This window comes from Niallia laureatilytica, from assembly GCF_046613985.1.
In the GTDB taxonomy this organism is placed as follows: Bacteria; Bacillota; Bacilli; order Bacillales; family Cytobacillaceae; genus Niallia.
In genome coordinates, this window is sequence record NZ_JBKKHP010000001.1 from 518,214 (window position 1) to 575,884 (window position 57,671).

General features: G+C 39.4%; 61 protein-coding genes, 1 pseudogene and 1 riboswitch (2 of these 63 cut by a window edge). Of the genes and pseudogenes, 6 read left to right on the top strand and 56 right to left on the bottom strand.

What is annotated here, in order from left to right; all coding sequences use genetic code 11:
• On the top strand, positions 1–412 hold the end of the coding sequence (locus tag ACLIJJ_RS02635; RefSeq protein WP_233313372.1) for a YitT family protein. The gene continues 467 nt to the left of window position 1, outside the view; only the last 412 of its 879 coding nucleotides appear in the window; the start codon falls outside the window, past its left edge; its stop codon occupies positions 410–412.
• A gap of 25 nt (positions 413–437) precedes the next feature.
• Here ACLIJJ_RS02635 and ACLIJJ_RS02640 read toward each other — a convergent pair whose 3' ends face one another.
• From ACLIJJ_RS02640 to ACLIJJ_RS02765, 26 genes are all read right to left on the bottom strand, one after another.
• The gene (locus ACLIJJ_RS02640) at positions 438–1,661 is read right to left on the bottom strand and encodes an MFS transporter (RefSeq protein WP_341077567.1); all 1,224 of its coding nucleotides are present in this window, start codon (positions 1,659–1,661) and stop codon (positions 438–440) included.
• 140 nt (positions 1,662–1,801) lie between these two features.
• Positions 1,802–2,476: a zinc metallopeptidase gene (locus ACLIJJ_RS02645; RefSeq protein ID WP_233313369.1), complete on the bottom strand. Its 675-nt coding sequence runs from the start codon at positions 2,474–2,476 to the stop codon at positions 1,802–1,804.
• Positions 2,477–2,543: 67 nt separating this feature from the next.
• The gene (ypjB, locus tag ACLIJJ_RS02650) at positions 2,544–3,338 is read right to left on the bottom strand and encodes a sporulation protein YpjB (RefSeq protein ID WP_233313368.1); all 795 of its coding nucleotides are present in this window, start codon (positions 3,336–3,338) and stop codon (positions 2,544–2,546) included.
• A gap of 79 nt (positions 3,339–3,417) precedes the next feature.
• A complete protein-coding gene (gene lhaT, locus ACLIJJ_RS02655; RefSeq protein ID WP_233313367.1) occupies positions 3,418–4,005 on the bottom strand; it encodes a lipoprotein heptaprenylglyceryl N-acetyltransferase LhaT in 588 nt (195 codons plus the stop codon).
• A 127-nt stretch (positions 4,006–4,132) separates the two neighbouring features.
• The gene (locus ACLIJJ_RS02660) at positions 4,133–4,681 is read right to left on the bottom strand and encodes a ReoY family proteolytic degradation factor (RefSeq protein WP_233313366.1); all 549 of its coding nucleotides are present in this window, start codon (positions 4,679–4,681) and stop codon (positions 4,133–4,135) included.
• Positions 4,682–4,760: 79 nt separating this feature from the next.
• Positions 4,761–6,023, bottom strand: a complete 1,263-nt coding sequence (locus tag ACLIJJ_RS02665) for a tetratricopeptide repeat protein (protein ID WP_233313365.1) — start codon at positions 6,021–6,023, stop codon at positions 4,761–4,763.
• Positions 6,024–6,035: 12 nt separating this feature from the next.
• Positions 6,036–6,938: a hypothetical protein gene (locus tag ACLIJJ_RS02670; RefSeq protein ID WP_237941658.1), complete on the bottom strand. Its 903-nt coding sequence runs from the start codon at positions 6,936–6,938 to the stop codon at positions 6,036–6,038.
• 124 nt (positions 6,939–7,062) lie between these two features.
• Positions 7,063–8,349, bottom strand: coding sequence for a 3-phosphoshikimate 1-carboxyvinyltransferase (gene aroA / locus ACLIJJ_RS02675; protein ID WP_233313363.1), 1,287 nt, complete (start codon positions 8,347–8,349; stop codon positions 7,063–7,065).
• 26 nt (positions 8,350–8,375) lie between these two features.
• Positions 8,376–9,479: a prephenate dehydrogenase gene (locus tag ACLIJJ_RS02680; protein ID WP_233313362.1), complete on the bottom strand. Its 1,104-nt coding sequence runs from the start codon at positions 9,477–9,479 to the stop codon at positions 8,376–8,378.
• Between the two features lie 28 nt (positions 9,480–9,507).
• Positions 9,508–10,611, bottom strand: a complete 1,104-nt coding sequence (gene hisC / locus ACLIJJ_RS02685; protein WP_237941659.1) for a histidinol-phosphate transaminase — start codon at positions 10,609–10,611, stop codon at positions 9,508–9,510.
• 31 nt (positions 10,612–10,642) lie between these two features.
• Positions 10,643–11,008 carry a chorismate mutase gene (gene aroH, locus ACLIJJ_RS02690; protein ID WP_233313360.1) on the bottom strand — a complete coding sequence of 122 codons (366 nt, stop codon included), beginning with the start codon at positions 11,006–11,008 and terminating at the stop codon, positions 10,643–10,645.
• A 3-nt stretch (positions 11,009–11,011) separates the two neighbouring features.
• Positions 11,012–12,091: a 3-dehydroquinate synthase gene (gene aroB / locus ACLIJJ_RS02695; RefSeq protein ID WP_233313359.1), complete on the bottom strand. Its 1,080-nt coding sequence runs from the start codon at positions 12,089–12,091 to the stop codon at positions 11,012–11,014.
• Entirely contained in the window at positions 12,091–13,263 is a 1,173-nt protein-coding gene (gene aroC / locus ACLIJJ_RS02700) for a chorismate synthase (RefSeq protein ID WP_233313358.1), read from the bottom strand. The genes aroB and aroC overlap by 1 nt, the downstream gene beginning before the upstream one ends.
• A gap of 101 nt (positions 13,264–13,364) precedes the next feature.
• Complete coding sequence (locus tag ACLIJJ_RS02705) at positions 13,365–14,138, bottom strand: CheR family methyltransferase (protein ID WP_233313357.1); 774 nt, start codon at positions 14,136–14,138, stop codon at positions 13,365–13,367.
• Positions 14,139–14,360: 222 nt separating this feature from the next.
• Positions 14,361–14,807, bottom strand: coding sequence for a nucleoside-diphosphate kinase (gene ndk, locus ACLIJJ_RS02710; protein WP_233313356.1), 447 nt, complete (start codon positions 14,805–14,807; stop codon positions 14,361–14,363).
• Positions 14,808–14,893: 86 nt separating this feature from the next.
• Positions 14,894–15,856: a heptaprenyl diphosphate synthase component II gene (hepT, locus tag ACLIJJ_RS02715; RefSeq protein WP_233313354.1), complete on the bottom strand. Its 963-nt coding sequence runs from the start codon at positions 15,854–15,856 to the stop codon at positions 14,894–14,896.
• 46 nt (positions 15,857–15,902) lie between these two features.
• On the bottom strand, positions 15,903–16,610 hold the full coding sequence (locus tag ACLIJJ_RS02720) for a demethylmenaquinone methyltransferase (RefSeq protein WP_233313353.1): 708 nt from the start codon (positions 16,608–16,610) through the stop codon (positions 15,903–15,905).
• Between the two features lie 5 nt (positions 16,611–16,615).
• Positions 16,616–17,407, bottom strand: coding sequence for a heptaprenyl diphosphate synthase component 1 (locus ACLIJJ_RS02725; protein WP_237941661.1), 792 nt, complete (start codon positions 17,405–17,407; stop codon positions 16,616–16,618).
• 137 nt (positions 17,408–17,544) lie between these two features.
• Positions 17,545–18,108: a GTP cyclohydrolase I FolE gene (folE, locus tag ACLIJJ_RS02730; protein ID WP_233313351.1), complete on the bottom strand. Its 564-nt coding sequence runs from the start codon at positions 18,106–18,108 to the stop codon at positions 17,545–17,547.
• Between the two features lie 199 nt (positions 18,109–18,307).
• Positions 18,308–18,580 (bottom strand): HU family DNA-binding protein, encoded by a 273-nt coding sequence (locus ACLIJJ_RS02735; RefSeq protein ID WP_016203034.1) that lies wholly within the window; start codon positions 18,578–18,580, stop codon positions 18,308–18,310.
• A gap of 418 nt (positions 18,581–18,998) precedes the next feature.
• Positions 18,999–20,477, bottom strand: coding sequence for a stage IV sporulation protein A (gene spoIVA / locus ACLIJJ_RS02740; protein ID WP_251646267.1), 1,479 nt, complete (start codon positions 20,475–20,477; stop codon positions 18,999–19,001).
• A 559-nt stretch (positions 20,478–21,036) separates the two neighbouring features.
• Entirely contained in the window at positions 21,037–22,086 is a 1,050-nt protein-coding gene (locus ACLIJJ_RS02745; protein ID WP_233313349.1) for an NAD(P)H-dependent glycerol-3-phosphate dehydrogenase, read from the bottom strand.
• A gap of 15 nt (positions 22,087–22,101) precedes the next feature.
• Complete coding sequence (der, locus tag ACLIJJ_RS02750; protein WP_233313348.1) at positions 22,102–23,412, bottom strand: ribosome biogenesis GTPase Der; 1,311 nt, start codon at positions 23,410–23,412, stop codon at positions 22,102–22,104.
• 294 nt (positions 23,413–23,706) lie between these two features.
• Positions 23,707–23,892, bottom strand: coding sequence for a capping complex subunit for YIEGIA (locus tag ACLIJJ_RS02755; RefSeq protein WP_233313347.1), 186 nt, complete (start codon positions 23,890–23,892; stop codon positions 23,707–23,709).
• Positions 23,889–24,779 (bottom strand): YIEGIA family protein, encoded by an 891-nt coding sequence (locus ACLIJJ_RS02760; protein ID WP_233314720.1) that lies wholly within the window; start codon positions 24,777–24,779, stop codon positions 23,889–23,891. Before ACLIJJ_RS02760 ends, ACLIJJ_RS02755 begins: the two co-directional genes overlap by 4 nt.
• Positions 24,779–25,384: a YphA family membrane protein gene (locus tag ACLIJJ_RS02765; RefSeq protein ID WP_489685855.1), complete on the bottom strand. Its 606-nt coding sequence runs from the start codon at positions 25,382–25,384 to the stop codon at positions 24,779–24,781. The genes ACLIJJ_RS02760 and ACLIJJ_RS02765 overlap by 1 nt, the downstream gene beginning before the upstream one ends.
• Before the next feature lie 145 nt (positions 25,385–25,529).
• On the opposite strand from ACLIJJ_RS02765, the gene ACLIJJ_RS02770 reads away from it, so the two are divergent.
• Complete coding sequence (locus ACLIJJ_RS02770; protein ID WP_233313345.1) at positions 25,530–25,676, top strand: YpzI family protein; 147 nt, start codon at positions 25,530–25,532, stop codon at positions 25,674–25,676.
• Positions 25,677–25,763: 87 nt separating this feature from the next.
• On the opposite strand, the gene rpsA is transcribed toward ACLIJJ_RS02770, so the two are convergent.
• From rpsA to ACLIJJ_RS02840, 14 genes and pseudogenes are all read right to left on the bottom strand, one after another.
• Positions 25,764–26,906, bottom strand: coding sequence for a 30S ribosomal protein S1 (rpsA, locus tag ACLIJJ_RS02775; RefSeq protein WP_233313344.1), 1,143 nt, complete (start codon positions 26,904–26,906; stop codon positions 25,764–25,766).
• Between the two features lie 177 nt (positions 26,907–27,083).
• A complete protein-coding gene (gene cmk / locus ACLIJJ_RS02780; RefSeq protein ID WP_233313343.1) occupies positions 27,084–27,758 on the bottom strand; it encodes a (d)CMP kinase in 675 nt (224 codons plus the stop codon).
• Between the two features lie 202 nt (positions 27,759–27,960).
• A complete protein-coding gene (locus ACLIJJ_RS02785; RefSeq protein ID WP_233313342.1) occupies positions 27,961–28,143 on the bottom strand; it encodes a YpfB family protein in 183 nt (60 codons plus the stop codon).
• 95 nt (positions 28,144–28,238) lie between these two features.
• Entirely contained in the window at positions 28,239–28,901 is a 663-nt protein-coding gene (locus ACLIJJ_RS02790; protein WP_411410520.1) for a flagellar brake protein, read from the bottom strand.
• 149 nt (positions 28,902–29,050) lie between these two features.
• On the bottom strand, positions 29,051–30,397 hold the full coding sequence (gene ypeB / locus ACLIJJ_RS02795; protein ID WP_251646261.1) for a germination protein YpeB: 1,347 nt from the start codon (positions 30,395–30,397) through the stop codon (positions 29,051–29,053).
• 16 nt (positions 30,398–30,413) lie between these two features.
• Complete coding sequence (sleB, locus tag ACLIJJ_RS02800; protein ID WP_411410521.1) at positions 30,414–31,463, bottom strand: spore cortex-lytic enzyme; 1,050 nt, start codon at positions 31,461–31,463, stop codon at positions 30,414–30,416.
• 168 nt (positions 31,464–31,631) lie between these two features.
• Positions 31,632–32,306 (bottom strand): glutamic-type intramembrane protease PrsW, encoded by a 675-nt coding sequence (gene prsW / locus ACLIJJ_RS02805; protein WP_251646259.1) that lies wholly within the window; start codon positions 32,304–32,306, stop codon positions 31,632–31,634.
• Positions 32,307–32,352: 46 nt separating this feature from the next.
• Positions 32,353–33,315, bottom strand: coding sequence for a YpdA family putative bacillithiol disulfide reductase (locus tag ACLIJJ_RS02810; protein ID WP_233313337.1), 963 nt, complete (start codon positions 33,313–33,315; stop codon positions 32,353–32,355).
• 131 nt (positions 33,316–33,446) lie between these two features.
• Positions 33,447–34,724: a Glu/Leu/Phe/Val family dehydrogenase gene (locus ACLIJJ_RS02815; RefSeq protein ID WP_233313336.1), complete on the bottom strand. Its 1,278-nt coding sequence runs from the start codon at positions 34,722–34,724 to the stop codon at positions 33,447–33,449.
• A gap of 584 nt (positions 34,725–35,308) precedes the next feature.
• Complete coding sequence (locus ACLIJJ_RS02820; protein ID WP_233313335.1) at positions 35,309–35,893, bottom strand: adaptor protein MecA; 585 nt, start codon at positions 35,891–35,893, stop codon at positions 35,309–35,311.
• Between the two features lie 83 nt (positions 35,894–35,976).
• On the bottom strand, positions 35,977–36,771 hold the full coding sequence (locus ACLIJJ_RS02825; RefSeq protein WP_233313334.1) for a metallophosphoesterase: 795 nt from the start codon (positions 36,769–36,771) through the stop codon (positions 35,977–35,979).
• Between the two features lie 496 nt (positions 36,772–37,267).
• Positions 37,268–38,059, bottom strand: a complete 792-nt coding sequence (locus tag ACLIJJ_RS02830) for an ABC transporter permease (RefSeq protein ID WP_233313333.1) — start codon at positions 38,057–38,059, stop codon at positions 37,268–37,270.
• The gene (locus tag ACLIJJ_RS02835; protein ID WP_233313332.1) at positions 38,056–38,976 is read right to left on the bottom strand and encodes an ABC transporter ATP-binding protein; all 921 of its coding nucleotides are present in this window, start codon (positions 38,974–38,976) and stop codon (positions 38,056–38,058) included. The genes ACLIJJ_RS02830 and ACLIJJ_RS02835 overlap by 4 nt, the downstream gene beginning before the upstream one ends.
• 1,060 nt (positions 38,977–40,036) lie before the next feature.
• A pseudogene (locus ACLIJJ_RS02840) lies at positions 40,037–40,535 on the bottom strand (ankyrin repeat domain-containing protein).
• A 362-nt stretch (positions 40,536–40,897) separates the two neighbouring features.
• On the opposite strand from ACLIJJ_RS02840, the gene ACLIJJ_RS02845 reads away from it, so the two are divergent.
• The 3 genes from ACLIJJ_RS02845 to ACLIJJ_RS02855 are packed head-to-tail and all read left to right on the top strand — an operon-like array spanning position 40,898 to position 41,972.
• Complete coding sequence (locus ACLIJJ_RS02845) at positions 40,898–41,122, top strand: spore coat associated protein CotJA (protein WP_411410522.1); 225 nt, start codon at positions 40,898–40,900, stop codon at positions 41,120–41,122.
• Positions 41,122–41,382, top strand: a complete 261-nt coding sequence (locus ACLIJJ_RS02850) for a spore coat protein CotJB (RefSeq protein ID WP_282581436.1) — start codon at positions 41,122–41,124, stop codon at positions 41,380–41,382. Before ACLIJJ_RS02845 ends, ACLIJJ_RS02850 begins: the two co-directional genes overlap by 1 nt.
• Positions 41,383–41,402: 20 nt before the next feature.
• Entirely contained in the window at positions 41,403–41,972 is a 570-nt protein-coding gene (locus ACLIJJ_RS02855; protein ID WP_233313328.1) for a manganese catalase family protein, read from the top strand.
• A gap of 44 nt (positions 41,973–42,016) precedes the next feature.
• Here the strand turns inward: ACLIJJ_RS02855 and ACLIJJ_RS02860 are convergent, their stop codons facing one another.
• The 5 genes from ACLIJJ_RS02860 to ACLIJJ_RS02880 all read right to left on the bottom strand — a co-directional run bounded on the left by ACLIJJ_RS02860 (position 42,017) and on the right by ACLIJJ_RS02880 (position 46,542).
• A complete protein-coding gene (locus ACLIJJ_RS02860) occupies positions 42,017–42,475 on the bottom strand; it encodes a YpbF family protein (RefSeq protein WP_341077612.1) in 459 nt (152 codons plus the stop codon).
• Between the two features lie 66 nt (positions 42,476–42,541).
• Complete coding sequence (locus ACLIJJ_RS02865; RefSeq protein ID WP_411410523.1) at positions 42,542–43,366, bottom strand: LysM peptidoglycan-binding domain-containing protein; 825 nt, start codon at positions 43,364–43,366, stop codon at positions 42,542–42,544.
• 41 nt (positions 43,367–43,407) lie between these two features.
• Positions 43,408–43,986, bottom strand: coding sequence for a CPBP family intramembrane glutamic endopeptidase (locus ACLIJJ_RS02870; RefSeq protein WP_237941669.1), 579 nt, complete (start codon positions 43,984–43,986; stop codon positions 43,408–43,410).
• Positions 43,979–45,490, bottom strand: a complete 1,512-nt coding sequence (locus tag ACLIJJ_RS02875) for a RecQ family ATP-dependent DNA helicase (protein WP_411410524.1) — start codon at positions 45,488–45,490, stop codon at positions 43,979–43,981. The genes ACLIJJ_RS02870 and ACLIJJ_RS02875 overlap by 8 nt, the downstream gene beginning before the upstream one ends.
• Entirely contained in the window at positions 45,487–46,542 is a 1,056-nt protein-coding gene (locus ACLIJJ_RS02880; protein ID WP_411410525.1) for a YpbB family protein, read from the bottom strand. Before ACLIJJ_RS02880 ends, ACLIJJ_RS02875 begins: the two co-directional genes overlap by 4 nt.
• Before the next feature lie 245 nt (positions 46,543–46,787).
• Between ACLIJJ_RS02880 and ACLIJJ_RS02885 the strand changes: the two genes are divergently transcribed.
• A complete protein-coding gene (locus ACLIJJ_RS02885; RefSeq protein WP_233313323.1) occupies positions 46,788–47,036 on the top strand; it encodes a ferredoxin in 249 nt (82 codons plus the stop codon).
• Positions 47,037–47,080: 44 nt separating this feature from the next.
• Here ACLIJJ_RS02885 and ACLIJJ_RS02890 read toward each other — a convergent pair whose 3' ends face one another.
• The 11 genes from ACLIJJ_RS02890 to ACLIJJ_RS02940 form a co-directional block, all read right to left on the bottom strand.
• Complete coding sequence (locus ACLIJJ_RS02890; RefSeq protein WP_233313322.1) at positions 47,081–47,671, bottom strand: ECF transporter S component; 591 nt, start codon at positions 47,669–47,671, stop codon at positions 47,081–47,083.
• Between the two features lie 165 nt (positions 47,672–47,836).
• Positions 47,837–47,969: riboswitch (FMN riboswitch) on the bottom strand.
• Positions 47,970–48,186: 217 nt separating this feature from the next.
• On the bottom strand, positions 48,187–49,068 hold the full coding sequence (locus ACLIJJ_RS02895; RefSeq protein WP_233313321.1) for a M23 family metallopeptidase: 882 nt from the start codon (positions 49,066–49,068) through the stop codon (positions 48,187–48,189).
• A 287-nt stretch (positions 49,069–49,355) separates the two neighbouring features.
• Entirely contained in the window at positions 49,356–50,549 is a 1,194-nt protein-coding gene (locus ACLIJJ_RS02900; RefSeq protein ID WP_233313320.1) for a hypothetical protein, read from the bottom strand.
• Complete coding sequence (sigX, locus tag ACLIJJ_RS02905; protein ID WP_411410626.1) at positions 50,524–51,093, bottom strand: RNA polymerase sigma factor SigX; 570 nt, start codon at positions 51,091–51,093, stop codon at positions 50,524–50,526. Before sigX ends, ACLIJJ_RS02900 begins: the two co-directional genes overlap by 26 nt.
• A gap of 184 nt (positions 51,094–51,277) precedes the next feature.
• Positions 51,278–53,044 (bottom strand): ATP-binding protein, encoded by a 1,767-nt coding sequence (locus ACLIJJ_RS02910; RefSeq protein WP_237941671.1) that lies wholly within the window; start codon positions 53,042–53,044, stop codon positions 51,278–51,280.
• The gene (locus tag ACLIJJ_RS02915) at positions 53,041–53,757 is read right to left on the bottom strand and encodes a response regulator transcription factor (protein WP_233313317.1); all 717 of its coding nucleotides are present in this window, start codon (positions 53,755–53,757) and stop codon (positions 53,041–53,043) included. The genes ACLIJJ_RS02910 and ACLIJJ_RS02915 overlap by 4 nt, the downstream gene beginning before the upstream one ends.
• 225 nt (positions 53,758–53,982) lie before the next feature.
• On the bottom strand, positions 53,983–54,711 hold the full coding sequence (locus ACLIJJ_RS02920) for a pseudouridine synthase (protein ID WP_237941672.1): 729 nt from the start codon (positions 54,709–54,711) through the stop codon (positions 53,983–53,985).
• Positions 54,712–54,869: 158 nt separating this feature from the next.
• Positions 54,870–55,403 carry a spore maturation protein gene (locus ACLIJJ_RS02925; RefSeq protein WP_233313315.1) on the bottom strand — a complete coding sequence of 178 codons (534 nt, stop codon included), beginning with the start codon at positions 55,401–55,403 and terminating at the stop codon, positions 54,870–54,872.
• Between the two features lie 7 nt (positions 55,404–55,410).
• On the bottom strand, positions 55,411–55,998 hold the full coding sequence (locus tag ACLIJJ_RS02930) for a nucleoside recognition domain-containing protein (protein ID WP_233313314.1): 588 nt from the start codon (positions 55,996–55,998) through the stop codon (positions 55,411–55,413).
• The gene (locus ACLIJJ_RS02935) at positions 55,991–57,139 is read right to left on the bottom strand and encodes a D-alanyl-D-alanine carboxypeptidase family protein (RefSeq protein WP_233313313.1); all 1,149 of its coding nucleotides are present in this window, start codon (positions 57,137–57,139) and stop codon (positions 55,991–55,993) included. Before ACLIJJ_RS02935 ends, ACLIJJ_RS02930 begins: the two co-directional genes overlap by 8 nt.
• 154 nt (positions 57,140–57,293) lie before the next feature.
• On the bottom strand, positions 57,294–57,671 hold the end of the coding sequence (locus tag ACLIJJ_RS02940; protein WP_237941673.1) for a superoxide dismutase. The gene runs 516 nt beyond the window's last position; only the last 378 of its 894 coding nucleotides appear in the window; its start codon lies off the right edge, out of view — the gene reads right to left on this strand; its stop codon occupies positions 57,294–57,296.

Below are 57,671 nucleotides of genomic sequence, written 5' to 3' on the forward strand. Positions count from 1 at the left end.
GTTTTTGTTTGATGCCTGTGTTATCACATTATCCTTGCTAACATACTTAACTTACAGAGAAGCCATGTATACCCTTGTTGCTGTCTTCGTAGGAACTAGGCTAATCGACTTTATGCAGGAAGGTGCTTATGCCGCAAGGGGTGCCATCATCATCTCAGACAAAAATCCAGAGATAGCAGATAAAATCTTAAAGGAAATGGACCGCGGTGTTACCGTCTTAAAAGGACACGGTTCATTCACTAAACAAGATAAAGAAGTTCTTTACTGTGTTGTTGCTAAGACAGAAATTGTGCCGCTAAAGGCCATTATTACAAGCGTTGACCCCCATGCCTTCGTATCAGTAACTGTTGTTCATGATGTATTGGGAGAAGGCTTTACTTTAGATGAATATAAAAAGCCGATTGAACATTAAAAGAGGGGGAAAGCTCCCCTCTTTTTTATGGTCTTTGGTGGATTTCTTTTATGCGTGCATCGCTCGGGAGCAAGTATGTGAGTACTCCTAGTAACGGCAGCATACTGCAAAACACCATAATTGTTTGAAGGCTGTATACATCACCAATCACACCGAAAATAACCGCTCCTAATGCTCCCATCCCAAATGCCAGACCGACAATCAGTCCTGACACAAGCCCAATCATACCAGGCAAAAGCTCTTGGGCATAGACAACCGTAACACTGAAGCTTGATTGCAGTATAAAGCCAATAATAACCAGCAGCGGAGCTATACACCATTGAGGAACATATGGCAGCAGCAATGCAAATGGAGCAGAACCAATTAGAGAAAATAACAGGACTGTTCGTTTGCCGAACCGGTCTGCGAGTGGTCCGCCAAAAAATGTACCAGCTACCCCTGCAGCCATAAACAAGAAGACATATATTTGGGCGTGTTTAATTGTGCTATCGAATTTTTCTATCATATAAAAATGAAAAAAGTTATTAATGCCTGCACCATACCAAGATCTGGCGAAAACTAAAAAGATCAATAAACAGATTGCCACAATAACTTCCTTGTTCCAGCCACTTTTTTCTGTTTTAGCTGTTTTTTTCTTGACTGCCGGCACCTGAACGACAAGCTCTTGCTTATACCAATTTGATACAAAGAACAAAACAAGCATGCCCAATGCAGCTAACAGTGTAAACCAGATTGTACCAAATTGGCCTGTGCCAATAAAAATGAATGCTGTAAATAACGGAGCGAGTGACTGGCCGCCATTCCCGCCGACTTGGTAAATAGATTGTGCCAGCCCTCTTTTATTCCCTGCTGCCATGTACGCAACTCTAGAGCCTTCAGGGTGAAAAATAGCAGACCCAAAGCCAATGAACAAGACAGACAGAAGCACACTGATAAAATTAGGTGCTAGTGCTAGACCAAGCATTCCGAGCATGCTTGAGAACATAGCAATTGGCAAAAAATAAGGAATTGGCTTTTTATCTGCCAGCACTCCAAAAACAGGCTGCATGATAGAGGATGTAATATTAAGCGTAAACGCAATCCAGCCTATTTCTGTATAATTCAAATTCATAGTCGGTCCTATAATCGGAAATAAGGCCGGCACAACCGATTGCATGCAATCATTGATGAAGTGACCTAAACTGATGGCAAAAAGGATTCTGTATACAGTTATTGGTTGAGTATTATGTATTGCTCTTTCAGCCTGCAATATAACCCTTCTCTCTGTTAGTGATTAAGGAAAATCAGATTTATTATACAACTATCTTTCGATTATGGAAATAATCTTTAAGAAACTTTCAGAATATTTCTTCGGAAATAAAAAAAGTCTATGGAAATAAAGTCCATAGACTAATCGTTGCGCTGCATACCTGTATATATCATGATAAGTCTCAGCAGTTCAAGGACTGCAACGGCAGCGGCTGCAACATATGTTAAGGCGGCAGCGTTCAACACCTTTTTCGTTTCTCTTTCCTCATCATTGCGGATGATTCCTAATGCAACCACTTCATCCATAGCACGGCTTGATGCATTGAACTCAACTGGAAGTGTTACGAATTGAAACAATACTGCTGCTGCCATAAAAACAATGCCCAATAGTACAAAATTGCTTGCTCCAAGGATAAAACCAATCAAAATCAAGATCCACGAAAAATTGCTCCCTATATTAGCAACTGGTACTAATGCATGACGAAAACGTAAGAAAGCGTACGCTTGCTGATCCTGAATAGCATGGCCGACCTCATGTGCTGCAATTGCAGCAGCTGCAACTGAAGACCCGTGGTAGTTATCAGTGGAGAGACGAACAACCTTTGATCGCGGGTCATAGTGATCTGACAGCATCCCTCTCGTTTCTTCTACAGATACATCATATAATCCATTAGAATCCAGTATTCTGCGCGCCACTTCTCTTCCTGTCATCATGGAGGAAGATGCCACTTTTGAATACTTTTTGTAAGATCCTCTTACTCTCATTTGTGCCCATAGAGGAATGATGAGAATGATTATAAAATACACAATAAACATGCTTTTTCCCCCTATTCTTCGTTAGTATATTATAAATTGTAAGCAGGGAAATCTCGCAAGTCAATTATTAAGGCCGTTTGTGCCTTCTTCGCTTTTCTTCCTTGTCTCCTAAATATTTTCTCCATCCTACATAGGATAATGTAAGGATAATGATGCTTCCAGTTGAAATTATTACCCACCATAAAGATGGATCTGCCTCATCTTCATATACCTGGTTAAAAACATCCTCAAGCTCTGATTCCAACTCGTCCAATTGCTTTGTTTCACCTTTTGTAAAAATTTGCAAGCGGTATGTATCGATATAATCGACCATCGTATTTAATTTTTGAAATTGTGCTGTTGTCACATCAAGCTTCAAGCTTGGATTAATGATTTGATACAATGTTAAAAACGAGTTCAGTTTCGCTTCATATTCCTGCTTATCGTTAGTGACAGCAGCATCTTTCATGTCCCGGTAAGAAGCCATCACCTGTTCTTCCATTTGTGTCCATAATGGCTCTTGCCCTGACGAAACAGCATCAACTGCAAGCCTGAACTTGATTGCCGAGTTAATCCGTTCATTCGTATCTGCAGAAGGGCTAGTAATTGCCTCAACCGCTTCATCACGAGCTCCGGTCAAAATTTGCAGTTCATCCATCGTAAAGGTACGCTCTTTCTGTCTTACGATGCTGAATTGATTGGAAAAATAATCAAGAATTTTTTTTGCATCGTCATATCTTTCTGACTTAACCAATTGCAGTGCTTCATCTGATAATGTATCTAACTCGTCTATAGGCGAATCTTGGTCTGCATATACAGATATAGAAATAGGCGTAAGCAGGATTAATAATATTAATAATACAACCAATTTAGCCTTCATCATACTTGTCCCTCCCCGATATACTATTAGAAATGTATGTCAGGAAGGACAAGGTTAGACTATAAATTTAAAACTATGTACACTAAAGAATGGAAAGCGTCGTTTTCCTTTTGGCAGCATAAAAACAGATGCCAATACTTACGATACTAAGCCAAAAAGTAAAATAACCAATTTTGTCCATCGACTGATCAAGAATACTGTAATTCGGCATCATCGAAAATACATAGTCAATAACATCATTATGCAATGTCCATACCGCCGCAATGGCTGCATGCTGCCATTTAATCCGATAATACGGTAAATACAATAATCCTTGGACAGCCATTGCTCCGTGCGAAACAATCAGCATCATGGATTCAATCTCTAATTGGCCTGTTTTGGCGTATACAAGGAGATTCATCACAACCGCCCATATTCCGTATTTAAACAGTGTTAAAAGCGCTAAAGCTTCAAACAATGGGGTGTTCTTCCTTAGTAAAAACGCTATTAAAACAAACATAAAAAACAGGCTGGCAGTCGGACTGTCCGGCACAAATAATAAGAAGATCTTGGGCGTCTCCGCCAACTGAAACCTATACCAATAATAGCCATAGATTGTCCCAAGTGTGTTAACGATGAGGAGCAGCCAAATAAACGACCGATTTCCTAATATAAGCTGTACCCATTTCATGTTAGGCAGCCACCTCTTTCAAGATTTTTCATTTCCCTTTATAATAGCATAATTCGGAATTCTATCTCTAATTTTTTCACGACAAAACAAAAAAGCGGTATGACTAGTCATACCGCTTTAAACACTATTATTCAGTACTTTGCAATTGCTTCAGGCGATCTGTCAGCTCGCGGAATGCACGCTCATCTCCGTTATCGAGAGCCTCATCAATCAGTTCCAGCAGCTTTTCCTTTTGGAATTTTTCGATGCTGGTAACAAGGAATTGCTCAGCAATATAACGGTCCTTCTCACTGATTTCCAAATTCTTAGGCATGAAAGGATTTTCTACAAGCACAGCCGCATACTGATGCGCCTTATTGGAAGCATAAAAATTCAGTTGGATATAGATGTCTTCATCTCTGTTTAAGCGAATATCGTGAAAGGATTTTTCCGCATCTGTCGTCATGACATTTTCCTTATAAAAGCGAAACGGAACTTCATCAACACAATGCGTTGACATCACCAAGCCCCTAGGGCATTTCTCGGCATTTTCGACGAAATGCACTTTTTCCATAAGCTGATCATGACTCATCAAATAATTCAAAATCCATACGCATTCTCTTCTTTTCAATTGATAGTGATTCAAAAACCAACGAATGAAGTCTTTTTTTTCGTTGACAGATACAGGGGTTTTCATGTTTGTTTCCCTCCTCTGCTTGCAACCAAGTTTTTAGTTTTAACACCTTGATCCTAAATTCCAGCGAATAAAGGCTTAATTACTCGCCGCTTGTTAAGCGTTGAACGATTTCGATAAACTCTTCATTGCTCGGGTCTTTTTCTAATAGGCTACTAAACACTTCTGCAGCTTCCTGTCTTTTTCCTTCTTCCAAAAGAAAATAACCATAATCATATAAAAAGTCTGGGAGTTCTTTAAAGAAAGTATATGCTTCTTGGTATTTGTTTAATGCCTCTGAATAATTTTCTATTCCTTGCAATGCCTTTGCCCCATCCCATAACAGCTGAGGCTCCTCTATATCTTGAGAATCCATAAGCTCTACCAGCTCGATAATATCCCCAAAACGGTCTTGCGTTAAAAACAGCTTATTTAAGAGCAGCACGCTTTCGGTGAATTCAGGGTCAATTGCCAAGGCTTCTCTGAAATACTTCTCAGCGTTCGCTTCGTCCCCTAGCTTTAGTGAAAGCTTTCCTCCAAGCAGATAAAGCTCCTTATTAAACTCATCATGCTTAACACCATCTTGAACCGTCTCAAATGCTTCTTGAAGCATTTCCTCTTGTTCGTAGCTTCTAGCTAAATATAAATACAAGGAATGGAAATCAGGATCTAATGTTTTTACTTCTTCAAATCGGTTAATAGCAATTGTAAGCTGTCCTGCCTGCAATGCTGTCAGCGCTAAGTTAAACAGTGTGTTAATTTCAATCTTTTCTTCAAGGGCAAGCTCATAATAATTAATCGCTTCTTCAAATGCGCCGCCTGCGCTCATATTGTCGGCAATTCTTCCATTAACATTAACTCCGCCGACTGTTGTTTGCTCTGGTACAACTGTTTGATAGGCCTTAATGGCGTCTGCAATTCGGCCTTGTTCAGAGTATAGCTCCCCTAAAGCGAAATCAATAATTACCTCATTAGGAAGGATTTTTTTCGCTTGAAGCAGCTTTTGTTCACTTACTTCATACAGCCCGTCCATTTGGTAGAGATCTGCTAACAGCAGAAGGCTTTGCGGGTAACTTGCATCTTCAGGATTGATTTTTTCCAGCTGTGAAATAGCCTCTTCCTCATTGCCAATTTCCATTTCAGTTTCAGCGAGTAATACTAATAGTTCGCCTTCTTCTGGATAAGCTTCCAGCAGCATCTTAAATAAAGCTTTTGCCTCATCAAGGAAGCCGAGCTGAAACAACTCCTCCCCTAGTACGAATCTTTCTTCATTTGAACCTTGGCTGAGTATCTCTTCATAATATGATAAAGCTTTAGCTTGTTGACCATTTTCTAATAACGTCAGTATTTCGTTTACTCGTTCCATTTTGTATCCTTTCTAAACTCCTCCTGTGCTAAAGAAGGAAGGTACTTTTATTTCCATCTGATCTCCAAATCCAGGATGGTAGAACACTTTTTCACCAGCTCGAACGCATACACCTTTATGGTAGGTGACAAGTATCTTATTATAATGATAATGGTATAATTCCTTTTCATCAATATTTATGATTGAGCGGCTTTTTTCATAAAGATTATAGGTAACTTCTCCCCCTTGATAAATATTGCCTTTAAACGGATAAATTCCTATCTTGATAAGTGCCTCATAGGAGATAATATCATTTTCCATTAATTCTTTCTTAAGAGAAGAAATATTGGCATCTCGCATGATGATTGACCATGCTGTTTGCGCTTTTGTCCGCTCCTCTTCGTCTTCCATTAAAAATTGGGGGATCAGCGGACAATTAAACGGGAAAGCTGCCTCTTTTATCCAACCCCAAGGAACTTTATATAAATCTTCAGCTTGATTAATTTCCACGATAACAGCTGGAATTTTTTCTTTTTTACAAGATCTGATCAGACTTGCTGTTAGGATTTTGAGGGGGATTTTAATACATATAACATAATCGACGGCACAATTCAACAGCATATTTTTTGTCTTTTTTAGTTCGGCCGATAGCTCTCGTTCCTTTCTGACATCACATGCTGTCAGGACCATTGTGCAGCCCCTTTTTATCATAGCTTGAATATGCTCCTTTTGCTCACTCGGCTTCAGTTTTGTCACATCGTTATCGTATACAATAGGTGTTGGTGTCATAATATACGAATTTCCGTCCATTCTTATGCTGCGCTCCTTTGCGAAGCGCTCCTTCAATGCATCAATCCGATTGTCTTGAATGAGCATGGAAGTCTTTTTTAGTGACTGTTTTTTTAAAATACTTATATTTTCAATGATATATGCCATATACCCACCACCAAGCTTTTTAAGACAAGCTATGATAATTTTGGAGATTTTATGACTAATGTTTTTACCATAGAAAAAAGAGGTGTTTTTTAGACACCTCTTTTTTCTTCCTTATTTTCACAGCTTAAACTGTCAAGCTCTCCATATGTTCGAAGAATGATGGATATGAAACGGAAATTGCCTCGGCGTTTTCAAGGATAATATCCCCTTCTGTTACTAATGATGCAACGGCAAGCATCATGCCGATTCGATGGTCGCCGTGGCTGTCGACTGCAGCACCTTTAAGAGTAGCACCTCCGCGGATAATCATGCCATCTTCTGTCGCTTCAATATCAGCACCAAGTTTTTTTAATTCATGGACAACCGTATCAATGCGGTTCGTTTCCTTCACTTTCAGTTCTTCTGCATCTTTAATGACAGTTGTTCCTTCTGCTTGCGTTGCCAGCAAAGCAATAATTGGGATTTCATCAATCAATCTAGGGATAATATCGCCTTCAACTGTTGTACCCTTTAAAGAAGAAGCCTCCACTTGAAGGTCACCGGATGGTTCAAACTCATCCTTAGAGTCAATAATTGTAACTCTTGCTCCCATTTTTTCAAGAACATCGATAATTCCCGTTCTTGTTGGATTTAAGCCGACATTCTTTAATGTAACAGAGCTGCCTGGAACAATGCTTGCAGCGACAAGGAAGAATGCTGCAGAAGAGATATCACCAGGCACGTGGATATCTGCTGCCACAAGCTTTTGACCGCCTGTAACCTGAATATTTTGTCCATCTACACGAATATCCCCGCCGAATGCTTTGATCATTCTTTCCGTATGATCTCTCGTTGACACTGGCTCCACAACTGTTGTTGTACCTTCTGCCTGTAAACCTGCAAACAAAATAGAGGACTTCACCTGAGCACTAGCCACAGGAAGTTTATAAGAGATTGCCTTTAGTTTTTGTCCGCGAATGGAAAGAGGCGTGAACTCTCCGTTGCTTCTTCCATCGATTTTTGCCCCCATCTCTTTAAGAGGGTTGACCACTCTGGTCATCGGACGTTTGGCGATGGAGCTGTCTCCTGCCAATGTGCTGTGAAAATCTCTTCCTGCAAGAATTCCCGACATCAATCTGATTGTCGTGCCGGAATTCCCTACATCAAGCAGTTCGTTAGGCTCCTTAAGACCTGCAAGCCCATTAGATTCAATTATTACTTTCTCATTATCATGCTGAATGTTAACACCGAGCTTCTTAAAGCAAGCGATTGTGCTTAAACAATCTTCTCCCATTAAGAAATTTGTAACGGTCGTCTTTCCCTCTGCAATTGAGCCGAACATAACAGAGCGATGGGAGATAGACTTATCTCCCGGTATAGCGATTTCCCCTGCAAGCGGCCCTTGTGCTCGCTTCAACTGTTTTTGATCCATATTATCACCTTAATCCATACAAGTCTTTATCCAATAGAGGTCTCGTAGTTGGAATATGCAGCAATACAAGCCTGCGCCCTTGTACGATCCTCTTCTGTCTGGAAGCTTATCACTAACACACCGTATATTTCTTCTCTTGTTTCCACAATACGAATATTGGTGATACTAATATTTTCCTTAGCCAAAAACCCTGTTACTTCAGAAATAATCCCTGGATAGTCAGGAACATCTACATATAAGTCATAGAAGGCAGGAATCGCACCCTTTTGGTTTTGCGGCAGCTCATCTCTGACATTTTTCGCTTTTTGGAAATAATCAAAGATTTCACTTGATTCCTCTTCCCTAATCAAATGCCTTACCTTCTCCATCTCAACCACCCAGCTGTCAAGGAGCTCGAGCAGCACTTCTTTATTATGAAGAAGAATATCCCGCCACATCGCAGGGCTGCTTGAAGCAATTCTTGTTATATCCCTGAATCCTCCAGCAGCAAGCCTTGTCACAAGCTCGTTTGTCTTGCTGGTTGCATCCGCTTGATGAACAAGAGAAGCTGCCACGATATGAGGCAGGTGGCTGATTACGCCTGTCAATAAATCATGCTCTGCTGGTGATACAACAAGAAACTTCGCATTTGTGCCAGACAGCCAATCCATCAATAATGGCACAGCATTCTTATCTGTTGTATCTTCAGGAGTTAACAAATAAAACGCATTTTCAAACAAAAGTGCTTTGGAGGCAGACACTCCGCTTTTATGAGAGCCGGCCATTGGATGACCACCAATAAAAGTGATGCCCTTTTCTTTTAACAGATGAGATTTCTCGACGATTTTGCCTTTCGTGCTTCCTACATCTGTTACGATGACCTGCTCTTTCAAAGGTAATTGCGCCAATTTCTCCATCATGATTTCCGCTTCCCTAACAGGGGTTGCAATAATAATCAAATCGGCATCCTTAGCTCCTTCTTCTAGCGTATCGACTGAATCATCAATGACTCCAAGCATTTTGCCAAGCTTTTTGTTTTTCTCGGCTATATCAAAACCAATAATAACAGTATTTGGATATTTATTTTTTATAGAGAGAGCGAGTGATCCCCCAATAAGTCCCAATCCGATAACGAAGACGCGACCATTCATCCTATCACCGCCTTCTTTTCTTCTAAAATCAAATGGCTGCTGCTTTCTCTTGCAAGAACTTGGCAAGCACATTGATCAAGCCTTCGTTCTCTTCCTTCGAACCAATGGTGATGCGGACAGAAGTCGGGAATCCTAGCGGTACTCCAGAACGGACGATGTACCCATGTCTCATCAAGTATTGGAACACTTCATTGCCGTCGACTTTAAAATCGACTAATACGAAGTTTGTTTGGGAAGGATAATAATTCAATCCATGCTCTTCACAGAACGTATACAGCTGCTGAAGGCCTTCTCTGTTTCTGATGCGGCAGTTTGTTACAAAGTCCTGGTCTTTAATGGCAGCTTGTGTAGCAATTTGCCCTAAAGTATTCACATTAAACGGCTCTCTGATAGGCTCAAGTGTTTGAATTAGATTCGCATTTGCCACACCGTAACCTACTCGGAAGCTTGCAAGTCCGTAAATTTTGGAGAATGTGCGCAGCACGATTAAGTTATTGAACTGTTTAGCAAGCTCCAATGCATCATAATAGTCTTCAGCAATAACATATTCATAATAGGCCTCATCCAAAACTACAAGAACATCCTCTGGTACTTGCTTCAAAAAGCTGACTAATGAAGATTCTGAATTATACGTTCCTGTCGGATTATTAGGACTGCAAACCCAAACAACACTTGTGTTCTCATCCATTTGCTTAAGCATTTCCGGAAGATCATGTTCTCCTTTTTCCGTAAGCGGAACTTCTCTGACTTCAGCGCCGTCAACAACAGCGTTATGCTTGTATTGCCCAAACGTGTGGCTTGCCATCACCGTATTTCTGCCAGGTTTTAGCAAAGCTCTTGAAATCATTAAAATAAGATCATCTGAACCGTTTCCAAGTATAAGCTCTTGTGGGGAGACTTGAAGAAATTCAGCAAGTGCGTTACGCAGGTTTGTCGCATATCCATCTGGATATAATGCAAAAGAGCCGTCCACTTCCTTCAGGCTTTCGATTACTTTCGGCGAGCTGCCAAAAGGATTTTCATTTGATGCCAGCTTTACTATTTTTTCTAGATTAAATTCTCGTTTTACTTCATCAATTGTTCTGCCTGGCTGATATGCTGTAAGATTTAGGAGCTGCTCTTTCCATTTCATTAACTTTCACCTCTAATAATGTATGGTTAATTTATTTTTCTTTAAGGTCTGGTCTTAATTGAATTGCTTTTTCTAAATAGATATGATTGATGTCCTTTTGCGGGGTATCTGTATTAACATGCATCATGATGCGGATACACTTTTGCAATGCATTAGGCACATCAATTTCCTTCATGCACATTACCGGCACATATGTCCAGCCCTCTTGAAGACGAATCACTTTAGCAGGAAAGGCGGACGTCAAGTCGTCCGTGACGGAAACGAAAACAGAGGCAACATTATCAGCTATTATCGCATTCTTTCTTATCATTTCCTTCACAAGTTTTTCTGCTGCATCCAGAATCACTGTTTCTTCATCCACTTCAACTGTGATTGCTCCCCGTATTCCTCTAATCATGATTTATTCTCCCTTAAATATATGTAGTTCTTCTCTTAATTCTTGTTCATCCATTTGGACAAGTTCAGGTGTGCCTATACTCTTTAGCAACACAAAATGAATTGTTCCTTTTACGGATTTTTTGTCCTGCTTCATACGGTCAAGCAAGGCTTCCACACTTAAGCTGCTTGGCACTTCTGTTGCATAACCTAAAGTTTTGAGCCAATGTGTAAAGCGGCTACTATCGAAATCCAGTCCAAGCTTCTTTTCACTTAAACGCAATGCAAACAGCATGCCAATTACGACTGCTTCACCGTGGGACATATTTCCATATCCCATTTCCGCTTCTATTGCATGACCTAAAGTATGACCAAAATTAAGGTAGGCACGGACATTTGCTTCCTTTTCGTCCTGTGCCACGACATCGCTTTTCACTAAAATCCCTTTTTCCAAAAGTACGGCCCATTGTTCTTCTGGCACACCCGCTAGGTCCGTAATATCGTTGAGCAGAGATTCATAAAATTCCATATTGCTGATTAAAGCATGCTTCATCACTTCACCAAAGCCCGATCTCAGCTCGATAACAGGCAGTGTTGCGATATAACTAGTTTCATAAAAAACTGCTTCCGGCTGATAAAAGGCACCTATCATATTTTTGCCAAGAGGATGGTTGATGGCCACCTTCCCGCCAACAGCACTGTCATGTGCAAGGATGGTCGTCGGAACCTGAATAAACGGAATTCCCCTCATAAAGGATGAAGCGACAAAACCGGCAAGATCACCGACAGCTCCCCCGCCTAAAGCTATAATCAGTGATTTCCTGTCTAGCTTTTCTTCAAGAGCAAAGCTGTGGCAGCCATAAAAAACATCAAATGTTTTCGCATGTTCTCCAGCAGGCACGATATGGGAGACAACAGGAAATGCTGTTATCTCCTTTTGAAGTGCTGCCAAATGCAATCCTGCAACTGTCTCATCTGTTATGATAAGTATTTTTGAGCAATTGGGAAAATGCTGCTGTAAAAAGGCATTCAGCTTTGAGACTGTGTTAGCACCGATAAAAACAGGATACGATTTAGAGCCTGCATTTACTTGAACTGTTTTCATTAAAATTCCCTCGCATATTGACGATGCTTTTCGACATTTTCAAGCAAACCGTCAAACCGATCAGAATAGAACTGATCAACAATAGCACATGCCAGCTCCCATGCCACTGCATTTTCAGCAACCACAGCTGCAGCAGGAACTGCACAGCTGTCAGAACGCTCAATGCTAGCAGCAAATGGTTCCTTCGTTTCAATATCCACGCTGTTTAAAGGCTTGTAAAGTGTTGGAATAGGCTTCATAACACCTTTAACAATAACAGGCATTCCTGTCGTCATACCGCCTTCAAAACCGCCTAAACGATTAGTTTTGCGCGTATAGCCTGCTTCACTGTCCCAGATGATTTCATCATGGACTTCACTTCCAGGCTTACTTGCCGCCTCAAAGCCGATGCCGATTTCGACTCCTTTAAATGCATTAATGCTCATGATTGCTCCAGCAAGCTTAGCATCAAGCTTCCTGTCATAATGAACATAGCTGCCAACACCCACAGGCATTCCTTCTGCGATGACTTCAACGATTCCGCCGATGGAATCTCCGTTCGCCTTCGCATCATCAATTGCCTGCATCATCTTTTTCTCTGCAACTGGATCTAAGCATCTGACAGGTGATTGTTCTGTGATTTCAATGATTTTGTCAATGGAAGGATATTCTGTCACTTCCGCCTTCACTCCACCGATTTCTAACACATGGGAGGCAACCTTAATCCCAAGCAGTGACAATAATTTTTTTGCGGCAGCACCTGCAGCCACTCTCACTGTCGTTTCTCTTGCAGATGAACGCTCAAGAACATTGCGCATATCGCGATGGCCATATTTAATTGCGCCGTTTAAATCTGCATGCCCTGGTCTCGGACGAGAGATTTTACGTTTAATTTCACTAGATTCCTCATCATCAATAGGCCCTTGACCCATGACTTTTGTCCAGTGCTTCCAGTCGTTGTTTTCCACAATAAGTGACACTGGCGATCCTAATGTTAGACCGTGGCGAATTCCGCCGCCGATTTCTGCAGTATCTGTCTCTATCTGCATCCGTCTGCCTCTTCCGTGCCCTTTTTGTCTTCTTGCAAGCTGTTCATTGATGTCCTCTGCTGTCAATGGCATACCAGCAGGCAGACCTTCTATAATGGTAATTAGTTTTGGACCATGTGATTCCCCTGAAGTTAAATATCTCATATCAAAATCCTTTCTCCCTTCAACGCTTTAAAGGAAATATGTTTCAATATATCATACGTTCGTGAATATGGATAGTAAAAAATCCTAAAAACCTGTATTTTTTATACTTTTTTATAGAAAAATGTATCTTCTGTCTCAAAGCCATACTTGCCAGGATTAAAAATTTGCTCTGTGCTGCCGACAAAAAATATGCCGCCGGGTCTTAATGCATTCGCAAATTTCTGATATAAAATATCCTTCGCTTCCTCTGTAAAGTAAATCATGACATTTCGGCAGACAATTAGATCGTAAGGCCCTTGAAAGGGATCAGACAATAGGTTTTGTTGCTTAAATGTCACAGGCTTTTTAATTTCCTCGCTGATTTTAAACATGCTTCCCGATTGGGTAAAGTGCTTCTGTTTTTGCGCAATCGGAACTTCATTTAACGAGCGCTCCACATAAAGGCCTTTCTTTGCTCGTTCAATAGCATTAATATCAAGGTCTGTAGCAGTAATTTGAAAGCTAGTCGGACGGAGGTGGTTTGATAGAATCATGGAGAGAGTATACGGCTCCTCACCAGTTGAACACGCTGCACTCCAAACCTTCAAGCTAGAACTGCCTTTAATCAAGGTCGGCAGAATTTTATTCTCAAGCACCTCCCACCGTCTGAAATTACGGTAAAATTCTGAAACATTAATGGTCATGCGGTCCAGTAATTCTTCGAGAAGCTCCTTATTCTTTCCTATTGCTTGAGAGTATTCTTTAAAAGACCGATAGCCTCTTTTTTCATATAGAGAGGTTAACCTTCTTTTCATTTGCGCTTCTTTGTAGAGAGATAAATCGATGCCTGAAATTTGCTGAAAATTCCTGATAAATTCTTGATAGTCTTTTTCCATAATGAAACCTCGCATCCTGCTGCTAGTAATTTTTCTTTTTTACTAGTATAAACGATAATGATAAGAAATGGGGCAATTATTTAGCAGCTACTTATTAAATAAAAGACAAGACATTCCTATTATTTTTGTTTACGGCAGCAATCATACTACTTTTCAAACAATAAAAAAGCTGCCCTTGAGCAATTACTTGCTCAAAGGGCAGCCTATATTATGTAAGGGGCATTAATAAACCCAATTATTGCTGAGCTTATTATACTCAACAAGTTCTTCTTCTTTAAAAAATAAGCCGATTTCTCTAGCTGCGCTTTCTATACCATCTGATCCATGAATCACGTTTTTTCTCATTACTACTGCAAAATCACCGCGGATTGTGCCGGCAGCAGCATCTATAGGATTTGTCTTGCCCATCATGAGCCTAGCCTTTGCCACCACATCTTCGCCAGCCCACACCATAGCAAATACAGGCCCTGAAGTGATGAAATCAACCAGCTCCATGAAGAAGGGCTTGTCCACATGTTCTTGGTAATGCTTTTTAGCAAGCTCCTCTGACACAACCATTAACTTGGCACCAACAAGCTGGAAGCCTTTGCTTTCAAAGCGTTCTACAATCTTGCCGATTAAATTTCTTTGCACTCCATCTGGTTTGACCATCAAAAACGTTTTCTCCATTTGATTCACTCCTATGTATGTAGTAGTAAGAAAAAATGATTTCATGAAAACGATATCATACATAAAGCGACAATGCAAAGCTTATATTAAAACTTCCTTTTCCCTAAGTACTTCGCTATATTGATGAGGGCAGTTTTGCTTCTACCCTTCGGAAGATCAACAAGCGCATCAAGTGCTTTTTGCAGATACATATTGCTCACCTTAATAGAGCGTTCAATGGCATCAGAGCTCTTAATCAAGCTTATAATTTCTAACAAATCTTCCCGGTCCATCTCTTCATGAACGGTTTCTACCTTTTGGCGGATAACATCATTTTCCATTGCATACAAAACAGGCAAAGTAATATTACCTTGCAATAAGTCGCCGCCAGCAGGCTTCCCTAGTTCTTCTTCTGTACCGACAAAATCAAGAATATCATCAATAATTTGATAAGACATTCCAACATAATAACCGAATTTATGTAGTTTTTTCTGATGCTTCTCTTCCACATCAGACACAATAGCCCCGACTAAAGAACTAGCAGAAATAAGCAGAGCTGTTTTTCTTTTTATGCGGCGAAAGTAATCCCTCACATTTTGTTCAAACTGGTATTTGTCTTTAATTTGCTGAATTTCACCGAGGCAAACCTCAACAATCGTGTCTGCCAACACTTTATGAGCATCCGGCTTTTCCAGTTCACTCATAATTTCAAGGGATTTAGCGAAAATATAATCACCACTATACATAGCAACTTTATTATCCCATTTCGCCTTAATCGTCGGTTGCCCTCTGCGCAAGTCCGAGTCATCAATAACATCATCGTGAACAAGGGATGCCATATGAATCAACTCGAGTGCGACTGCTGCCTTTTTAATGACATGGATGTCATAATTGCCAATTTGACCAGCGAGCAGGACAAAAATCGGCCTAATTCGCTTACCGCCCGCTTTAAGAAGATGCAGCGACGACTCTCTCAATATAGAAGTGTTGGCATTCACTGTATCTTCCAGTGTTTTTTCTATTAATTCTAAATCAGAATTCAAAAATGAATACATCATTTTTAATTTCACTTAAGCCTCACCCGTCTTTAACTGCTGTACAAAATAGATACAGACATTATTTTTCTTTAAAGCCGATATGCACAGCAGCCACGCCACCGCTGTATGCCTTATACGTCACATTGGACAAGCCTGCCTTTTCAAAAAGGGAAGCGAGCTCTTTCATTCCTGGAAAATCCCGAGCTGATTCCTGCAGCCAAGAGTATTCCTTGTAGCTTTTGGCGAAAATCTTTCCAAACAGGGGCATCACAAACCGGAAATAGAAATAGTAGCCTTGCTTAAAAACAGGCATTGTCGGTTGAGATGTTTCCAGACAAACAACCTTGCCTCCCGGTTTAACTACCCTTCTCATTTCCTTGAGCACTTGCAGATAGTCAGGAACATTTCGCAGCCCAAAGCCGATTGTCACAAAATCAAAGCTGTCATCAGCAAACGGCAGCTCCATAGCATTGCCATGAATCAATTGGATTTGCTGATAATCCTTTGTTTTCTCTTTGCCGATGCTCAGCATGTTTTCGCTGAAATCAAGTCCGATTACTTCACCAGTTGACCCGACTGCATCTGCCAGACTTATTGTCCAGTCCGCTGTGCCGCAGCAAACATCCAAAGCTTTTGCGCCTTTAGGAACATTCATCCTTTTCATCGTTTCTTTGCGCCAAATCTTATGCTGCTGAAAACTGATTACTGTATTCATTTTATCGTAATTGCCATATATCTTTTCGAATACATGGTGCACTTTTTCTTCCTTTGATTGGTGCTCCCGCATTGCTCTTACCCTTCTTCCACATACATTTGTTGTTTGATTTTATCCAAAACTGCCACAGTTCTGACCCCGATTCTGTCCTCATCAGGCTCATAGCTCTTAAGCGCTTCTGTTAAGCTGTCTGCCGCTTTTTGAACTGCCGGATCGAACAGACGATATCCTTGATCCTCTGCAAGGCGGCCAAGCTCCCCACTATGACGATTCAGCATGCTGAATAAAAATGAATCCCCAGTTAAGTTATATGTATTCCTGTCTTGCAGCATTCTGTTCAGAAATAGAAACGACAATGCAAAGGTTCTCCAATTATGCAAGCGGAAACGGTCAACAAGCTTATCTAAAATAGAAAACTCAACAGCTTCTATGGCATCTATCATTTCTGGAAGTCCGGCAAAAGCTTGCTGATAGATAATCATCTTATTCTCGTTAACCTCTTTAATTGCTTCGGCAAACACTTTTATCATCTCATAATCTCCGAGGTCTGCCAGCAGCTTGTAATATTGACCGCTGTAAAAATCTCCGGCCAATATTGTTAACTGCCTGTTCTTTTCTATTCCTTTATGAACGCTGTCATTGGTTACAAGCTCATGGGTATCAAGGGCAATTTGAATAAGCATTGTTGTTGTGGCATATGTGATGACTTGGCTGTCATCTATGTCAGCCTGCTTTAATAGAAAAACGGTAAGCAGAAGCTTGTCTTCATCAATTATCGGATTATCAATATGCTTAAAAAGATAAGGATGAGCAATCTTTTGTAATACCTCTTCCCGCACATTCTCCACCATTTCTTGAAATAACATCATAATATCACCCTTGTTCCCCCATAAATTTCTCTTTATATATACATTACAACTAAATTATATTTGTATAAAGTCTAGCTTATTATAGCATACTTGCTTGCTGACACCACTTAAAAAGCCTTGTAAGACAAGCCTTTATGTCACTTAATTAAAGACAGCACCTCTGTGCGGGCATCTGCATTTTCTGCATACTTACCGCGGACAGCTGTTGTAACTGTCTTCGCACCAGGCTTGTTAACGCCTCTCATTGTCATGCACATATGCTCTGCTTCAACTACGACCATAACACCATGCGGATCAAGCATTTCTTGAATCGCATCAGCGACTGTTGAAGTGATGCGCTCTTGCAGCTGCGGTCTTTTCGCAACAGCTTCAACCGCTCTTGCTAATTTGCTCAAGCCCGTTACTTTTCCGTTTCTAGGAATATAGGCTACGTGAGCAACTCCATAAAACGGAACGAGATGATGTTCACACATGCTGTACAGCGGAATGTCTTTAACAAGCACAAGCTCCTCATGGTCTTCCCCAAAAATAGTATGAAAATACTCTCTTGGATCCTCATTTAATCCTGAGAAAATATCACTATACATTTTGGCGACTCTTTTTGGGGTATCAAGCAATCCTTCTCTTTCAGGATCTTCCCCAATCGCTTCCAGTATTTGTTTTACCGCATCTTCTATCTTGGCCAAATCAACATTCGACATTCTTTTTTTCCTCCCAAAGCTATCAATCCAATTTCCTTTAATCATATTAGCATATAAAAAGAACGAACACCACGAATACCGTTAATTCTATTCAATTCCCATTAAGCCATTGGCTAAACTTTTGGAAAATATGCTAATAAATAGAAAAAACCGCGAGTAATTCGCGGTTTTTAGAGAAATAATATGCAATGTATGTAAATTACTTCACTGCGTCTTTAAGTGCTTTACCTGGTTTAAAAGCAGGAACTTTGCTTGCTGCGATTTCGATTTCTTCACCAGTTTGTGGGTTGCGACCTTTACGAGCAGCACGCTCACGTACCTCAAAGTTACCAAAACCGATAAGTTGTACTTTATCGCCATCTTTTAAAGCATTCAAGATTGTATCAAAAACAGCATCAACTGCTTTAGTAGCGTCTTTTTTAGACAATTCGCTTGCTTCTGCAACTGCGTTAATTAATTCTGTCTTGTTCATGCCTTTCACCTCCTCCCAAATGTTTCAAATAAATCCTAAAAAATCGTTTCATATCATTATTTGTAAACAATTTATCGGAATTATATACGTCATCAAGAATATTTTTCCTTTGCAGCATCATAGGGTTCCATAATGCTACTACTAACGTGACAAGCATTTATAATGTATATCATAATGCTTTAATCGCTGTAATGACGCTGATTCCTTTAAAAGATTATCATAATCGTTTGAGCATATCAAGAAATTTTATATATTGATAGCAATCTTTTCATCATTTGATATAAAAGTGTAATATTAAATCAATAAATTTACATACATATCCGAAACTGACAAATTAAGAGAAATAGCCCAGTTCTTATTATTTAGTAGGGAGAAGTTAACGCATGCAAAAAAAAGAAACTCCCACAAAGAGAGTTTCCTATAAGATTATTGCAATAAGCCCTCCAGAGCCTTCATTGATGATACGCTCAAGTGTCTCTTTCAGCTTGTAGCGGGCATTTTCAGGCATAAGTGAAAGCTTTGCTTGAATTCCTTCCCTAACAATGGAGCTTAAGCTTCTTCCGAAAATATCCGAATTCCAGATGGATAATGGATCATCCTCAAAATCCTGCATCAAATATCTGACAAGTTCCTCACTCTGTTTCTCAGAACCGATAATTGGTGCAAATTCTGACTCAACATCCACTTTAATCATGTGGATAGATGGTGCTACAGCCTTTAATCTTACACCGAATCTTGAACCTTGGCGGATGATTTCCGGCTCATCTAAGCTCATATCGATAAGGGATGGTGCTGCAATGCCATAACCTGTTTGTTTAACCATTTTCAGTGCATCTGAGATTTGGTCATACTCTGTTTTTGCATGGGCAAAGTCCTGCATTAGCTCAAGCAAATGATCTTTCCCTCTGATTTCCACACCAACAATCTCTTTCAAAATTTCATCATACAGCTCATCTGGTGCGTACAAATCGATTTCGGCAACACCTTGCCCCATCTCAATTCCTGCAAGACCAGCCTTATCGATAAATTCAAAGTCGCTGAATTGCTGCACAACACGATCGACATCTCGCAGTCTCTTAATATCTTTAACTGTTTCCTTCACAGCCTCTTGATAGTTGTCACGCAACCAATGGTTCTCCCGAAGAACCATTACCCAGCTCGGCAGGTTTACGTTCACTTCAAGTACAGGGAACTCAAACAGTGCTTCTCTCATTACATTAAGGACATCTGATTCTCTCATGCTTTCAACACTCATTGCGATAACTGGAATATCATATTTATCTGATAGTTCACTGCGAAGCTTTTCTGTATTAGGGTGATAAGGCTGGGCGCTGTTGACAATCATAATAAACGGCTTGCCGACTTCCTTCAGCTCTTCAATAACCCTGTTTTCTGCTTCTAAGTAATTACTTCTCGGTATATCCCCAATCGTTCCATCTGTTGTAATGACAACACCGATTGTGCTATGTTCCTGAATAACCTTTCTTGTACCAATTTCAGCCGCTTCATGAAATGGAATTGGCTCTTCATACCATGGTGTATTGATCATCCGAGGCCCATTTTCGTCTTCATAACCCTGCGCGCCTGGAACCGTGTAGCCGACACAATCAACTAATCGGATATTTACATCCAATCCTTCATCCACAGTTACAGATGCCGCCTGATTAGGAACAAACTTTGGCTCTGTCGTCATAATCGTCTTACCTGCCGCGCTTTGCGGCAATTCATCCTTTGTTCTTGCACGGTCACCTTCATTATCCATATTCGGAATAACAACCAATTCCATAAACTTCTTTATGAAAGTAGACTTGCCTGTTCGAACAGCACCCACTACACCTAAGTAAATATCACCGCCAGTTCTTTCGGCAATATCTTTAAAAATATTTACCTTTTCCAAATGATCCCCTCCTGAACTCTCCCTAGTGTAGAGATTAGCAAAAACCATTTAATGCAATTAGACAATATATATTTATGATGTTGTCCTATCTCATTATGACTACTTTTATAAATTCCCCCTTTTTTTTATGGAAGATTTCTTCTCCTTAAAAAAATACTTCGTAAAAAAACATATAATCAGCGGACTTTATCGCAAATCATAAAAGAAGTTAAAGTAATGCTCAGCTTATTTTATGATTTTTATTCACGCCAAAAAAAAATAACCCTTCTAAATCATATATACACATGAATGATAGGGTTATGACTATTTCTATAAAAATTTATTTTATCGGTGTACATAGGAGCTACAGAGTCATTTTCATTCAAAAAAAAATCAAAGTAAAAGCAGGGGAACCTTTACTTTGATTTCATGACTATATAACCCATCACCTGTTCATTCCACCAGGTTGCTTCAAAGCATTGTATGCATAAATACATCATTCGCACACCATAAAATGCCTAATAATCTTAACAAATTTCGAAAAACAGATTTTTAAAGCTCACTAAAGGATGTATAAGACTTATTCTACGTACTGGGAAGCAAGGATGTTCACAAGGTCTTCCATCTCATGTGTTTTATCTCTTGCCATTAAGCCTTCCACTACTTCCTTCGCATTCTTCCCATTAAACAGCACATCATATAAAGCATTCGTAATCGGCATCTCAATGCCATATTTCTCAGAAAGCTGTTGGCCTGCTTTAGTTGTTCTGATTCCTTCTACAACCATTCCCATGTTCTCAAGAACCTCTTCAAGGGGACAGCCCTTTCCAAGCAAATTACCAGCTCTCCAGTTTCTTGAATGGACACTCGTACAGGTCACAATCAAATCACCAATGCCGGTTAATCCTGAGAAGGTAAGGGGATTTGCACCCATTTTTGTTCCTAATCTCGCCATCTCTGCAAGTCCTCTTGTAATAAGTGCAGCTTTGGCGTTGTCACCAAAACCTAGCCCATCTGTAATTCCAGCACAGACTGCGATAATATTCTTTAGTGCACCACCGATTTCCACACCGACAATATCAGGATTCGTATAAACCCTGAATTTTGAATTAATGAACAAGTCCTGAACTTTTTCTGCTTCCTCCATGTTTTTAGAAGAAACTGTTACTGTCGTCAAATGGCGCAAGCTTACTTCCTCTGCATGGCTTGGTCCTGACAGGACAACAATGCTCTTTAACAGACGCTCCGGAATCTCTTCTTCCATTATTTCAGATATGCGAAGCAGTGTTCCTGGCTCAATCCCTTTGCTTACATGAATGAATGTTTTTGGTTCATCTAAGAAAGGTATAATTTGTTGGATTACTTCGCGCATCGCTTTTGTAGGAACAGATAAGACAATATAATGGACATCCTTTAAACTTTCCTGCATGGACGTATATCCAATGATATTTTCCGAAAGCTTTATGTCTGGAAGATATCGTTTGTTTACATGATTTTTGTTGATTTCTTCAATATCTTGTCCATTTTTACCCCAAAGATGGACAGTATGTCCATTATCGGCAAGCACTAACGCAAGCGCTGTCCCCCAGCTTCCGGCTCCGATCATTGCAATTTTTTTATGATTACCCATTACGATCCACCTCTATTATTTTCTTTCACGCGCAAAAATTCTAATTGGTGTTCCTTCGAAGCCAAAGGCATCTCTAATACGGTTTTCTAGGAAACGTTCATAGGAGAAATGCATCAGCTCTGGATCATTAACAAATACAACAAATGTTGGCGGTCCAACCGCTACTTGAGTAGTATAGTAAATCTTCAAACGTTTACCTTTATCTGTTGGTGTTGGATTCATCGCCACAGCATCCATAATGACATCATTCAATACACTTGTCTCTACCCTTAAAGTATGATTTTGGCTGGCGATATTAATCATTGGAATCAATGTATGAATCCGCTTTTTCGTCTTAGCAGACAAGAACACAACCGGTGCATAATCCAAGAATAAGAAATGCTCTCTGATGTTTTGTTCAAATGTTTTCATTGTTTTTTCGTCTTTTTCGACAGCATCCCATTTATTTACAACAATAATAACCGCTCTGCCTGCTTCATGGGCATAGCCTGCGATTTTTTTGTCTTGTTCAATAATGCCTTCTTCCCCGTCTATAACAACTAAAACAACATCTGATCTTTCAATCGCTCTTAATGCACGAAGAACACTGTATTTCTCAGTACTTTCATACACTTTCCCTTTTTTCCGCATACCTGCTGTATCAATGATTACGTATTTTTCACCGTTAACAGTAACTTCTGAGTCAATCGCATCTCTTGTTGTGCCGGCAATATTGCTGACAATAACGCGGTCCTCTCCAAGCATTGCATTAACAAGCGACGATTTCCCTACATTCGGACGGCCGATTAAAGAAAACTTAATGACATCATCAGCATAGTCTTTTGTGTCTCTGTTTGGAAAATGCTTGGCAGCTTCATCTAATAAGTCACCTAAACCTAAGCCGTGAGATCCGGAAATCGGCATCGGCTCACCAAATCCTAACGAATAGAAATCATAGATTTGTTCGCGCATCTCTGGGTTATCAATTTTGTTTACAGCAAGAACAACTGGTTTTTTTGCACGATAGAGGATTTTTGCTACCTCTTCGTCGGCAGCTGTTACACCTTCACGGCCGTTCGTAAGGAAAATGATAACATCAGCTTCGTCAATTGCTACCTCTGCCTGTGCTCTGATTTGCTCTAAAAAAGGCTCATCGCCAATATCGATTCCGCCTGTATCAATCAGGTTAAAATCATGATTCAGCCACTCTGCAGAGCTGTATATTCTGTCTCTTGTTACACCAGGAATATCTTCAACAATGGAGATTCTCTCCCCGACAATTCTATTAAAAATAGTAGACTTTCCAACGTTAGGACGTCCTACTATTGCTATTACAGGTTTCGCCATTCTTACTTACACCCTTCCATACTCCAAAATAGTCTTTTTTGCTTTTATGTCTACACAAACAAATACTATGTAAATTATTATTCCAGGCTCTTCTAAATCAGCCTGACATGTCAACTAAGATCGCAATACTGCTTGCCACAGTCCAAAAGCGTTAAAAACAATTAGGGGCTAGCCCAAGCTTTTAGGCAGTCCCCTAACTAATATATCTTAACAGAGCAGCATTGTACAGGCAAGTACTAGAAAATTGTTAAGCTATGCTGGGATTTGCCAGTCCTAAACTATCTGCTTGAATGCTCAATGCTTGACGATAATATAAACATCTTCGCTGATTTTATGGGCAATCCCGTCAAGAATAGCTTCCAAGTTTGTTGCTACAACTTCCATTTCACTAACGTCGCTGCAATAAAAAACGCCAGTGCCTTGCGCTACTTTTTCCGGTTTCGTTGTTATAGCGGCCAATATATACTTTTCAATCGTCACTGTGCTTCTTCCTCTCTTAACAGCCTTTTGCTCGGCATCCGGATGGCATTTTCAAGAGTTGGAGTTGCTCCAATAATCTCAAGCGCTTTTTCCGGGTCATTATGCTGCGGCAAAACAAAAACAGCGACCCTTCCATCCTCCAAGTCTCTTTTTGCTAAAGGAACTAAAGCTGGTGTTCCAGAATCGCGGTACACTCCCAATGCAGTCGAGACATCGTACAGAATTGCCTGTCTTTGCCCAAGATTTGCGATTGTCGTTCTGGCATTGAAGTTTTTAGGTGTGAGGATAAATCCCATCCCGTATTTCAGCACTTCCTCCTGCCGTGCTGGTATTCCGATATTCATAATATAAATATTATCAACATACAAGCCAGCATCTTCAAATCTCGGTTTCACATATTCAATTGTTACAATATCGCGAAGCTTTCCGCCGGACATGAGCTTCCTGCTGATAAAAAACGATATAATTGCCGCAATAATTCCGCCCCATATATGGAAAGTAATGAATCCAAAGGTACTCAAAAGGCTTGCAAACATAACAAGATAATTTCTGCTTTCAAATGCAATTGCTATTCCTTCGATATACGTTTTCCCACGTGGCACCATCTCGTAACTGTCAAGCTCTGTTAAGGTGTTTCTTTCCATATTGCGGACATCCCGAAATTGCGAGGCAGCGACAGTGAGAAAGGTGACAGCTGTAAAGTCTTTATCTAATATGGAGGGAATGGCAACTGTGCCTAGACCTGCCGCTATGAATCCAAGTGCAACATGAATGATCTTGCCGTGAAGATATGTCGGGTATTGCCTGTAATCAGTGCGAAGCATAAACATGCGTAAAGCTGTTCCGATAATGAGTCCAAATAGAATTGGATATGTAAATGTGGTCATCATAGTTTTTGCTTCTCCTTTTCGATTAAGTATATTTGCTGTTCCAATTTCGCAAGGAAAACTTTAGCAATATTCCACGCTGTTATGCTGGCTATACATAAGAGCAGACTGTCGAAAAAGGCCGCTGTTCCAATTCTTTCGTCCATCCTGTAGTAATGGAGCAAGTATCCGTACAGCATTTCGCCAACAGAACTTCCTATAATGATCATTAAACCCTGAGTTGCCATTGTACGATGCAGCATCACACTTAAAATAGCAAGCATTACTGCAAGCATGACGTCTTTATCTATTAACAGCCAAACTGGATCAAGAATGCTTAAAAGCTGCAAAGCGCAATAAGCAAGCATTGTCATAAAGGCTGTCAGCACCATATAAAGCTGCTGGGACGTCCGTAGCCTGGCAGCATAAATAAAAGCTGACACTATTTGGACAAGCAGCAATACAGACACTTCCATGCCCATAAAGGGTAAATGATGAGGATATAAAATTATTGCTATAAGCAAAAAAGATGCGTATTTACTTCTATTATTATTATCTTTCTCCATAAAAAAAGTGGGTATTAACCAGAGCATCCAAGCAAACAAAAAAAACATATTACCTTCCATAACTATTCACTCTCCTACTTTTTCCATTATGTCAATTAAATATGTACTTTAAACTTAGAAAAGTAAGGTTTGGCAAATGCTGGACAAAATCCCTCTGCATAATGTGGGGTGTTATTTATCATTCTATTGATAGGGGGTGTTACAAGTGGGAAAGGATCGTCAAGAGAAGAAATTAAGACAAAGCCACCGCGTCGAATCTGACCGCGACCAGGCTATCCATTATCCTGGGGCGACACGTTTACAAAGCCCTAGTGAAGGCAGAGCCTTAAACGATAATAAATCCAGTGATTGACACACACTAAAAAGAGCTGTCCAAGAATAACCAAACGACGTTCTCCTTTAGAGAAGCTGTTTGCCCATCTTGGACAGCTCTATATAATTATTGCTGCTTTAGTTTTTTCAATTGCTCGCCAATCATGTCACCTAATTGGAACCCTTTTGATTCCTCTGGCAGCTCATATACTTCATCTTCTTCTTGCTCTTTTTCCGTCAAGTCTTTGATGTTTAAGGAAAGGCGCTGTTCCTCTTCATTCACATCAAGCACCTTCACTTGAACTGTTTGCCCTTCTTTAAGCACTTCATGCGGTGTGCCGATATGCTTATGAGCGATTTGAGAAATATGGACAAGTCCTTCTACCCCTGGGAACACTTCAACGAATGCACCATATGAAACGATACGTTTAACTGTTCCTTCTAAAATACTGCCTTTTTCCGCTTTTTCTGCGATATTTGCCCACGGTCCTGGCAATGTATCTTTAATAGATAAGGAAATTCGGTCATTATTGCGGTCAACGCTTAAGATTTTCACATTGACTTCTTGACCTTCCTGAACAACATCTGAAGGGTTAGTGATATGCTCATGTGACAGCTGAGAGATATGCACTAAACCATCTATACCGCCCAAGTCTACGAATGCACCAAAGTCAGTTATTCTTTGAACAACCCCTTGAAGCGTCTGTCCTTCTTGCAAAGATTCAAGCAAGTTTTGTTTTTGCTTGCTTTTCTCTTCTTCAATAACAGCCTTATGGGAAAGGATTAAACGATTTTTATCCTTTTCAAGCTCTACAATCTTAAAGGAAATAGTTTTTCCTTTATAATCAGAGAAGTCTTCCACATAATGTGCTTCTACAAGCGATGCAGGAACAAAACCGCGCACACCTAAATCAACGACAAGCCCGCCTTTTACTACATCCTTCACTTCTGCATCAAAGATTTCACCAGAGTTGAACTTTTCTTCTAAGCTTTCCCAAGCTTTTTCAGCATCGACTTTACGTTTAGACAGAACAAGAGCATCCTCTTCTACTTTAATAACTTGAAGATCAAGCTCTTCTCCTTCTGAAACTACATCTTCTGCTTTTTCAATATGAAGGCTGGACAATTCGCTAATCGGAATAATACCATCCAGTTTACTGTCACTGATGGCAATAATAACTTGTTTTTCTTCAACCTTAGTAACTTTACCTGTTACGCGGTCCCCAACTGTGTAGTTATGAACAACGATATCATTTAATTCTTCAGACATATGTACTCCTCCTTAAACTTTTCTAATGAAATAATGCAATAATTGCTCATTCCATATAGCTTTCATAAAAAATTAATAGAATAATAAAAATTTATTTTCTTCTATCTAACTTCTTATAAATGTGATTATTTGTCAAGTAAGAAACACTAGCGCGCTTTACAGCCGCATAAGCGGCAATCAGTTTGTAATCTTATCCTCTGTCAATGCCATAATTTTGCCTACCACATCATTGATGGATAAAGAAGTCGTATCAATTTCGATTGCGTCTTCTGCTTTTTTAAGCGGAGCCACTTCTCGTTCAGAATCTAATTTATCTCTTGCTGCTATTTCCGACTTCAGCTGCTCCAAATCCGATTCAAAGCCTTTAGCAATATTTTCAGTATGGCGTCTAACTGCTCTTTCCTCTACTGAAGCAAGTAAGAACACCTTTACTTCAGCATGCGGGATGACATGTGTTCCAATGTCCCTACCATCCATTACCACGCCTCCGCCGATTGCAAACCCCTGTTGTCTGCGAACCATCTCTTCACGCACTAACTTATGCTTCGCTGCAATGGACACAGAATTTGTCACATTGCTTCTGCGGATATCTTCCGTAACGTCGACGCTGTCCAAGAAAATTTTCTGTCCCTTTTCACCAGGGAAAAGCTCGATAGCCGTACTGTCTAACATACTTTCTAACGCTGCCTCGTCCTCCAAGTTAATCCCCGTGTTTAAGGCTTTTAAGGTTAGCGCCCTGTACATTGCCCCAGTATCGATATATATATAGCCTAGTTGTTCTGCTACAATTTTGGCTACTGTGCTTTTTCCGGCAGCTGCCGGTCCATCTATTGCAATGCTGATTTTTTTCATATTTCCTCCTAAAACCTTCACTATCCCAGTATCCAACATATAATTTGAAATTACTTAGAACAGAATTTTATCAGTTTTTATTTTATCATATTTTCTATCCCAATTTGTTGATTAAACCTATTAAAATCCGTACTATTTTTTCACATTTGATTTTCAAGTACAAAAAAACCTTTCAGATTAAAATCGAAAGGTTTTTCAAGCTCTACTCCTGGCTAAGCCCGAGTGTTTCCAAAATGGAGGTGTAATTCGACTTAGATACCCCTTCATATTGGGCAAGCTGATGCAGTTCTGGAAGTATGTTTACTTGATGAAGTATTTGACCAGCTAGCAAAAAAAACAACTGGATGGCAATTAACTTAAACAACAACCGTTCAAATCGCTTCATTTTCCACTAACCTCGATTTCTGTTGTGCCCTTTTTGATATTAAACAGGCGAATTCACTTTACCTGTTTAGTATCGGAATATCTTATCGAGTTTATTCAGATTTCCAGTCCTTTCTTACGGAAAGAAAGCTGACGGTCAAAACAGAAACGCAAGAAAAGCTGGCGGTCATTTGCGCTTACCTCGATAAATTCCAGCGGCGCTTTATTATGTGTTTCATTATAATTAACGATTTTTTTAACGATTGCCTTCACCTTTAAATAATAATAATCACCGTTTTGCATCGGCAAAACAAAGTTGGTGTACACAATGGTCTCTGCCTTAAGATTAGAACCTGCCGGCACAAGAATGGCTGCTCCGCCTGCACTTATGTCTGTTGTTATTGTCGCAAACGGCGCAACTTCTGTGTCGTCAGAAGAGATGGCAACATCCACATTTGTTTCTACTCTGACATACTCTCTCCTCTGAATCTTAATAAACTGGTCACTGTTCGGGAAATGAAGGATAAGCATTGGTATATTGTTTTGCTTCTCTCTCCCGATAATTTCTGAGTCGAACATGTAAACCGCTCCTTGACTTGTAACAAAGCTGACCTTTAGCTGTGTTCCGTTCAGCAAGAAGACGGCCTTTTTTGTTTCAGCATGGATGGGATAATCTATATAGATTTCATTTTCTTTTCTATCAACTAAACGGCATTTATATTTTTCTGAGTTCTCACTATGAGCTGGCTCTAATATTAACGTATCTCCGATATTTATCACTATAGTACCACGCTTTCTTCGTTTGCTAATTAGGAATTAATTCTTTTTACCTATATTATCGCAAAAACATCTTCCTTATCAATAGTCCACAGAAAAAAACGTAGTAAAAAAGCAGCAAGGAACAAGATGCCCCTACTGCTTTTTTACTATTAAACAACGTCATCATATAAAGGTTCAGCATTTTTGAGTTTTTCGACTTTTTCTTCTGTGCCAGTATCAGCATTAATATAAATACGATACGTATCATCATCCAATGTGCCGATAAATTCATAGCATAATACTTCATCGTTTAAATCATTAAGAATAACAGCCAATCCGTCTTCCATTATGTTAACATTTTTGCTGATTTTCTTTTGTGCCTCAGACTTAGATATTGCGGGATCTTTAAAATCCCGACTCTTATGCTGTTTTAAGTAATCTTCAGCAGTAAAGCCGATAATATTCCCATTATCTAGAGCAACTTTTATCTTAATGCTGTCTGGATAAATTCTTACCCCGTTATCCTCTGTTACATAGGTAAAGACACCGATATTGTCATATTGCATACTTTCAAATAATGCCAAGTCTTTAAAGTCATGCTGTTTCAAAAAATCCGTTGCCTTGTTGCTAGCATCATTTAAACTGATTTTTTGTTTTTTAACGTCTCTTGAAACAATCGACCAGATTGGATATCCGCCCTTTTTGGTAATATCCATATTTGCTTCTGTTCCAGTATCTTTTTCTTTAAGAGAGACACTGTAAAATCCATATCCAGATCCTTTGCCATTCTCTGTGATGTTGACTTCCACATCACCTTTAAATGCTGCATAATCTTCGGCGATTTTTTGCGCTTCTTTTTTCGTGATTTCTTCTCCTTCTAAACTGCTGAAGTTTTCATCCTTTTTTTCCATATTAACATTTGTAACGCCAAAGCTTGTTTCTTGGTAGCCATCTACTTTGTCCTCAACAGTTTTTAAACCATCAATGATTGTATTATCTCCTTGCTTATTCGTTGCCAAGGCCATCTCAACGTCCATCCAGCGTAAATTGTTTTCTAGAACTAGATGCTGCACATTGCGCAATTCATCTTGAATATCCTTTGCATCTCCATACAGCTTTTTCAATGATTTATATTCCTTATCGGACAGTGGTTCATCATCTAAATTTCGGACAGCAGTCCGGTAGCTGAAATCTCCGATATTTGCTAAAAATTCCTCTGTCTTATTGAATGGCAATAAAGTGAGCGGCAGCTGGCCAACATCGCTATGGGCCTGTGAAGTTATTCTCCATACTTCCGCCAGTGACGGAGACAGTGATTCTTGTGAATTCATCGCAAGTGTTGTTCCAATTTGATCATGAAGCAAATCTATTTGATAGGAAAGATCATGGAAAGCACGTTGATAGCTGTTTTCAGCATTCATTAATACTGCATTTTTTTCCTTATGTTCTTGATAGCCCCAAAATGCTGCACCTGCAACTCCGATTGTCAAAATACCTATCAATATCCCTCTAAGCATTTAACGTTCACCCCTTTTATTTACAGAATATGTGCTTGCCTATTTGCTTAATTTGCGGTCTTGACCAAATCCAACCGCTAGTTGCGGTTGCTGGGTTAAAATAATAGATAGCATTTCCTGTAGGGTCCCATCCATTTATAGCGTCAAGGACAGCTTGTTTTGCCGTCTCATTAGGTGTCAGCCAGACTTGTCCATCTGCAACAGCTGTGAACGCTCTTGGTTCAAAGATAACCCCTGATACTGTATTCGGAAACGAAGGGCTAGTCACCCGGTTAAGAATGACAGAAGCAACAGCAACCTGACCGATATAAGGCTCACCTCTTGATTCTCCATAAACGGCATTTGCCATTAGCTGAATATCATTCTGTGAGAAACCGTTAGGAACATTAGCAGCTGTCGGCGTTTTTTTCTTCACCGATTCGCCAGCATTCGCTTTTGGCGGAGTTGCCTTTGTATTATTGTTTGCGACATTATTGTTAGTGTTTGCTTTATTATTGGCTCCAGCGTTATTTGCTTTTGATTGATTTGTTTGTTTTTTTGTTGCTGGTTTTTGTGTTGCTGGTTTTTGCTGATTATTATTTGCTGCCTTATTTGTATTAGTTCCTGTGTTTGACTTATTAGCAGTCCCTGACTTATTTGCATTGCCAGCCTTGTTTTTATTTGCAGAAGGTGTTTTTTGCTTATTCAAATCTGTCCCACCGTAATGTGAGAATTTTTTCCCGGTATCAATTTGTTCTTTTACAAATTGCTCATTATACTTTGATGCTTTAGCTAGCTTTAGTTTTGTTTGCCAGCCGGCGAGTCCGTCAATTGGCAGCCCGAATTCATATTGGAAGTTTCTTAATGCCCAATATGTTTTCCAGCCAAAGACTCCATCAATTTTGCCATTGTAAAATCCTATATATTGGAGTCTTGCTTGCAATTCAATTACATCATCTCCAACAGCACCTTGCTGAATCACTTGATTCGAGAACGCTTCCGCTTTATGCTCCACATTCGCTAATGTTGCTAGAATGATACAGGCGGAAATTACGACAGAAATTTTCGTTAAGAACTTTTTATTCATGCGTGTTACCCCCAGATGTGAATACTATTTGTCATTGACTCTATTTTTTGTAGCCACTTGGTTTTTATGCAAAAAAAAAGAAAATGAACAATTTCATTTTCTTTTCAAGGGATATATTCGCATATTTTAAGCTTTATAAAAGGCTAAAGACGGCCTTTCATGCGCGCTCTATAGGTTTGCATTCATATATTTGCTGACATGCTCCCGACTCAGCTCTCTTGCCATTTTAACTTTTCTCAAACCAAGCCACCAAAGAAACAGCATGAACGGCGTAATGAACAAAAGCCAATTTTTTTGAAACGTTAATATATAATCGTAAATCCCATGTAGGATGAACGGTACAATTAAGGAATAGAAGATCCATTTGCTTCTTGGCATAGTAAACTTCCCTTTACCAAGGTAATAGCCCATGATAACACCAAAAAGAGCATGGCTTGATACAGGCAGCAAGGCTCTTCCTAATGCATATTCCACACCATTTGCTACAAGATAAAGAATGTTTTCAACAGTCGCAAAGCCAAGTGATATGGACACTCCATAAATGATTCCATCATATGGTTCATCAAACTCAATATGCTGATAAGCTGTAAAGAACAAAATAAACCATTTGAAAAACTCCTCTAAGAGGCTCGTTGTTACAAAGGAATTCAATAAATGAGATGGAACAGCTTCTTCGACGCGAAGAACATATTGGATAAACATGATTGGAAAAACAAGCAGAGCACCTGTTATAAATGCTCTAAACACTAGCGCTATCGGTTCTGATTCATATTGATCTTTTAAATAAAAATAACTTAAAAGCGCCAAGCCAGGTGCAATACCAGCGGATAGTATGGCTAACATTCGCTCTTTCCCTCTCCCTTTTTTGCCAGCGAACTTTTGCGGATTCTTATTTTCTTGCCGCTATCGCTTCAGCTATCTGGTCCCCATGGAACCTGCCATTTTCAATAAATATTTCGTTTGCATTATTGCCAGCTGCAATTACCCCGGCGATGAAAATTCCTTCCACATTCGTTTCCATAGTGTCCGGATTAAATACAGGCCTGCCAGAGTCTGCTTCGATTTCGACTCCCATCTTCTTAATAAATCCGTGATCAGGATGATATCCAGTCATCGCAAACACGAAATCATTCGCAATTTCCTTATTCTCACCTTGCTTCTTATACGTTAAGGTTTTTTCTTTAATTTCTACCACTTCTGAAGCAAATTCCATTTTTATAACACCGTTTCTGACAAGGGCTTCAAACTCTGGAAGAATCCACGGCTTAATGCTGCTTGAATATTCTGTGCCTCTGTACAATACCGTTACGCGGGCTCCTGCTTTCACCAATTCAATCGCAGCATCCACACTTGAGTTTTTTCCGCCGATTACTGTTACATCATGATTAAAATACGGGTGCGCTTCCTTAAAATAGTGGCTAACCTTAGGTAAATCCTCGCCTGGTACATTCATATAGTTCGGGTGGTCATAATACCCAGTTGCGACAATCACGTAATTGGCGCGGTATTCTCCCTTTGAGGTTTGCAATTTGAACAGGTTATTTTCCTTTGTTACATTCTGCACTTCTTCATATGCATGAATCCTTAAGTTTTTTCGTTTTGCTACTTCTCTATAATACACAAGCGCCTGATTTCGGTTTGGTTTATATTGTTCAGTAAGAAAGGCCACATCCCCAATTTCCAGCTTTTCGCTCGTGCTGAAAAAAGTCTGGTGAGTTGGATATCCATGTATCGCATTTACCACATTTCCCTTTTCAATGATAAGGGGGTTAATGTTGATTTTTTGCAAGGCGATAGCAGCAGCTAATCCACAAGGCCCAGCACCGATTATAATCGCTTGTTCTTCGTTCATGTTAATCTCTCCTAACTTCTATACAACTCTCATGCACAGCATGAGCAAAATATGTAAATACCTGAAAAAAAAATCTCCTATTTATAGCATAGGAGATTTTTGGTTATTATACAATAGTTTGTTATCCTAACTTAAATCCAGCCGCGGAATCTTGACGCTTCCGCCATTTTTCGAACACCGACCATATAAGCAGCCAATCTCATATCCACCCTGCGGATTTGTGCTGTTTCATAAATGTTCTCAAATGATTTGCTCATTACTTTTTCCAATTTTTCTTCGACTTCTTCCTCAGTCCAGTAGAAGCCTTGATTGTTCTGAACCCACTCAAAATAAGAAACTGTTACACCGCCGGCAGATGCTAATACATCCGGCACTAAAAGAATGCCTTTTTCCGTCAAGATTGTTGTAGCTTCAAGTGTTGTAGGCCCATTTGCCGCTTCTACCACAATGCTTGCTTTAATATTATGAGCATTTTTTTCAGTGATTTGGTTTTCAATTGCTGCAGGAACCAATATATCACAATCCAATTCCAAGAGCTCTTGGTTTGTAATCGTATTGTTAAATAAATTCGTTACCGTTCCGAAGCTGTCTCTTCTGTCGAGAAGATAGTCAATATCTAAACCATTTGGATCATGCAAAGCACCATATGCATCGGAAATTCCGATTACCTTAGCACCAGCATCATGCATAAATTTCGCTAAAAAGCTGCCTGCATTTCCAAAGCCTTGCACAACAACTCTTGCTCCTTTAATTTCGATGCCTTTTCTCTTGGCCGCTTCTCGGATGCAGATTGTCACACCTTTAGCAGTTGCCGTTTCCCTTCCATGTGAGCCTCCTAGTACGAGAGGCTTGCCTGTAATAAAGCCAGGTGAGTTGAACTCATCAATTCTGCTGTACTCGTCCATCATCCATGCCATTATTTGTGAGTTCGTGAAAACATCAGGTGCAGGAATATCCTTTGTCGGGCCGACAATCTGACTGATTGCTCTTACATAGCCTCTGCTCAATCTCTCCAGCTCTCTGAAGGACATGTCACGAGGATCGCAGACAATTCCACCTTTACCGCCGCCATATGGAAGATCAACAATTCCGCATTTTAGGCTCATCCAGATAGAAAGTGCCTTTACCTCTGTTTCTGTAACTTGAGGGTGGAATCTGATCCCTCCCTTTGTTGGGCCGACTGCATCATTATGCTGTGCCCGGTAGCCAGTGAATATTTTCACACTGCCATCGTCCATCCTTACAGGTATCTTCACTGTCATCATACGGATCGGTTCCTTCAGTAGTTCATACACCTCATCAGAATATCCTAGCTTATTCAATGCCTTATGAATGATCGTTTGTGTTGATTTTAAAACATCGTGTTGCTCTTCAACAATCTTTTTTTCATTAGACTTTTTGGCTACCATTTAATGAATCCTCCTAAAAAACTGCAAAGTTAAATTATCATTTTTAACGGTCAAAATTCTCATTAAAGACTAGCATTTCCTTTTTGTCTACATACATTTTAACTTACTTTAAAATTATAGTATGTACATTTCTCGAAGTACACTCAATAAAGAACTCATTGCTGCTAACTTTTTTTATAAATGGATCGTCTCTGTAGCCGTTGCATAACCTTTTTTTGGTATGCAGGACAGAGCCAATTAATCAAAATGACTTGCCACTGTGGAAAGATGTTTTATAGTATGCTCTCCTTTTTAATATATTCAAAAAGATACAACTTTGTCCTTATCTTTCACACTATTTTGGCATATTCTTTTCTTTTTACTAAATAGAGATTGCTTGACACACCTATAAAGAATTAAGATATAATTCTTTATCATTATCTTATCATTTTTCCTCGAAATTACCAATGATGAAGTTAACTGATTTTGATTTTTTTACGTGTAAATTTAAGGCCGCGAAAATACAAAAAAGCTCTTTACTGGCAAAATGCGGCCAAAAAAGAGCTTGAGGGAAAAAACCGAGTAAAAAGCATTATATTTTGTCTTCATTTAAAATATTGGTTGATCATCTCAATCGCGTTTTTCTTTTGGATTGTACACCCGTATTCCTCAATCATGTGGATGCTCTTGATGCTTGCTTCACCGAATTCACTTAAGATTGCTGCTGCCTGTGCTTCCTTGACAGCCTGAATATCAGGAAAATACAAGTAATATTTGCCATCAGCGCTCGAGAATGTTCCGCCGGAAAATCCTGCTTGAAAAAGCACCTTACATGCTTGAATGGCATCTTCAAGATCAGAGAACTCATATAATATATCAACAGTTTCTTCAACAGTAACCTGCATCTCCAAAAACCCTTCTGCCAACAGTTCCTCATCTTGGAATTCTTCCTCGTTCATCGTCAAGATCATGACCATTCCTTGTGCCTTCATCGAGAAAATCTCCACCGCAACAGAACCATGTATTTCCAAATCAAACATATCATTAGCTTCTTCGAGCATTTCATGAAAAAAATATTGCCATTTTATCGAGTCTTTCCATATATCATCTTTCGTCAGTCCACGTTCATACAGATCATCAAATGTCAGGTATATCTTTATTCTATTATGATTCAATCGTTCTAAGCGCATGACAATGCCTCCTGCTTCTATCTGAAAAAACTCTTACTGTAGCGTATGAATGAAGCAGGAAAACGGTGATTTGTCTGTATTATTTAGATTCGTTTATCTTTAGTATGCTGGATTTTAATAATATGCGTTTCCGGTTTGGCTCCAAGCCTTAACGGTATGGAGGTTGTGCCGTATCCATTGCTGACTAGAATAGTCGTTTTCCCAATGACCTTCGTAGTTCCTTTCTCATATGGACCGAACCCTAATATCCGAATTTGTCCACCGTGAGTATGACCGCTCAGCACTAAAGTCACTCCATCATCGTCCGTTAAATCTTCCATTACTTTCGGATTATGACTGACAAGTATTTTGAAATCAGATTTCTTGATGCCTTGTAAAGCCATTTCTAAATCATCGTGTTCTAAGGAACGGTCTTCAATCCCAGCTAAATGCCATTTTTGTTTTTTCGGAGATGTAAAGGAAACCGATCTATTATCAAGAACCGTTACATTCTCTTCAGCAAAAAGCTCCTTCAGCTTTTCTATATCTGCTTCATAGTCATTATTTCCCCATACGAAAAAAACGGGGCCAATTTCTTTAAGCTTTCTGAGATTACTGCGGACCGTATCAAACTGGACGCCCTTTTCAAGTAAATCTCCGCCAATAATAACAAGCTCTGCAATTCCCTTTGCTTCCTCCACAATGGCAGGAGATACTTCCCTTCTATGTATATCAGAAATGAAAAATATCGTAATTTCCTTGAATGTCATTGGAAAATTAGGAAAGTAAAACATCTCATATTTCAAGTTATCCTCCATTGCATTCTTATGCATCTTTACAATCAATGCTATTCCTGCAAGGATCATCAGGATGACTGCCACAACAACCAACACAAGCATACCCTTCCCCCCCCTTTTTTTAGTCTATTGAATTATTGTATAATGTTCACTTTGTTTTTACCAATAAATCGACAGCTTGTTTTAAGCGAAGTCCTCAAATTAACAAGGCATTTTACGTGTTCCTTCTACTATAATTGTCTTTTCATGAAAAAATTTACATTTTCAGTTTTCATAAACGAAAACAGGGAGGCTCAGGACCTCCCTTTCCAATTTGGTAAACCTTGATTTTATATTACTTCTTGGGTATGAGGATTAATGTTAATACTTCGCCTCCCTTTAAACAGTTTGGATTACCTTACCTTCACCGTTGCTTACCGCTAGCAATGTTTTCAATAATTTGATTTGTAATTTAGGTATAAAATTGGATATCTGAGTTCTTATGCTCCAATATTATTTTTTTGCGTAAACTCCGTTACTCCGCTTCCCATTGCATCATGGCTGCTTTGACAAATTTGGGCTGACGCTGCTTAATTTGAAATGCCTCTTTTCTAACCATCTATTTTAAAATAGATTCATAGCTAAATTTCTCCTTCGAGCCTTTCATAAGAATTGCCGCAAGCAATGCCAACACAACTCCTAAAGCTAATAAAATCCAGATACTTACAAGCAGTAATCCTGTAAATTGTCCAACCACGAGGAGTATCACCGGCAGGACTAGGAAGACTGTGCGCTGCTGGGCTTCCTCCACTGTCTGTGCTTTCGCAGATGCGCGTACAATTAGCGTAATGGCAATCAAAGAGATGGCCGGAGATATAAGCAGCATGATAATCATCCAACTAATGTCAGGCAATATAATGGCGCCTGTCGTTAAAACTATTTCAATTTCCATGACAAGAATCATTGCGAAGAATGATGTAAACGAGACAATCATGCTCATCAAAAAGGAAGCAAGTATTTTTGATTGGAATATTTGCCGCAATGATAGCGGGCAATAAAGTAACGTTTCCAGTGTGCGATTTGCTTTCTCCCCGACAATGGAACTTGCCGCCATTACAGAAGAAGCCATTATTGGAATGATTAAAAAGAATACAGGCATAATGTTGTTCAGCACAAGCTTTATTATATTCTGATTGAAGTTGCCTGCCTGTTCCGCAAGGGGAAGCATCTCTAACAGCTTTTGAAATTCAGCTGTTTCTTCTGGCACAAAGTGTATGACTAGGATAAATATCGAGGGTAGGATGACTGTCAATACCAGCGGTACAATCAACATAACGGAAAACATTTGCTTGTTACTTGTGATTCCTCGTAAATCCTTTTTTATGATGGCTCTTTGCATTGCATTAATCATTTAATGGTCTCCTTCTGCTTTTCTTTTTCAATTAAATTGAAATAGATATCCTCCAGCGAAGGACGCTTCATTGACACATGGTAAACATCGCCACCTTCTTCTACGATGCTAGAGACAATATGGGGGATTTCCTCTTCCGTTTGAATATCCATTTCAAAATTCCGTTCTCCTATTTTTCGATATGACAGACTGCCGGGTAGCTTGCTGGCTTTTATCTTGACTTTCATTCCGGAAATAACCTTGGAACGAAGCTGCTCAAGACTTCCAGATGCGAGTAAAGTTCCCTGATTCATCAATCCAAATGAGGTGCAAACCTCCTGCGCATAGCGCAATTGATGGGTACATAAGAATATGGTCATTCCTTTGTCACGTGCAAGACTTTGGATCAGTTTGTTGACACTTTGGGCACTTTCAGGATCAAGCCCGGAGGTAGGTTCATCTAAAAACAGGACTTTGGGTTGATGAATCAACGCGCGAGCAAGGGAGAGCCGTTGGCGCATACCTGTAGAATAGGTGGTTAGTTTTTTATCTTTCGCATCCGAGAGATTCAACTTTTCTAATAGAGATTCAGCGTGTCTTTCACTCTGGCCAGAACTTTTGCCGAATGCAGAGGCATAAAAAATGAGGTTTTGAATCCCTGTCAAATTGTCATACATCTGCGCATGTTCCGTCACAACACCGGATAGACCATGCACTTTTTCTGGATTTAGAGTCGGATCAATTCCTAACACCCGGCAGCTTCCCGCAGAAGGTGTGAGCATGCCATTCAAAACTTTGATAGTAGTGGTTTTTCCGGCACCATTCGGGCCTAAAAATCCAAAAACTTCACCTTGCTCAAGAGTGATGCTTATATTATCCACCGCCTTTTTACCCCCGGGATATATTTTTGACATATGATCTATAACAACTGCTTTCATTATCAAACCTCCTTATTTTCAATCAAAGTACTATGCTCTTAACCGTTGGTCAGATTCTTCCGGAGATTAATCCTGGGGTAGCGCTGTCTCCATTTTGATTATTGTTTTTAGCCAGCTATCAATAAGAGCAAAAAATCATCTCCGTGAAGATGCAAAAGATAAATGATACAAAACCAACTCAGTGTAATTCTCTGATAACTCTAATACTTATCCCATTCACTTCAGCGTTATATTGTCCTTGCACTGCGGATATATAATAACTTGCGGTTCTCTTGCATTCATTCACCACTCCTGAAGGCGTTCCCATCATGGAATATATTAGAGAAAGCAAAGCCTTCTCCCGAATGCCCTTTAACGTTCATAGAGGAAGTAACTACGGATTTTCCCGAACTTTCCTTACCATCTAAATCTTGATAACGTACAAAGCTTGTTTAACCCCTAGAACACCCGATGTTAAATAATGGGAATATCCTCTTATCCATTCACTGTCTAACTGTTCAAAAGCAGAATCTGACTCAGCTGCTTGCTTATAATAGAAATTATACCCCTCTGCCTCTTCTATCCCCTGCCACCTCTAGCTCTCCATTTGTGTTTAGCACAACTACATTCTCGTTCGAATAATTACTGATAGATGAAATGCTAGAATTAGTTTCAGCTGCATTTGTAGGTATTGCAGCAGCCTATATAATAACAATGGGTGATACTAAAGCAATCGCGATTGCCTAGAATGCTTTTCTTTTTCCCTTCTAATTTTTTAGAAATTTTAAATACCCCTTAGAAAGTCAACATTGATTTAAAGCGTTTCCAATAAGTTGTGGCGGAAAAATAATTCTCAATACAAATATAACAAGTAAAAGAATAATTTTCTGCAGGACTTTTACTCTAATCTCTGAAAATGGTATTATCAGCATCCTTTTATCGTAATAGTATAGAGGTCATGAGAATTTCACTTTCAAAAACGCAAGCAGATTTTAATCATGTCTAGTCTATCTTACATTGTAAAATCCCTTCGCTTCACTAATGGAAATGAAAAACTCTCCAGTAGCGGAGAGTTTTTCATTTATTCTATTTCATCTATCTTCTGCTTTAAATATTTAGCGATTTCTGTTTGCCCAAATTGTCTAGCATATTCATATGCATCCATATTCTTAATATTCTCTCCTGTATATCTAATTGAAATATCTATTCCCTTTTCAACTAGAAACTCAGCTACATCTTTATGCCCGCCATAAATTGCTCCAAATAACGGATTTCTGTTTGCCAAGCTCACATCTATTTCTGCACCATGCTCTATTAAATACTTCACTATTTTCAAATGCCCAGCTCCTGCTGCCAAATTTAATGAAGAAGCATCAAAGATATCACCTTTTGTATTAACATCGATTCCTTTTTGAACTATACTCTACTATTCCAAAATGTCCTTTCTTTGCTGCAACATGTAACCAGGTACCAAATGGAGTCATTAAGTGTGGATTATCATCTATTAAATGCTTTACTTCATTAATATCACCAATCTTTATAGCATTTCTTATCGTTTTATTTACAATTTTTTTATCCATAATATTAGCCCTTCTGTATTTTCTAATATCTTGTACTAGCTATGCACCTTAATCTTCAAGTCCTTCAACTATATCATCAAAGTCATGCCCATTTCTCCAATAGCCCTTAACCGTTTCACTATTTCCTCTAAAGCATCAAGACTCTGTTGTCCTACTTGGGCATTTGGTGCCAAGACAAGATTTCCTTCCCTATAAATGTTTTAACTTTCTATATACTTTATAGTAATAGCACCCATTAATCAAAAACCAAATACTATTAGCAATCCGCATCAAGTTACTTCTTCGGTCAAAAAACATTAGAATGATTTTGCAAATCATTCATATTATTGTAAAGATATGAAAATAAAGGAGGGCTTTTTGTTATGAGTCAGTTTTATAAAAAATACCACCCTTATATAAGCCCTAATGATCCTTGCCCGCCATTGAAAACAAAAGTATATTCCACCCCGCCCAATTTATATATGGGCTTTCAGCCACCCCATTTGCCGCAATTTACACCAATGGAAGCACTCAAAGCAGGAACATTATGGAAAGCTTTTTATGACCCTTATTATAGTCCTTATGAAAAAAGAGAAGGTGATGCATGATGAAACAGCTGCCTGCAGAATATTATCAGCTTCTTGAACAGCTGCAAGCTGTTGACTTCGTACTGGTCGAATTAACACTTTATCTTGATACACATCCGAATGATCAAGATGCAATCAATCAATTTAATCATTATGTTAAAGAAAGAGAAAAGTTTAAACAGCTATATGAAAGCAGGTATGGTCCACTTCTGCAATTCGGAAACAGCTATTCTGGCAGTCCATGGGATTGGGACACAGGGCCATGGCCTTGGCAAGTATAAATGATTGAGGGGGCATTGATATGTGGCTTTATGAAAAGAAATTGCAGTATCCTGTTAAGGTCAGCACCTGTAATCCCATGCTGGCTAAATTTCTGATAGAGCAATACGGCGGCGCAGACGGGGAACTGGCTGCAGCACTGCGCTATTTAAATCAGCGTTATACGATACCTGATAAAGTGATTGGCCTTTTAACAGATATCGGCACAGAGGAATTTGCTCATTTAGAAATGATTGCAACAATGATCTATAAATTAACTAAAGATGCAACTCCAGACCAACTAAAAGCTGCCGGCCTCGATGCGCATTATGTCACACATGAAAAAGCGTTATTTTATCATGATGCTGCAGGTAATCCGTGGACTGCTACATATATCCAGGCTAAAGGTGACCCGATTGCGGATTTATATGAGGATATTGCTGCTGAGGAAAAGGCGCGGGCGACCTATCAATGGATTATTAACATGAGTGATGATCCTGACTTAAATGATAGCCTGCGGTTTTTGCGGGAAAGAGAAATTATTCATTCCCAGCGGTTTAGAGAAGCGGTTGAAATTATTAAAGAAGACAGAGATCGAAAGAAAGTATTTTAGAATATGCAAAAAGAGACTAAAGTACAGTATTTTAGTCTCTTTCTCTACTTTGTTTCATGGAAAAGATTAATGTCATACTCCTGTTTCATCATATAAAAAACATGGTGGCGGCCCTTCCACTCTTCTTCCTTCTTCCAAAGATCTTTAGCTTTATCGATAATTTCACAACGGAGCTCATGATATTCCTTCTCTGCTTTATCCTTTTTTTGTTTAAGAACATTCATAAATCCGAAGGAACCAACAATCATGGCCAGTGCATAGAGATTAAATGTTTTAGCGATAAAAATAGAAAACATGATGGCAAAGGAATGGGAGAACGGAACGGCAATATGTTTATACAGCCAGTAAGCGTAAAAAAATCCAAAAATAATTGTCAGCCACATAACAAATAAATGCCTTGTTTTTATCATGTCAAATTTACGTTTTTTCTCCACTAGCTTTTGCAGCATTTCCTTTGTCGTTTCATCTGTATTGCTGTCAAGATTTAATATCGACGATTCCATATGCCAATCCTCCTTCCCTTTCACTATATGAAAGGAAAGGACAAGTTAGAATCATTTATTTAGCGGTTATTGTGGAATTTTTAATACTTGCCCAGCCAGTACATTATCACTTGTAAGCTGGTTTGCTTGCTTAATGATCTCTATTCCAGTTTTAGAGTTATAATATTTCATCGCTATTCTGTATAGTGTTTCATTAGCTGCTACAGTATGATAGATAACCGATTGTTGGGAGGCTGCTTCTGCATTTTCTGTTTCTGTTTTTTCAACCGGTTCCTGCTTTTCCACCTCAGAAGCAGCTGCCTTTTCCGCTTGGCTGTCTGCTGTGGTTTTTTCCTGTTCTGCTGCTGTTTCTTGTTTCTTTGCAGCCTGCTCTTTTTTCTGTTGTTCTGTTTCTTGTTTCTTTGCAGCCTCTTCTTTCTGTTGTTCTGTTTCTTTTTGCTTGGCTACTTCTTTTTCTTCCTGCTCAGCACTGGCTGCTTGTTCTTTTGCGGTTTCATCAGGCTTTTCTTCTGCTTCACTGTCTTCTTTTTCTACTGTTACATTACCAGTTGCAGAACTACTGCCCTTTTGTTCAACGCCTATCTGCTCGAATTGATTGGAAGAGCTGTTCACTGGAAGCACTGTGTCAACTGAATAGCGGTTTATCATTTCATGTATGCCGAGCAATAGTACAGGCAGGGCAATAAAAGAAATAGCAAGAATCGTCATGCCTGTATACTTTTGGTTTTTCTTTTTCTTTTTTTTCTTTTTATGATGAACAGCTCTGCGCGACGGCAGTTCTTCTGTTACTCTGCTTGGAATCGGTTGAGCTGGCTTTTCACTTTCTTCCAACCGAGAAAGCCGTTTTTTCTGCCGTTCTGCTTGAACTCTGTAAGGATCTTCTCTTGTCATGAACATCCCTTCCCCCTAAACATATTTCAAACGTAATAATATTAGTCAAAAACCTTATATCTAATCAGCAAACCAAGGAAAAAGTCGATTGTAAAATGCATGATAATGGTCGCCAGTAAACTTCCTGTCCACATATATAAAAACCCAATTAAAAGACTTATAAAGATGATGTTTACAAATAAAAACCAATTAAATAAATATCGGTAGTGGATGACTGCAAAGATAATGCTTGCTGCCAATAATCCTAAATTTGTTTGAAGGATACCGCGAAACAATATTTCTTCACTGATACTAATCACAGCAGCGATTATGGCGATATGAGCTGGATGCATATTTTGAAATATTCGTTTGTTTAGTCCGCCGTCATCATGATACTTTTCAGGTAGATATCTCATAAATATCATATCGAGGCCAACAACCGCCGCACCTAAGGCAAAGCCGATTAAAATATGGTTCCAATTAAAGAGGCTTAAAGAAGTAAATAGATCTTCTATCTGGAATACGAATATACCTAAGCCTGCAGAAATAATTAATAATATAAATTGTGTTATATATAAGTGCTTTATAAGCTCTTTATCAGACAAAGTATTTAACAGCTGGGAATATTTTTGTTTATTCATCGGCTTTTTCTCTTCTCTTATTTAGAATAAAAGCAAGCTGTCTTTTCCAGCCATCACCAACAAGCTCTGCCTTATCATTAATAGGCTGACCCGCATAAAACCTCTCCATATTCAAACCGCAATTATCACAGCATACGGAATTAATTGGTGCTTCTTTTTCCTGGAAATAGCTCGTCAAATAGGATCTGCGGCATTGCTTTAATAATACCCATGCAAGCATATCGTGTATGCTTTGTTTTTTAACAGCAAGCCTGTTCTTGCAAAATTCACTAAAATGGTTAAGCTTTGCTTCTATTTGCTTGCAGGTTTTTCCTTCTGGCTGAACATAGGCAGTTAGCACTCGCCATTGAGTTTCAGTGAATTGCTCCATTATCCAAGCCAGCTCTTTTTCAGCCCAATCTTCATATGTAGTATATGGAAGCAGAGACCTTCGCAGTTGATTTAACTGCAGCTCATTCGGCAGCTCCATTTCCGTGAGCTGATAAGCAAGCGTTTCGTCACCTGGCACATATAAGAGGATGGAAATACTGTTTTGACGGTCTCTGCCAGCCCTGCCGATTTCCTGTAAAAAAGACTCTACTTGTGTTGGGAAATGATAATGAATAACATAACGGATGTTCTCCTTATTAACTCCCATGCCGAATGCACTTGTTGCACAAACGATATCAAGCTGGCCATTCAAGAACTGTTGCTGAATCAAGATGCGATCCTCTTGGGACATGCCGCCATGATAGGCATTTATTCTTTTACCCGAGTTTTGCTTAAGTTCTGCAGCGGTTTGCTCTGCCAGCTTTTTGCTTGAAAAATAAATGATGCCAGGTCCTTGCAGTGTGTTTGTCAGTTCTTCAAGCCTTTTCCTTTTTTCTATCCCACTCGATAAAATTTCTGCTGTTAAGGCAATATTGGGTCTGTCGACACTGTAAATGACTTGTTCAACAAATTCTAGAGCTAATGATGATATAATATCTTTTCGGATGGCGGGAGTGGCTGTTGCTGTAAGTGCCAATGTTAATGGATTTCCCAACTCCTTGCGCACTATCCCTAAATTTTGGTACTCTGGTCTGAAATCATAGCCCCATTGGGAAATACAATGAGCTTCATCGACAACAAATAAACCAATTTCCAGTTTTTTCAAAACATTCAATATATAGGGTGTTCCAATCATTTCTGGGGAAATAAACACGAATTTATACTTGCGTATATTTTTAATTACGTCATTTCGCTCTTGCCAGTTTAAAAAGGAATTAATGGCAACAGCACTTTTTTCGCCATTCATTTTCATTTGTTCGACTTGATCTTGCATGAGTGACAGTAATGGCGAAATGATGATGACCGTCCCTTTCAGAAGTTTCCCAGGCAGCTGATACACCAATGATTTCCCTGTTCCAGTCGGCAGCATTGCCAATGTATGACGATTCTCCATTAATGCTGAGATTGCTTCCTTTTGTCCTGGACGGAAAGAGGGCAGCGAAAATAATTTCATTAGGTTTTTTTCTAAATTCAATTTATGCCTCCCCCTAACTTCGCAAGAACGATTCTTATTTCAAAATATGACACTTCAGGAAGCTGTTGTTTGATTTGCTTCAACGACTTGGAAGCAGTAACTTCTGCGATTTTTTTTATTTTAGCTATTTTGTCGGGACTAACATATTCTTCAATCGAAAAATCAGGGATATTTAACACGAGTTCTGCGATATGATCTTCAATTGTACTCATCTTCAAACGTCGCATTGTACTTATTTCGTCAAGGCTTAAGCCTTTTTGAATATATTCATATGTCGCTTTGGTTGAATTAGTCAAAATATATGCAGTATTATCATCCATCACCATTTGTCTTAAAAATGGGAATTTTTCTTTAGCACTGAGAATTTTCTTCAGCATAAAGTGAAGCAATGACAGAAAGTAAAGCTCATAATAACTTCTGTCTATCCCAAAACTAGCTGCCGCTTGCTCTGGAGTTAGCCCAATATGCTCTGACCCTGTTAACCTGCACACAAGGTATTCAGGTAACACTGCTTCATCATCGAGGCAATCAGCCAATTCTTGGTAAAGCTGTTCATTCAGTGATTGTCTGTCGCCAGCATAATTCTGCAATGCTTGCTTCATCCACGCCTGTACTACGATATTTCGCTGAATTGGCATATAGCGATTATCGCCTTTGGAAAGATGGGAGGCAACTTGAACAGAAAGTGCCAGCCGCTCCCAAAATCCTACAGCAATTCGGTGATATTTCCAGCCATTTAAATGGGTAGGAATAGGGTATTCTATAAGTAAACGCGCAAACTCATCTTCTTGTTTCGGATTGATGTCATAATGCTGAAATGTTTTTCCTTCAGCAGTCCATTTCTGCTCTTTTAAAGCAGAAATAATCCTGTCGAACTCTGCTCTTGATAAATTCGGGTATGTTTGAAAAAAAGGCATAAGTTCAAAAATATGGATATCCTGTATCGTTTGCGCTGATTTTTTGCCGTTTAGGATATGAAGGACAGAGTAGATAGTTCTTTCTCCCTTTATTCTTTGTAAACAATATAACACGATTACCTCAATAAAGGTCATATACGAAAACTCCTTAAAATAATGGTTCATGTCGAATTATGTACTTTCTTGCTTTATATTTTACCACGAAAACTGTACTTGGAGCTAAACTTGAATCATTAATGCGAGGTTTATTCCTTTATATTGGTCTTTTTTATTGAAAAGTTATACATTCAGTTTTACAATAAAGGATGGATAGTAAAGATGTATCATTATTTATAAATGCATATTACTTAACAAAAGAATACTGGAGGTTTTTACGACTCATGGCAAAATATACGATTGTTGATAAAGATACATGTATTGCTTGCGGTGCATGTGGAGCTGCAGCTCCTGATATCTATGATTATGATGATGAAGGCTTGGCATTTGTAATGCTTGACGATAACGAAGGAACTGTAGAAGTTCCAGAAGTATTGCTTGACGATATGCTTGATGCATTTGAAGGCTGCCCAACAGATTCCATTAAAGTGGCAGATGAGCCGTTTGAAGGCGACGCATTAAAATTCGAATAATAAAAAAAGCAAAAAGAGTTTTTCTCTTTTTGCTTTTTTTATTATTATGCTACCTTACGATATTGAGCTTGCTTTGTGATCCAGCCTTTCATTTTCGTAAAAACAAGCAGGAACAAGGCTGAAACGATAGCGCCTTTAATAAGGTTAAACGGCAGGATTAAGGAAATTACATATGCACGCATTTCGGCAGATGTCATTGGGTCCCATCCGATAAACTTAATATAAACTGGCAATAGTACAAAATAATTGAAGAAGCTAAGGGCTATACTCATCACAAGGGCACTTGAGATAAGGCCGAGCACCATTCCCAATTTTGATTTCAATTTATTGTAGATGAAATAGGCAGGCAGGATAAATGCAACTCCAGCAATGAAGTTTGCTAAATTTCCTACAGGTATTCCAATCTCACTGTTATGGACAATATAATCCAGAAGGTTTTTTATCAACTCTACCAATATACCTGCAACTGGACCAAGAATTAACGCTGTTACCAATGCTGGCAAATCACTGAAATCCAATGTCAAAAATGGAGGAAACGTTGGAAGCGGGAACTTGATAAACATAAGCACAAAAGCCATGCTGCTCATCATTCCAATCAAGACAAATTTCCTTACATTCATTTTCTTTTTATTCATTTCTTACTCTCTCCTTTTAGGATCCATCTGCCTAAGAAGAGAGATTCAGCAATTTTGTTAAGGCACGCCAAATAAAAACCTCAAGCTAACATGAGCTTGAGGGAGTGTTTAAAGGCATACTTAACAAACGTTCTAACTAATAATTTTTTCGAACGATTGCAGAACCTCCATCTTCTCCCATCCAGACTTTACTGTCGGTTTTGGATTTTCACCAAATCAGCCTAACGAATAGGCTCGCGGACTTAGAGCAATACTCCTCACCGCCGGTCGGGAATTACACCCTGCCCCGAAGATAGATCAATATTTTATTTTTTTACTAATTTATATTATACATAAGATTGGCTGTTATGGGAAGAACATTGCTTATAATAAAAGCGGGAAGTTTTATCGGAATTAAAAGGAGATTTTCGAACTGGGGCAACTCACAAAGAAAGAAACATACTGGGAACTTTGTTTATTGCCCATTCTCACTTAGTGATACTACTTTTATGTAAGTCAAACCTTTAAGGAATACATTATTCATAATAGATGTTCACATTAGGTGTGATGCCGCTATTTTTATCTTCCTGCTCCTTTAATTGCTTAAATTGAAGCAGACTCATGCTTTCAGGGGGAAGCAAGGCAGGTTGTTCACCTAATATTGCGCTTATTTCGTTTTCTTTTATGTAATAGATTGCTTTTTTATATGGAACTTGCCCAAGAGTTGGGTTATAGCCTACCGGCTCTTCTACCGTTATTTCCAAAGTTTCTGGTTTTACCTCTGCCTGTTTTTCGGCTTTTGCCTTTTCTTTTTTATTTTCTTTCGTGGTTACTTCTTTTTTTACAGGTTTGCTTTTTGCTTCAGCAGCTTCCTGTCTCGCTGGTTTCGCTGCTGCTTCGACTGTCTGTCCCACTTCTGCCTCTCCTAATGCCAATATCGGGTTTATCGCATTTTCCTTTGTTACCGTCCATTCTTTTTCGTGAATCTCAAAATGCAGGTGGACGCCAGAGGAATGGCCAGTATTGCCCATCTTCCCAATGAGGTCGCCCATTTCAACCTTTTGTCCTTCCTTCACTACTCGTTCATTTAAATGGGCATAAACGGTTTCTAAGCCATTAGTATGCTTAATAAAAATTACATTCCCGTAGGATTGGGAATAATAAGACTTTGTGACATTGCCGCTGTCTACAGCAAATACAGCAGCTCCAAGGTCACCTGCAATATCAATTCCTTTATGATCTCCATGTCTTGTATTAAATGTATCTGAAATCATGCCTTCACTCGGCCAAGTCCACCCTTTGGTGCGTTCAGACAGTGAAGGTGATTTAGCTTCTGAATGCTTGCCTCCTAAAAATAACAAGCTGACAAACAGAAGCATTATTGCAGCTATGAGCAGCCGTCTGATATAGTCTCCCATTGTATCCTCCTTTTTTTCCTAACACGAAAATAACCTGCAACAAATATTTGTTGAGAGAAAAAAGAAAATTGAAAAGTTCCTCTTTCACCATATGAGTACATGTTTCGTTATAGAACTGATCAGTCCACCTAGATGAAAGTGACAACCATTAGCATAAGAGCATTTGCCTAGTCTCCTAAAAGCTATGAAACAAATGTTAGTATGGGATATGTTCTCTTAATTCATGCATTCTTTTTCACCGTCTAACAAAAACAACTAAAAAAAGCTCCAGCTAAGCTGGAACTTTTTTAATTCATTTCTCGTTTATTTGCCGCTACAGGAACTGGGATTTCATCAGTAAATACAAATCTTCCAATTTGATTAATCCCAGCGTTTTCAAATCTCACTGTTTTAAATTGGAAATCCTTAGCGGTCAGCAAGATCGATTCTATAGCTCTAAGTGTAGCTTTATCCGCATGTAGGACGCTGTCTTTTGTTAAATACAGCTCCAATTCACTTGTTTCTATATTTGGAACTATCTTCTCGAAACGGATATTGTCAGGGATTGATGCAGACAGACCATATTCCGGCATATCCTTTTGCATATTGATAAGTGCGGTCTCAATATCATGATACGGTGTCTCCCAAGGAACATACAGGGCATTTTCAGCCTCGACTGAATCTGTTAAGAGATAGTACCCTCTGTTTTCAAGCTGCTGATAATATATCTCCGTCAAATCTCTGTCACCAACTAATACTCCCTTTTGACCCTTTCTCCTGAATTCCATTTTATCGGCACCGACACTTTCCAGCTGCTGATAAACAATAGAGTTTAAGAAGTCATCTGAACCGATTGCTCCAAGGGATGTGACATCATCTGCGAAGTCAATAATAACTGTCTTATTGCTCATGTCATAACTGACTGTCCCATCAAATGGGTAATAGTTATCAAGGCCCCAGCTTGTTTCCTCAATGGCAGACATGTATTTTTTATACAGGTCAAATTTAGATAAGCTGTCCGGATTTTCAACAAGAATGCTGACAGGCACTGCCACCTGCAGATTCTTATCAGGAATAGGGTATGTGAGCAGCTCTTTGTCTCCTACTTCTTCTGCATACAAAGCTGTTGTTTGTAATTCAACATCTGCCTGTCGATTCTCGACTTCTCCTGACTGCTCTTTCATTTGGAACGAAGATGAGTTTTCTGTGCTTTGGCTGTCTTCATTAATTGCTATATATTTGCTGTTTTCGGATGAAGATGAATCACTTAAATTATAATTGCCGTTATTTGACCGAAAGAAGCTTTCTCCTATAACAATAAGAAGCATGAAAGCAAATACAGAAGCGACTGCTGGCATGAGCCAAGGACGGCGAATCCGTTGTTTAGACTTGCCGGCCGCAATATTTTGATAAATGCTCTTTGGGTCCCGTTCATCCTTAATGGCCGGGAATTGCCTCAACAGGCTTTTTAGCTGCTCATCGCTCCAATTGTTTTTTTCCATTGTATTCCTCCTCTCTCGTCCATTCCTCCATATGTTTTTTTAGTGCTTTTAAAGCGCGGTGCTGTGTTGTCTTTACCTTACTTTCTGTCCAGCCGAGTGTTTCTGCCGTCTCTGCAATGGACCGTTCCTGAATATAGCGAAGAATAAGGACCATCTTTTGGTCCACTGTACATACCTTTAAAGCTTGATATAAATATTGCACTTCTTCAGATAGTATAGCCACTTCCTCTGGCAGAGAATCATCAGCTTTGATTTGCTGTTTAGACCAATCAAACTTCTCCATGATTCTGTCCTTCCAGTTTTTATTTTTACGAAAATGGTCGATCGCTACATTCCGTGCAATACTGAACAGCCACGTTTTTTCTGCACTTTTCCCTTCGAAACGGTCATAGGATTTCAATACGCGAATATATACTTCCTGCACTAAATCTTCTGCCGTCTCTTTATGGCTGACCATATAAAATAGAAATTGAAAAACGTCATGATGATATTTTTTATATAGTTCATCAAAAACGGAGTCCATCAGTTTCTCCTCCCCGTTTATAAAATTAGTCGTATTGTTTTCCACAATAGTTACGGATTTTTTTCTTCTACAATAATTTTTTATGTAATTATTAAGATTAATCGTATTTTTAAGCAAAACAAAAAGGAAGGAATAATCCTTCCTTATGTTCTATTATGTTAAATTGTTTCTTGTGAATCAAGAAGAATCGGCAACATCTCTAAATTTATTCAACATTTCGGGGCAAAAAGATAAAAAATGTCGTTCCATGACCATACTTGCTTGTGACAGATATATGGCCATTATGAGCCTCCACGATATTTTTGGCAATGGCAAGCCCCAGTCCTGTGCCCGCGCTGCCTCTCGTCCTTGCCTTATCCGCCTTGTAAAAGCGCTCAAAAATATATGGCAAATCCTCTTCTTTAATCCCGGCACCGTTATCTTCTATTTCCAAGTAAATGCCGACATTATCTGATTTTGCATTGATTTTCACAGTACCATTGTCTTTCGTATGCCTGATGCAATTGTCGATAATATTTGTGACCACCTGCTCCATTTTATCAACATCCATCACAAATGGCGTCATATCCTCTTGGATATCCATCGTTATTTCAATATTTTTTTCTTTTGCGATTGCATTAAACTTCCGTGCAACCCGATGAAAGAAGGAAGTCATTTCCACTTCATCTAGGAATAGCTCAAGATGTCCCGCTTCCATCCTTGCTAAATCAAGGAGCTCATTGACAAGGCGGCCCATGCGAAGAGATTCGTCATAAATGATTTTGGCCATTTCCTGCTTTTCTTCCTCAGATTGTGCAATATTATCTACAATGGCTTCACTATAGCCTTGCAGCATACTGATCGGTGTGCGCAATTCGTGAGATACGTTAGCAATAAAATCGTTGCGCAGCTTGTCCAGCTTCCGCTCTTCGGTCATATCCCTAATAACTGCAATAGCTCCTCTTATCTGTTCCCTATTATAGAGGGGACTTACAATAATCACCCACGCTCTATGCGAAAGCTTCATCTCGGCAATTTGCTCTTCTCCCGTGCCGATGGCAAGCTGAAACAGTTCTTTCACTTCTGCAGGCACTTGCTCTTGCAGCGGCTCACTGCTGCCTTGTTCATAATGCCAATATTGCAGAAATCTTTCTGCCGGAGGATTTGTTATAAGCAAACTTCCGTTTTTATTAAACGTAAGCACACCGTCTGCCATGCCGCTCAGTATATTACCGAGCTGTTCTTTTTCTTGGCTTAAGGCATTTATGTTAAAGTTCAGCCGTTTTGCCATTTGATTAAATGCTACAGACAGCTCCCCTATTTCATCTTGAGACCATATTGGAACAGTAGTCTCGAAATTCCCTCTTGCCAGCTCCATTGCAGCCTCTCTCATCTTGCGGAGAGGGGCTGTAATTCTAGTAAGCAAAAAGAAAGCAAATATTGTTGTTAAAATAATGGCGACAACAGCAGCTAACACAATAAACTTCGTTGTTGAGTTTTTTGTATCATTAAGAACAGACAGATTTTGAAAAACATAGACTGCACCAATCGGTTTATCTCCCTGAAGTATAGGAACACCGCTTGCTGTCACTTCAACATTCTCATTTGTTCCTTCGCTTGCAAGTTTAATTGTTTGCATAGTCTCCTTGCCGTTAACGTTCACTTGTTTAAGCTGTTTGCTTGATAGGGCCGTTTCCATTGAATCCTGCGTAAATTCACTGTCCGGAGATATCGAAGTCTTACCATCTAATTCAATCGCCGCAGCGGCAGATTCATCCACCAGCTCCCACACGATATCCATGCCGATATCCGGATGTTGCTCAAGAATGCTTGACGCCTTGGCAGCATTGCTTGTCAGCTCTTTTTTTGTCAACTCCATATGATACTGCTCAAAATACTCAAGGAGCATAACAGTCAATATAATCAATACGACTGAAATCAGCAGTAAAAAGGTACTCCAAAGCTTAAATACAACACTTCTCCAAAACATCATCCATTGCTGACCTCGAACTTGTAGCCTACTCCCCAAACTGTAACAATCATCCGAGCAGCGTCCTCTGATACCTTATTCAGTTTTTCTCTCAAACGTTTAACATGTGTATCGACTGTGCGTAAATCGCCAAAAAAGTCATAATGCCACACTTCTCTCAGCAGCAGCTCCCTGTCATATACTTTGTCTGGTGATTTAGCAAGAAATAACAGCAATTCATATTCCTTTGGCGTGAGACTGACTTCTCTGCCATTTGCAAGAACACGGTGCGCATCATTGTCAATTGTTAAGTAAGGAAACACAATTAAGTCCTTTGCACTGCTTTCACTTTGTACAAATCCAGCTGGAGCAGATCTTCTTAATAAAGCTTTGACTCTCAACACCACTTCCCGCGGGCTGAAGGGCTTAACAATATAATCATCTGTACCTGCTTCAAATCCTTGCACCCTGTTAATTTCTTCTCCTTTGGCAGTAAGCATAATAACAGGTGTCGCCTTTTTCTCCCTCAGCTCCTTGCAAACTTCCATTCCGTCCTTGCCTGGCATCATCAAATCGAGCAAAATAATATCATAATCGCTGGAAAGAGCTTTATTTAAAGCGGTTTGCCCGTCTGATGCTTCCTCAACAAGAAAGTCCTCTCGTTCTAAATACATTTTCAGCAGCCTTCTGATTCTGTCCTCATCATCCACGACAAGAATTTTTATTTCCTTCTCCATTTGGTAATCCTCCTTACAACGCTTCTATGATAATAATGGAAGCACGCTAAACACTTTTTTGCATGTTTCCTTTTTTGCCCATCTTATAAACAACAAAATCCCAAAGACTTGTTAAATATCAATGGGATTTCCGTAAAAAACTTATAATCATTATAGCATTTTAATGTTGCAGATATTGTAATCATGCACCTTGTTCTGTGAACGTTTTATGAATTTTTAACAAGCTTATTTTTTCTTATTCGCTTCCGTGCGAAGAAGTTTTACTTCATGTGCGGTTAATTCACGTGCATCACCAGGGCTCAAGCCATTCAAATTCAAAAAGGAGTATCGTTCCCTTTTCAGCTTTAACACAGGTGTGCCAATCGCTTCGAACATTCTGCGGACTTGGCGGTTTTTGCCTTCATGAATTTTCAACTCAACGATAGAGGTTCCTTTTTTCTTATCCACAGACAGAACCTTAGCTTTTGCTGGTGCTGTCTTACCGTCTTCAAGCATAACGCCTTTTTCCAGCAGCTTGATTTTCTCTCGCATCGGAATGCCTTTAATCTTTGCGACATATACCTTCTCTATTTCCCCTTTAGGGTGCATCATCAAGTTGGCGAATTCTCCATCATTTGTGAGCAAGATAAGTCCAGATGTGTCATAATCAAGACGTCCGACCGGATAGATTCTTGATGATATTACTTCAGAAAAGAAATCTGTTACTACTTTTCTGCCTTTATCATCATTCACACTCGAAATCACGCCGCGAGGCTTGTACAGCAAGAAGTATACAGGCTCCTCCCTTTCAATCGGAACACCGTTCACTTCAACCTTGTCAGAAGGTCCAACTTTTACACCTAATTCTTTTACGACTTTACCGTTAACAGTAACTCTTCCATCCAGAATTAATTCTTCTGCTTTCCTTCTCGATGCAATCCCAGCATGGGCAATTACCTTTTGCAGTCTTTCCATTTATGTTTCACCTCATTAAATTCATCAACAGCAATAGCTTACTTTTCAAACAGCCATATTTTTTGTCATCTTTTGAATTATGACATAAGTTTGCCCATTTTCAAAGGAAAGTCTGTAAAAACACTGAAATAAAAAAAAACTCCGAACGAATCGGAGCATCACTTACCAAACATTAATGTCACAACAACAATCGCTGCTACAAACCCGACAAGGTCTGCAAGCAGCCCTACTTTAAGTGCATCACCCATCTTTTTGATGCCGACAGCGCCAAAATACACAGTTAGCACATAAAAGGTCGTATCAGTACTGCCTTGAATAGTAGCCGCAAGCCGGCCGATATAGGAGTCCGGACCATAGGTGGCAATCAGGTCACTTGTCATACCAAGGGCTGCATTGCCAGAAATAGGGCGAATAAACGCAAGCGGAGCAACCTCTGATGGCACTCCAAAAAAGTCTAATGCCGGCTTTAGAAATCCCATAAAATATTCCAATGCCCCTGATGCACGGAATACCGAGATTGCCACAAGCATGCCCACTAAAAAAGGGATAATGGAAAAGGCCATTGAAATGCCCTCTTTCCCTCCTTCTACAAAACTTTCATATGTTGGTACACGCTTGTATGTTCCATAAACGAGAATAAAGCAAATTAAAGAAGGAATCATCCAAACTGACAACAGTGAAATAATTTCCATTATGAATTCATCCTTTTCTCATTCTTCGATAGTAAAAATATCGATCAATTAAAATCCCGCTAATTGCGGAGAAAATCGTCGCAATTAAGGTCGGTCCAACTATATCAGTCGGTGAAGCTGAATCGTAGTTGATGCGAATGGCGATAACCGTTGTTGGAATAAGCGTTATGCTGGAGGTATTTAATGCCAAAAAGGTTATCATGCTGTTGCTTGCACTCGTCTTGCCACCGTTTAACCGCTTCAGCTCCTCCATTGCTTTTATTCCAAGGGGAGTGGCAGCATTTCCCAAACCGAAGATATTGGCCATCATGTTGGAAAGAATATATCCCATGGCCGGATGGTCCTTCGGCACCTCTGGAAACAGCTTGGATACTAAGGGTCTGAACAGATTTGTAAGTTTTTTTAAGAGTCCTGCTTGTTCCGCAATCTTCATCATGCCAAGCCAAAAGACTAGCACACTGATTAATCCGATACATATCGTAACTGCTTCTTTTGCACCTGAAAAGATTGCCTTGTTGACTTCATCGATAGTCCCATTAAAGATGGCAAAAACTATTCCAATCACAGTCAGGAGCACCCAAATGATATTAACCATCCTTATCTACTCCCATAACTGCCAGAAACATACTTTTAAAATGGTCAAAGAAGCTCTTCTTTTCTTTTACTTTTGCATGTTCAAAATAAACGGGAGCAGTTTCTACCAGCTTGCCTTCTAAATAGATCTCTGCATTGCCGACTATGTCAGGAACACTCTGCTCCTTCTTTTTCCAATCTGCTTGGACTTTTGAAAGCTTAAATTGGATTTTTAACTCATCCTTCTCCGCTTCCGTAATCGGATACACTAAATCCTCTTTAATATACAGCTTGTTTTTATAGAAGGAGTCCTTTGTCTTAACTTTGCCTTTTTCCAGCACTAATGCCATTTGATAATTCTTAAATGCAGTCTCATACATGTTTATATGATCATCCCAATCATCAGGATCGTTTAAAGTGACTGCAATCAGCTCGACTCCATCTTTTTCCGCTGTGGAGACAAGGGTTCTTTTCGCTCTTTTTGTATAACCTGTTTTTCCGCCTGTGGTGTACTCATAAAGACCAGTCAGCAGCTTGTTTTTGTTCTTCCAAACCCGGTCCCATTCTCCATCAGGATTTTCTGAACGGTAATTTTTTGTTCCTGCTATTTTTTTGTATTGCTCATTATCCATCGCATACTTTGTTAGTAACGCCATGTCATAGGCAGATGAATAATGATCCTCATGATCATCCAGCCCATGAGGATTAGCGAAATGTGTGTCCTTCATGCCCAGCTCTTGTGCTTTTTGATTCATTAAGTAAACAAATCCGTCCAAACTTCCGCCGACATGCTCCGCAATAGCAGTAGCTGCATCATTCCCAGATCGAAGCATCAGCCCGTACACCAAATCTTCTAGAGAGATTTTTTCGCCGGCCTTCAAGTAAATCGAAGATCCCTCAGATCTAACTGCATTCTCGCTAATTTTCACCATATCATTCATTTTTCCCGACTCAATCGCAAGAATGGCTGTCATAATTTTTGTTATGCTGGCAATCCTTCTTTGGGTATGTGCATCCTTTTCATAAATGACTCGTCCTGATTCCTGCTCCATCAAAATGGCGCTGCTAGCACTGACATATATTTGCGCATTGGCATTTTGCGGGATAGTCAGCAACAGAAATGCCGTGATGCAAGATAGGAGTAATATCTTATATGGTTTCATATAACACTACCTCGTCTCCTTATATGGTTTGTACATATTTATGCAGGACAAGCGGGCTTATGACAAATTGGTAAAAACTTTAGACTTAGGCTCTCTTTTTAAAATCAAAAAAACAGACGAACCATTGCTGTTCGCCTGCATGCTCAATAAAAAATTAAAACGGCCTCCATTTCAAATCACTTGCCTTCGCAAACCTCTCTTCAACATCTTTCCAGTTAACGATTTTCCACCAATTACTGATATAATCAGCACGGTTATTTTTGTACTGTAAGTAATAGGCATGCTCCCAAACATCCAATGCCAACAAGGGAATTGTATCCCATTGAGTCAACAGCATATGCCTTTCTGATTGGAGAATTTCCAAATGGCGCGCCCGAGGTGACCAGACTAGGATTGCCCAGCCTACCCCTTCCACTGCCTTGGCTGCTTCTGTAAAGTGGTGCTTAAAAGCGTCAAAGCTGCCGAAATAATCCTTTATTGACTCAAGAAGCATCCCTTTAGGCTCTCCTCCGCCGTTTGGACTCATATTATT

Excerpts from the sequence above, each read along its gene's own strand:
- ACLIJJ_RS02645 (WP_233313369.1), bottom strand. The coding sequence starts at position 2,476 with ATGTTTATTGTGTATTTTATAATCATTCTCATCATTCCTCTATGGGCA.
- ypjB (WP_233313368.1), bottom strand. The coding sequence starts at position 3,338 with ATGATGAAGGCTAAATTGGTTGTATTATTAATATTATTAATCCTGCTT.
- lhaT (WP_233313367.1), bottom strand. The coding sequence starts at position 4,005 with ATGAAATGGGTACAGCTTATATTAGGAAATCGGTCGTTTATTTGGCTG.
- ACLIJJ_RS02660 (WP_233313366.1), bottom strand. The coding sequence starts at position 4,681 with ATGAAAACCCCTGTATCTGTCAACGAAAAAAAAGACTTCATTCGTTGG.
- ACLIJJ_RS02665 (WP_233313365.1), bottom strand. The coding sequence starts at position 6,023 with ATGGAACGAGTAAACGAAATACTGACGTTATTAGAAAATGGTCAACAA.
- ACLIJJ_RS02670 (WP_237941658.1), bottom strand. The coding sequence starts at position 6,938 with ATGGCATATATCATTGAAAATATAAGTATTTTAAAAAAACAGTCACTA.
- aroA (WP_233313363.1), bottom strand. The coding sequence starts at position 8,349 with ATGGATCAAAAACAGTTGAAGCGAGCACAAGGGCCGCTTGCAGGGGAA.
- ACLIJJ_RS02680 (WP_233313362.1), bottom strand. The coding sequence starts at position 9,479 with ATGAATGGTCGCGTCTTCGTTATCGGATTGGGACTTATTGGGGGATCA.
- hisC (WP_237941659.1), bottom strand. The coding sequence starts at position 10,611 with ATGAAATGGAAAGAGCAGCTCCTAAATCTTACAGCATATCAGCCAGGC.
- aroH (WP_233313360.1), bottom strand. The coding sequence starts at position 11,008 with ATGATTAGAGGAATACGGGGAGCAATCACAGTTGAAGTGGATGAAGAA.
- aroB (WP_233313359.1), bottom strand. The coding sequence starts at position 12,091 with ATGAAAACAGTTCAAGTAAATGCAGGCTCTAAATCGTATCCTGTTTTT.
- aroC (WP_233313358.1), bottom strand. The coding sequence starts at position 13,263 with ATGAGATATTTAACTTCAGGGGAATCACATGGTCCAAAACTAATTACC.
- ACLIJJ_RS02705 (WP_233313357.1), bottom strand. The coding sequence starts at position 14,138 with ATGGAAAAAGACTATCAAGAATTTATCAGGAATTTTCAGCAAATTTCA.
- ndk (WP_233313356.1), bottom strand. The coding sequence starts at position 14,807 with ATGGAGAAAACGTTTTTGATGGTCAAACCAGATGGAGTGCAAAGAAAT.
- ACLIJJ_RS02720 (WP_233313353.1), bottom strand. The coding sequence starts at position 16,610 with ATGCGGGAGCACCAATCAAAGGAAGAAAAAGTGCACCATGTATTCGAA.
- ACLIJJ_RS02725 (WP_237941661.1), bottom strand. The coding sequence starts at position 17,407 with ATGATGTTATTTCAAGAAATGGTGGAGAATGTGCGGGAAGAGGTATTA.
- folE (WP_233313351.1), bottom strand. The coding sequence starts at position 18,108 with ATGTCGAATGTTGATTTGGCCAAGATAGAAGATGCGGTAAAACAAATA.
- ACLIJJ_RS02735 (WP_016203034.1), bottom strand. The coding sequence starts at position 18,580 with ATGAACAAGACAGAATTAATTAACGCAGTTGCAGAAGCAAGCGAATTG.
- ACLIJJ_RS02745 (WP_233313349.1), bottom strand. The coding sequence starts at position 22,086 with ATGGGTAATCATAAAAAAATTGCAATGATCGGAGCCGGAAGCTGGGGG.
- der (WP_233313348.1), bottom strand. The coding sequence starts at position 23,412 with ATGGCGAAACCTGTAATAGCAATAGTAGGACGTCCTAACGTTGGAAAG.
- ACLIJJ_RS02760 (WP_233314720.1), bottom strand. The coding sequence starts at position 24,779 with ATGACCACATTTACATATCCAATTCTATTTGGACTCATTATCGGAACA.
- ACLIJJ_RS02765 (WP_489685855.1), bottom strand. The coding sequence starts at position 25,384 with ATGGAAGGTAATATGTTTTTTTTGTTTGCTTGGATGCTCTGGTTAATA.
- rpsA (WP_233313344.1), bottom strand. The coding sequence starts at position 26,906 with ATGTCTGAAGAATTAAATGATATCGTTGTTCATAACTACACAGTTGGG.
- cmk (WP_233313343.1), bottom strand. The coding sequence starts at position 27,758 with ATGAAAAAAATCAGCATTGCAATAGATGGACCGGCAGCTGCCGGAAAA.
- ACLIJJ_RS02785 (WP_233313342.1), bottom strand. The coding sequence starts at position 28,143 with ATGAAGCGATTTGAACGGTTGTTGTTTAAGTTAATTGCCATCCAGTTG.
- ypeB (WP_251646261.1), bottom strand. The coding sequence starts at position 30,397 with ATGCTTAGAGGGATATTGATAGGTATTTTGACAATCGGAGTTGCAGGT.
- sleB (WP_411410521.1), bottom strand. The coding sequence starts at position 31,463 with ATGAATAAAAAGTTCTTAACGAAAATTTCTGTCGTAATTTCCGCCTGT.
- prsW (WP_251646259.1), bottom strand. The coding sequence starts at position 32,306 with ATGTTAGCCATACTATCCGCTGGTATTGCACCTGGCTTGGCGCTTTTA.
- ACLIJJ_RS02810 (WP_233313337.1), bottom strand. The coding sequence starts at position 33,315 with ATGAACGAAGAACAAGCGATTATAATCGGTGCTGGGCCTTGTGGATTA.
- ACLIJJ_RS02815 (WP_233313336.1), bottom strand. The coding sequence starts at position 34,724 with ATGGTAGCCAAAAAGTCTAATGAAAAAAAGATTGTTGAAGAGCAACAC.
- ACLIJJ_RS02820 (WP_233313335.1), bottom strand. The coding sequence starts at position 35,893 with ATGCGCTTAGAACGATTGAATCATAATAGAATAAAGATATACCTGACA.
- ACLIJJ_RS02825 (WP_233313334.1), bottom strand. The coding sequence starts at position 36,771 with ATGCTTGTGTTGGTTGTTGTGGCAGTCATCCTGATGATCCTTGCAGGA.
- ACLIJJ_RS02830 (WP_233313333.1), bottom strand. The coding sequence starts at position 38,059 with ATGATTAATGCAATGCAAAGAGCCATCATAAAAAAGGATTTACGAGGA.
- ACLIJJ_RS02835 (WP_233313332.1), bottom strand. The coding sequence starts at position 38,976 with ATGAAAGCAGTTGTTATAGATCATATGTCAAAAATATATCCCGGGGGT.
- ACLIJJ_RS02845 (WP_411410522.1), top strand. The coding sequence starts at position 40,898 with ATGAGTCAGTTTTATAAAAAATACCACCCTTATATAAGCCCTAATGAT.
- ACLIJJ_RS02850 (WP_282581436.1), top strand. The coding sequence starts at position 41,122 with ATGAAACAGCTGCCTGCAGAATATTATCAGCTTCTTGAACAGCTGCAA.
- ACLIJJ_RS02855 (WP_233313328.1), top strand. The coding sequence starts at position 41,403 with ATGTGGCTTTATGAAAAGAAATTGCAGTATCCTGTTAAGGTCAGCACC.
- ACLIJJ_RS02860 (WP_341077612.1), bottom strand. The coding sequence starts at position 42,475 with ATGGAATCGTCGATATTAAATCTTGACAGCAATACAGATGAAACGACA.
- ACLIJJ_RS02865 (WP_411410523.1), bottom strand. The coding sequence starts at position 43,366 with ATGACAAGAGAAGATCCTTACAGAGTTCAAGCAGAACGGCAGAAAAAA.
- ACLIJJ_RS02870 (WP_237941669.1), bottom strand. The coding sequence starts at position 43,986 with ATGAATAAACAAAAATATTCCCAGCTGTTAAATACTTTGTCTGATAAA.
- ACLIJJ_RS02880 (WP_411410525.1), bottom strand. The coding sequence starts at position 46,542 with ATGACCTTTATTGAGGTAATCGTGTTATATTGTTTACAAAGAATAAAG.
- ACLIJJ_RS02885 (WP_233313323.1), top strand. The coding sequence starts at position 46,788 with ATGGCAAAATATACGATTGTTGATAAAGATACATGTATTGCTTGCGGT.
- ACLIJJ_RS02890 (WP_233313322.1), bottom strand. The coding sequence starts at position 47,671 with ATGAATAAAAAGAAAATGAATGTAAGGAAATTTGTCTTGATTGGAATG.
- ACLIJJ_RS02895 (WP_233313321.1), bottom strand. The coding sequence starts at position 49,068 with ATGGGAGACTATATCAGACGGCTGCTCATAGCTGCAATAATGCTTCTG.
- ACLIJJ_RS02900 (WP_233313320.1), bottom strand. The coding sequence starts at position 50,549 with ATGGAAAAAAACAATTGGAGCGATGAGCAGCTAAAAAGCCTGTTGAGG.
- ACLIJJ_RS02910 (WP_237941671.1), bottom strand. The coding sequence starts at position 53,044 with ATGATGTTTTGGAGAAGTGTTGTATTTAAGCTTTGGAGTACCTTTTTA.
- ACLIJJ_RS02915 (WP_233313317.1), bottom strand. The coding sequence starts at position 53,757 with ATGGAGAAGGAAATAAAAATTCTTGTCGTGGATGATGAGGACAGAATC.
- ACLIJJ_RS02920 (WP_237941672.1), bottom strand. The coding sequence starts at position 54,711 with ATGGAAAGACTGCAAAAGGTAATTGCCCATGCTGGGATTGCATCGAGA.
- ACLIJJ_RS02925 (WP_233313315.1), bottom strand. The coding sequence starts at position 55,403 with ATGGAAATTATTTCACTGTTGTCAGTTTGGATGATTCCTTCTTTAATT.
- ACLIJJ_RS02930 (WP_233313314.1), bottom strand. The coding sequence starts at position 55,998 with ATGGTTAATATCATTTGGGTGCTCCTGACTGTGATTGGAATAGTTTTT.
- ACLIJJ_RS02935 (WP_233313313.1), bottom strand. The coding sequence starts at position 57,139 with ATGAAACCATATAAGATATTACTCCTATCTTGCATCACGGCATTTCTG.